Annotated in this window: 52 protein-coding genes (2 of these 52 running past the window's edge); 27 read left to right on the top strand and 25 right to left on the bottom strand. The window is 70.3% G+C overall.

What is annotated here, in order from left to right:
• On the bottom strand, positions 1 to 338 hold the start of the coding sequence (locus F0415_RS02090; RefSeq protein WP_149859532.1) for a hypothetical protein. Its footprint begins 355 nt before the window's first position; only the first 338 of its 693 coding nucleotides appear in the window; its start codon is at positions 336 to 338; the stop codon falls past the left edge of the window.
• Between the two features lie 214 nt (positions 339 to 552).
• Here F0415_RS02090 and F0415_RS02085 point away from each other — a divergent pair, with 214 nt between their 5' ends.
• The 5 genes from F0415_RS02085 (at position 553) to F0415_RS02065 (ending at position 5,342) form a co-directional block, all read left to right on the top strand.
• The gene (locus F0415_RS02085) at positions 553 to 1,752 is read left to right on the top strand and encodes a pyridoxal phosphate-dependent aminotransferase (RefSeq protein WP_149859531.1); all 1,200 of its coding nucleotides are present in this window, start codon (positions 553 to 555) and stop codon (positions 1,750 to 1,752) included.
• A 61-nt stretch (positions 1,753 to 1,813) separates the two neighbouring features.
• The gene (locus tag F0415_RS02080; RefSeq protein WP_149859530.1) at positions 1,814 to 2,797 is read left to right on the top strand and encodes a malate dehydrogenase; all 984 of its coding nucleotides are present in this window, start codon (positions 1,814 to 1,816) and stop codon (positions 2,795 to 2,797) included.
• A gap of 51 nt (positions 2,798 to 2,848) precedes the next feature.
• Positions 2,849 to 3,736: a methylisocitrate lyase gene (gene prpB / locus F0415_RS02075; protein ID WP_149859529.1), complete on the top strand. Its 888-nt coding sequence runs from the start codon at positions 2,849 to 2,851 to the stop codon at positions 3,734 to 3,736.
• Positions 3,737 to 3,747: 11 nt separating this feature from the next.
• The gene (gene prpC / locus F0415_RS02070) at positions 3,748 to 4,896 is read left to right on the top strand and encodes a bifunctional 2-methylcitrate synthase/citrate synthase (RefSeq protein ID WP_149859528.1); all 1,149 of its coding nucleotides are present in this window, start codon (positions 3,748 to 3,750) and stop codon (positions 4,894 to 4,896) included.
• Positions 4,896 to 5,342: an ion channel gene (locus F0415_RS02065; protein WP_149859527.1), complete on the top strand. Its 447-nt coding sequence runs from the start codon at positions 4,896 to 4,898 to the stop codon at positions 5,340 to 5,342. The genes prpC and F0415_RS02065 overlap by 1 nt, the downstream gene beginning before the upstream one ends.
• Before the next feature lie 10 nt (positions 5,343 to 5,352).
• On the opposite strand, the gene F0415_RS02060 is transcribed toward F0415_RS02065, so the two are convergent.
• The 3 genes from F0415_RS02060 to F0415_RS02050 all read right to left on the bottom strand — a co-directional run bounded on the left by F0415_RS02060 (position 5,353) and on the right by F0415_RS02050 (position 8,759).
• Positions 5,353 to 5,844 (bottom strand): cell wall hydrolase, encoded by a 492-nt coding sequence (locus tag F0415_RS02060; RefSeq protein ID WP_149859526.1) that lies wholly within the window; start codon positions 5,842 to 5,844, stop codon positions 5,353 to 5,355.
• Positions 5,845 to 6,195: 351 nt separating this feature from the next.
• Complete coding sequence (locus tag F0415_RS02055; RefSeq protein ID WP_188310255.1) at positions 6,196 to 8,223, bottom strand: NADPH-dependent 2,4-dienoyl-CoA reductase; 2,028 nt, start codon at positions 8,221 to 8,223, stop codon at positions 6,196 to 6,198.
• Between the two features lie 77 nt (positions 8,224 to 8,300).
• Complete coding sequence (locus tag F0415_RS02050; protein WP_149859524.1) at positions 8,301 to 8,759, bottom strand: winged helix-turn-helix transcriptional regulator; 459 nt, start codon at positions 8,757 to 8,759, stop codon at positions 8,301 to 8,303.
• Between the two features lie 86 nt (positions 8,760 to 8,845).
• Here F0415_RS02050 and F0415_RS02045 point away from each other — a divergent pair, with 86 nt between their 5' ends.
• From F0415_RS02045 to F0415_RS02025, 5 genes are all read left to right on the top strand, one after another.
• On the top strand, positions 8,846 to 9,655 hold the full coding sequence (locus F0415_RS02045; RefSeq protein WP_188310254.1) for an alpha/beta hydrolase: 810 nt from the start codon (positions 8,846 to 8,848) through the stop codon (positions 9,653 to 9,655).
• A gap of 112 nt (positions 9,656 to 9,767) precedes the next feature.
• Positions 9,768 to 11,216, top strand: a complete 1,449-nt coding sequence (locus F0415_RS02040; protein WP_149859522.1) for a bifunctional 2-methylcitrate dehydratase/aconitate hydratase — start codon at positions 9,768 to 9,770, stop codon at positions 11,214 to 11,216.
• A gap of 142 nt (positions 11,217 to 11,358) precedes the next feature.
• On the top strand, positions 11,359 to 12,429 hold the full coding sequence (locus tag F0415_RS02035) for an OmpA family protein (RefSeq protein ID WP_149859521.1): 1,071 nt from the start codon (positions 11,359 to 11,361) through the stop codon (positions 12,427 to 12,429).
• Positions 12,430 to 12,569: 140 nt separating this feature from the next.
• A complete protein-coding gene (locus F0415_RS02030) occupies positions 12,570 to 13,007 on the top strand; it encodes a hypothetical protein (RefSeq protein ID WP_149859520.1) in 438 nt (145 codons plus the stop codon).
• Positions 13,004 to 13,747, top strand: a complete 744-nt coding sequence (locus F0415_RS02025; protein ID WP_149859519.1) for a pseudouridine synthase — start codon at positions 13,004 to 13,006, stop codon at positions 13,745 to 13,747. The genes F0415_RS02030 and F0415_RS02025 overlap by 4 nt, the downstream gene beginning before the upstream one ends.
• Here the strand turns inward: F0415_RS02025 and F0415_RS02020 are convergent.
• Positions 13,728 to 14,753 carry a GlxA family transcriptional regulator gene (locus F0415_RS02020; protein ID WP_149859518.1) on the bottom strand — a complete coding sequence of 342 codons (1,026 nt, stop codon included), beginning with the start codon at positions 14,751 to 14,753 and terminating at the stop codon, positions 13,728 to 13,730. The genes F0415_RS02025 and F0415_RS02020 overlap by 20 nt on opposite strands.
• Positions 14,754 to 14,902: 149 nt before the next feature.
• Here F0415_RS02020 and F0415_RS02015 point away from each other — a divergent pair, with 149 nt between their 5' ends.
• Entirely contained in the window at positions 14,903 to 15,478 is a 576-nt protein-coding gene (locus F0415_RS02015; protein ID WP_149859517.1) for an OsmC family protein, read from the top strand.
• Between the two features lie 43 nt (positions 15,479 to 15,521).
• On the opposite strand, the gene kbl is transcribed toward F0415_RS02015, so the two are convergent.
• Positions 15,522 to 16,721 carry a glycine C-acetyltransferase gene (kbl, locus tag F0415_RS02010; protein ID WP_149859516.1) on the bottom strand — a complete coding sequence of 400 codons (1,200 nt, stop codon included), beginning with the start codon at positions 16,719 to 16,721 and terminating at the stop codon, positions 15,522 to 15,524.
• 296 nt (positions 16,722 to 17,017) lie between these two features.
• Here kbl and F0415_RS02005 point away from each other — a divergent pair, with 296 nt between their 5' ends.
• Positions 17,018 to 17,746, top strand: coding sequence for a TorF family putative porin (locus tag F0415_RS02005; RefSeq protein WP_149859515.1), 729 nt, complete (start codon positions 17,018 to 17,020; stop codon positions 17,744 to 17,746).
• Between the two features lie 78 nt (positions 17,747 to 17,824).
• On the opposite strand, the gene tdh is transcribed toward F0415_RS02005, so the two are convergent.
• Both tdh and F0415_RS01995 read right to left on the bottom strand, forming a co-directional pair.
• The gene (gene tdh, locus F0415_RS02000) at positions 17,825 to 18,862 is read right to left on the bottom strand and encodes an L-threonine 3-dehydrogenase (RefSeq protein WP_188310253.1); all 1,038 of its coding nucleotides are present in this window, start codon (positions 18,860 to 18,862) and stop codon (positions 17,825 to 17,827) included.
• A gap of 92 nt (positions 18,863 to 18,954) precedes the next feature.
• A complete protein-coding gene (locus tag F0415_RS01995; RefSeq protein WP_188310252.1) occupies positions 18,955 to 20,097 on the bottom strand; it encodes an autotransporter outer membrane beta-barrel domain-containing protein in 1,143 nt (380 codons plus the stop codon).
• A 172-nt stretch (positions 20,098 to 20,269) separates the two neighbouring features.
• On the opposite strand from F0415_RS01995, the gene F0415_RS01990 reads away from it, so the two are divergent.
• Positions 20,270 to 22,339: a S46 family peptidase gene (locus tag F0415_RS01990; protein WP_188310260.1), complete on the top strand. Its 2,070-nt coding sequence runs from the start codon at positions 20,270 to 20,272 to the stop codon at positions 22,337 to 22,339.
• 88 nt (positions 22,340 to 22,427) lie between these two features.
• Positions 22,428 to 23,813 (top strand): MBL fold metallo-hydrolase RNA specificity domain-containing protein, encoded by a 1,386-nt coding sequence (locus F0415_RS01985; protein ID WP_149859512.1) that lies wholly within the window; start codon positions 22,428 to 22,430, stop codon positions 23,811 to 23,813.
• 16 nt (positions 23,814 to 23,829) lie between these two features.
• On the opposite strand, the gene F0415_RS01980 is transcribed toward F0415_RS01985, so the two are convergent.
• From F0415_RS01980 to F0415_RS01955, 6 genes are read right to left on the bottom strand one after another with little or no spacing between them, the layout of a single operon-like run.
• Entirely contained in the window at positions 23,830 to 24,198 is a 369-nt protein-coding gene (locus tag F0415_RS01980; protein WP_149859511.1) for a YybH family protein, read from the bottom strand.
• A complete protein-coding gene (locus F0415_RS01975) occupies positions 24,195 to 24,548 on the bottom strand; it encodes a GFA family protein (protein WP_149859510.1) in 354 nt (117 codons plus the stop codon). Before F0415_RS01975 ends, F0415_RS01980 begins: the two co-directional genes overlap by 4 nt.
• 13 nt (positions 24,549 to 24,561) lie before the next feature.
• Positions 24,562 to 24,885 carry a divalent-cation tolerance protein CutA gene (cutA, locus tag F0415_RS01970; protein WP_210244145.1) on the bottom strand — a complete coding sequence of 108 codons (324 nt, stop codon included), beginning with the start codon at positions 24,883 to 24,885 and terminating at the stop codon, positions 24,562 to 24,564.
• Positions 24,882 to 25,469 (bottom strand): hypothetical protein, encoded by a 588-nt coding sequence (locus tag F0415_RS01965; RefSeq protein ID WP_149859509.1) that lies wholly within the window; start codon positions 25,467 to 25,469, stop codon positions 24,882 to 24,884. The genes cutA and F0415_RS01965 overlap by 4 nt, the downstream gene beginning before the upstream one ends.
• 50 nt (positions 25,470 to 25,519) lie before the next feature.
• Positions 25,520 to 25,960 (bottom strand): VOC family protein, encoded by a 441-nt coding sequence (locus tag F0415_RS01960; protein WP_149859508.1) that lies wholly within the window; start codon positions 25,958 to 25,960, stop codon positions 25,520 to 25,522.
• 14 nt (positions 25,961 to 25,974) lie between these two features.
• The gene (locus F0415_RS01955) at positions 25,975 to 27,789 is read right to left on the bottom strand and encodes a DUF885 domain-containing protein (protein WP_149859507.1); all 1,815 of its coding nucleotides are present in this window, start codon (positions 27,787 to 27,789) and stop codon (positions 25,975 to 25,977) included.
• Between the two features lie 111 nt (positions 27,790 to 27,900).
• On the opposite strand from F0415_RS01955, the gene F0415_RS01950 reads away from it, so the two are divergent.
• Positions 27,901 to 29,718: a monovalent cation:proton antiporter-2 (CPA2) family protein gene (locus F0415_RS01950; protein ID WP_149859506.1), complete on the top strand. Its 1,818-nt coding sequence runs from the start codon at positions 27,901 to 27,903 to the stop codon at positions 29,716 to 29,718.
• Positions 29,719 to 29,740: 22 nt separating this feature from the next.
• On the opposite strand, the gene F0415_RS01945 is transcribed toward F0415_RS01950, so the two are convergent.
• From F0415_RS01945 to F0415_RS01920, 6 genes are all read right to left on the bottom strand, one after another.
• Positions 29,741 to 30,505: a queuosine precursor transporter gene (locus F0415_RS01945; RefSeq protein WP_149859505.1), complete on the bottom strand. Its 765-nt coding sequence runs from the start codon at positions 30,503 to 30,505 to the stop codon at positions 29,741 to 29,743.
• The gene (locus F0415_RS01940) at positions 30,502 to 31,173 is read right to left on the bottom strand and encodes a DUF502 domain-containing protein (protein WP_149859504.1); all 672 of its coding nucleotides are present in this window, start codon (positions 31,171 to 31,173) and stop codon (positions 30,502 to 30,504) included. Before F0415_RS01940 ends, F0415_RS01945 begins: the two co-directional genes overlap by 4 nt.
• Complete coding sequence (locus F0415_RS01935; protein ID WP_149859503.1) at positions 31,174 to 33,456, bottom strand: bifunctional serine/threonine-protein kinase/formylglycine-generating enzyme family protein; 2,283 nt, start codon at positions 33,454 to 33,456, stop codon at positions 31,174 to 31,176.
• Between the two features lie 160 nt (positions 33,457 to 33,616).
• The gene (locus F0415_RS01930; RefSeq protein WP_149859502.1) at positions 33,617 to 34,105 is read right to left on the bottom strand and encodes a DUF4442 domain-containing protein; all 489 of its coding nucleotides are present in this window, start codon (positions 34,103 to 34,105) and stop codon (positions 33,617 to 33,619) included.
• A gap of 13 nt (positions 34,106 to 34,118) precedes the next feature.
• Positions 34,119 to 34,988: a thioredoxin gene (gene trxA, locus F0415_RS01925; protein WP_149859501.1), complete on the bottom strand. Its 870-nt coding sequence runs from the start codon at positions 34,986 to 34,988 to the stop codon at positions 34,119 to 34,121.
• Positions 34,989 to 35,063: 75 nt separating this feature from the next.
• The gene (locus tag F0415_RS01920; RefSeq protein ID WP_149859500.1) at positions 35,064 to 36,362 is read right to left on the bottom strand and encodes a metal-dependent hydrolase family protein; all 1,299 of its coding nucleotides are present in this window, start codon (positions 36,360 to 36,362) and stop codon (positions 35,064 to 35,066) included.
• Between the two features lie 122 nt (positions 36,363 to 36,484).
• Here F0415_RS01920 and leuS point away from each other — a divergent pair, with 122 nt between their 5' ends.
• From leuS to tldD, 10 genes are all read left to right on the top strand, one after another.
• Entirely contained in the window at positions 36,485 to 39,103 is a 2,619-nt protein-coding gene (leuS, locus tag F0415_RS01915; protein ID WP_149859499.1) for a leucine--tRNA ligase, read from the top strand.
• 5 nt (positions 39,104 to 39,108) lie between these two features.
• On the top strand, positions 39,109 to 39,603 hold the full coding sequence (locus F0415_RS01910) for an LPS-assembly lipoprotein LptE (protein WP_149859498.1): 495 nt from the start codon (positions 39,109 to 39,111) through the stop codon (positions 39,601 to 39,603).
• On the top strand, positions 39,603 to 40,652 hold the full coding sequence (holA, locus tag F0415_RS01905; protein ID WP_149859497.1) for a DNA polymerase III subunit delta: 1,050 nt from the start codon (positions 39,603 to 39,605) through the stop codon (positions 40,650 to 40,652). Before F0415_RS01910 ends, holA begins: the two co-directional genes overlap by 1 nt.
• Positions 40,649 to 41,308, top strand: a complete 660-nt coding sequence (gene nadD, locus F0415_RS01900; RefSeq protein ID WP_149859496.1) for a nicotinate-nucleotide adenylyltransferase — start codon at positions 40,649 to 40,651, stop codon at positions 41,306 to 41,308. The genes holA and nadD overlap by 4 nt, the downstream gene beginning before the upstream one ends.
• 31 nt (positions 41,309 to 41,339) lie before the next feature.
• Positions 41,340 to 41,741 carry a ribosome silencing factor gene (gene rsfS, locus F0415_RS01895; protein WP_149859495.1) on the top strand — a complete coding sequence of 134 codons (402 nt, stop codon included), beginning with the start codon at positions 41,340 to 41,342 and terminating at the stop codon, positions 41,739 to 41,741.
• A 61-nt stretch (positions 41,742 to 41,802) separates the two neighbouring features.
• Complete coding sequence (gene rlmH / locus F0415_RS01890) at positions 41,803 to 42,273, top strand: 23S rRNA (pseudouridine(1915)-N(3))-methyltransferase RlmH (protein ID WP_149859494.1); 471 nt, start codon at positions 41,803 to 41,805, stop codon at positions 42,271 to 42,273.
• Between the two features lie 54 nt (positions 42,274 to 42,327).
• Positions 42,328 to 42,897 (top strand): Maf family protein, encoded by a 570-nt coding sequence (locus tag F0415_RS01885; RefSeq protein WP_149859493.1) that lies wholly within the window; start codon positions 42,328 to 42,330, stop codon positions 42,895 to 42,897.
• A gap of 11 nt (positions 42,898 to 42,908) precedes the next feature.
• Positions 42,909 to 44,381, top strand: coding sequence for a ribonuclease G (gene rng, locus F0415_RS01880; RefSeq protein WP_149859492.1), 1,473 nt, complete (start codon positions 42,909 to 42,911; stop codon positions 44,379 to 44,381).
• Between the two features lie 10 nt (positions 44,382 to 44,391).
• Complete coding sequence (locus F0415_RS01875) at positions 44,392 to 48,327, top strand: YhdP family protein (RefSeq protein ID WP_149859491.1); 3,936 nt, start codon at positions 44,392 to 44,394, stop codon at positions 48,325 to 48,327.
• 52 nt (positions 48,328 to 48,379) lie between these two features.
• A complete protein-coding gene (gene tldD, locus F0415_RS01870; protein ID WP_149859490.1) occupies positions 48,380 to 49,834 on the top strand; it encodes a metalloprotease TldD in 1,455 nt (484 codons plus the stop codon).
• Between the two features lie 120 nt (positions 49,835 to 49,954).
• On the opposite strand, the gene yjgA is transcribed toward tldD, so the two are convergent.
• Positions 49,955 to 50,488 (bottom strand): ribosome biogenesis factor YjgA, encoded by a 534-nt coding sequence (yjgA, locus tag F0415_RS01865; protein WP_149859489.1) that lies wholly within the window; start codon positions 50,486 to 50,488, stop codon positions 49,955 to 49,957.
• A gap of 35 nt (positions 50,489 to 50,523) precedes the next feature.
• On the opposite strand from yjgA, the gene pmbA reads away from it, so the two are divergent.
• Both pmbA and F0415_RS01855 read left to right on the top strand, forming a co-directional pair.
• Positions 50,524 to 51,882 (top strand): metalloprotease PmbA, encoded by a 1,359-nt coding sequence (gene pmbA / locus F0415_RS01860; RefSeq protein WP_149859488.1) that lies wholly within the window; start codon positions 50,524 to 50,526, stop codon positions 51,880 to 51,882.
• A 251-nt stretch (positions 51,883 to 52,133) separates the two neighbouring features.
• Positions 52,134 to 52,484, top strand: coding sequence for a DUF4870 domain-containing protein (locus F0415_RS01855; protein WP_149859487.1), 351 nt, complete (start codon positions 52,134 to 52,136; stop codon positions 52,482 to 52,484).
• 146 nt (positions 52,485 to 52,630) lie between these two features.
• On the opposite strand, the gene F0415_RS01850 is transcribed toward F0415_RS01855, so the two are convergent.
• The 4 genes in view from F0415_RS01850 to F0415_RS01835 are tightly spaced (at most 32 nt apart) and all read right to left on the bottom strand, a layout consistent with a single transcriptional unit that may run on beyond the window.
• Positions 52,631 to 53,509: a polyprenyl synthetase family protein gene (locus F0415_RS01850; RefSeq protein ID WP_149859486.1), complete on the bottom strand. Its 879-nt coding sequence runs from the start codon at positions 53,507 to 53,509 to the stop codon at positions 52,631 to 52,633.
• Positions 53,499 to 53,756: an exodeoxyribonuclease VII small subunit gene (locus tag F0415_RS01845; protein WP_149859485.1), complete on the bottom strand. Its 258-nt coding sequence runs from the start codon at positions 53,754 to 53,756 to the stop codon at positions 53,499 to 53,501. The genes F0415_RS01850 and F0415_RS01845 overlap by 11 nt, the downstream gene beginning before the upstream one ends.
• A 32-nt stretch (positions 53,757 to 53,788) precedes the next feature.
• Positions 53,789 to 55,087, bottom strand: coding sequence for a tRNA lysidine(34) synthetase TilS (gene tilS / locus F0415_RS01840; protein WP_246149822.1), 1,299 nt, complete (start codon positions 55,085 to 55,087; stop codon positions 53,789 to 53,791).
• Positions 55,084 to 55,590 carry the 3' portion of an acetyl-CoA carboxylase carboxyltransferase subunit alpha gene (locus F0415_RS01835; RefSeq protein ID WP_149859484.1) on the bottom strand. It continues 453 nt past the right edge of the window, so 507 of the gene's 960 nt are visible here — the last part of the coding sequence; the start codon falls outside the window, past its right edge; it ends in the stop codon at positions 55,084 to 55,086. The genes tilS and F0415_RS01835 overlap by 4 nt, the downstream gene beginning before the upstream one ends.

Below are 55,590 nucleotides of genomic sequence, written 5' to 3'. Positions count from 1 at the left end.
CGGGTGTAGAGGGCGATGCTCAGTGCCACTGCCTCGTGCAGGCGCACCAGCTGGCCCAGGCGGGAGTCGGCGGGCAGGTCATCCGGCAGGTCGAAAGCGGGGCGGGTTTGGATGCCCTTGCGCTCCAGCCAGCGCGCCACCACGACCGGGTAGTGTTGCCGGGCCGCCTCGGACCAGGCCCGGCGCGGCTCCTGGACGCCACCAGCGGTAACCAGGCTCAGTTCGATGTCTGGCTCGACCATCACCACGCTGCCGTCGATCCGCAGCGGCCGTCCGTCCGGACCGGTGGCGATGCGGTTCTGGTCGTAGGCCGCAGCGACGGCCGACAGCAGCGCCATGAGCCCGGCCAGGAGGCCGGCCAGCCGACCTTGCTGCCGCCGGGACGGAGAAACGGGCGCGTCTTGCGTGGGCTTTCGCATGGGCACCTCCGGTGCTGCCGAGCATGCCCGTTCCGCGGCCGCAGGCAAGCCCCCGTCCCCGGCGTCGGGTGGAGTGGGCGTGGTATCCTTCCGGGGTTTCCCCACCCTGCCATTCACGCTTGCGAGGACAGTGATGCCCCAGCTTGCCAAGCGCGTGGGCCGCGCCAAGCCCAGCGCCATCATGGCCGTGGCCGAGAAGGCCAGGAAGCTCAAGGCCGAAGGCCGCGACATCGTCAGCTTCTCCATCGGCGTCCCCAACTTCCTGCCCGGCGAACACGTCTACGCCGCGGCCCGCGAGGCCCTGGCCCGGGACAGCGGCCAGTACGGTTCCAACCGCGGCTCCGAGGCATTGCTGGATGCCTTTCTCGGGCACATGGCGAAGCTCGGCCTGGAGGGCTACCGGCGCGAGAACTGCGTGGTCGCAGTCGGCGCCAAGCACATCCTCTACAACCTGTTCGAGGCCATGCTGGACGAGGGCGACGAGATCGCCTTCCCGACCCCGTACTGGACCAGCTACCTGGACATCGCCGAGATCGTCGGCGCGAAGATCCGCCTGCTGCCCTGCGGCTCCGAACAGGACTACAAGCTGACCCCGGCGCAGCTGGACGAGGCGCTGTCGCACAAGCCGCGGGTGTTCCTGTTCAACAACCCGTCCAACCCGACCGGCATGGTCTACACGCCGGACGAAGTGAAGGCGCTGGCGGCGGTGATCGCAAAGCACCCGGACACCTGGGTGATCACCGACGACATCTACAACCGGATGCTCTTCGACGGCATCGCCTACAGCAACTTTGTCCAGTTCGAGCCCTCGCTGCGCGAGCGCACGGTGTTCGTGGACTCGCTGTCCAAGACCTACGGCATGCCGGGATGGCGAGTCGGCCTGATGGCCGGTCCGCAGGAAGTGGCCAAGGCGGTAGTCACGCTCAACTCCAACCACATCACCAACATCCCGGAGATCGTCACCGCTGCGGCGGTGGCCGCGCTGTCCGGCCCGCAGGACGTTCCGAAGGCCAAGTGCGCCGAGTTCGCCGGCAAGCGTGACCAGGTCATGGCGACCCTTGAGTCCATCCCGGGCCTGATCTGCCCGCGGCCGCAGGGCGCCTTCTACGTGTTTCCGGACATCAGCTGCGCCTTCGGCAAGTCGCACAAGGGCGTGAAGATCGACAACGACGTCGACTTCTGCAACGTGCTGCTCGAGGCCAAGGGCGTCGCTTGCGTGCCCGGTTCGGCCTTCGGCGAACCGCGTTCGATGCGCATCAGCTACACCTGTCCTACCGAGCAGCTGCCGGTCGGCCTGGAGCGCATCCGCGAGTTCTTCGCCGAGCTTTCCTGATTCCCCAGCAACCCCGAGGCGGCGCCCCACAGGGCGCCGCAACCGTTCCAGGAGATTCCCCATGAAGACCCCCGTTCGCGTTGCCGTCACCGGTGCCGCCGGCCAGATCGGCTACTCCCTGCTGTTCCGCATCGCCTCGGGCGAGATGCTCGGCAAGGACCAGCCGGTGATCCTGCAGATGCTCGAGCTGCCGATGGACAAGGCCCAGGCGGCGCTGCGCGGCGTGATGATGGAGCTGGAGGACTGCGCCTTCCCGCTGCTGGCCGGCATGGTGGGCACCTCCGACCCGGATGTGGCCTTCAAGGACGCCGACATCGCCTTGCTGGTCGGCGCCATGCCGCGTGGACCGGGCATGGAGCGCAAGGACCTGCTGCTGAAGAACGCCGAGATCTTCACTGTCCAGGGCCGTGCCCTGAACAAGGTCGCCAGGCGTGACGTCAAGGTGCTGGTGGTCGGCAACCCGGCCAACACCAATGCCTACATCGCCATGAAGTCGGCGCCTGACCTGGACCCGCGCAACTTCACCGCCATGCTGCGCCTGGACCACAACCGCGCCCTCAGCCAGCTGGCCGCCAAGGCCAATGTCGCCGTCGCCGACATCGAAAAGCTGGTGGTGTGGGGCAACCACAGCCCGACCATGTACCCGGACTACCGCTTCGCCAGGGTGAAGGGCCAGTCGCTGAAGGACATGATCAACGACGCCGACTGGAACGCGAACACCTTCATCCCGGTGGTGGGCAAGCGTGGCGCCGCCATCATCGAGGCGCGCGGACTGAGCTCGGCCGCCTCGGCCGCCAACGCCGCCATTGATCACGTCCGCGACTGGGTGCTAGGCACCGACGGCAAGTGGGTGACCATGGGCGTCCCGTCCGACGGCAGCTACGGCATCCCCAAGGACGTGATCTACGGCTTCCCGGTGACCTGCAAGGACGGGCGCTACGAGATCGTCCAGGGCCTGGAGATCGACGAGTTCAGCCGCGAGCGCATGAACAGGACCCTGGCCGAGCTCGAGGAAGAGCGCGCCGGCGTCGCCCACCTGCTGTGATCCATCAGCGAAGGCGGCCACCAGGCCGCCTTCGCGCTCGAGAGGCAAGCCATGAGCAATACCCCTTCCGCCGGCGCACGCTTCCGCGCCGCCCTGGCCGCCGAATCGCCGCTGCAGGTGGTCGGCGCCATCAACGCCAACCACGCCCTGCTGGCCAAACGCGCCGGCTACCGCGCCATCTACCTCAGCGGCGGCGGCGTCGCCGCCGGTTCGCTGGGCATCCCCGACCTGGGCATCACCGGCCTGGAGGACGTGCTGGTGGACGTGCGCCGGATCACCGACGTCTGCGAGCTGCCGCTGCTGGTGGACATAGACACCGGCTTCGGCCCCAGCGCCTTCAACATCGAGCGCACCGTCAAGTCGCTGATCAAGGCCGGCGCCGCCGCCTGCCACATCGAGGACCAGGTCGGCGCCAAGCGCTGCGGCCACCGCCCTGGCAAGGAAATCGTGCCGGCCGAAGAAATGGTGGACCGGATCAAGGCTGCCGCCGACGCCAGGACCGATCCGGACTTCTTCCTGATCGCCCGCACCGACGCCATCGCCGTCGAGGGCGTGGACGCCGCCATCGAACGCGCCATCCGCTGCGTCGAGGCCGGTGCCGACGGCATCTTCGCCGAGGCCGCCTACGACCTGCCGACCTACAAGCGCTTCGTCGAGGCGGTGAAAGTGCCGGTGCTGGCCAACATCACCGAGTTCGGCAAGACCCCGCTGTTCAGCCGTGAGGAACTGGCTTCGGTGGGCGTGGCCATCCAGCTGTACCCGCTGAGCGCCTTCCGCGCCATGAACAAGGCCGCCGAGGCGGTATACCAGGCCATCCGCCGCGACGGCCACCAGAAGGCCGTGCTCGACCTGATGCAGACCCGCGAGGAGCTGTACGAACGCATCGGCTACCACGAGTACGAGCGGCGCCTGGACGCGCTGTTCGCCAGCAAGAAGTGAGGGAGGAACCCATGAGCGAGAGCACCCTGCCCAAGCCGAAGAAGTCGGTGGCCCTGAGCGGCACCGCCGCCGGCAACACCGCCCTGTGTACGGTCGGCCGCAGCGGCAACGACCTGCACTACCGCGGCTACGACATCAAGGACCTGGCCACCAGGGCCGGCTTCGAGGAGGTCGCCCACCTGCTGGTGCACGGCACGCTGCCCACCGCCAGCCAGCTCGAGGCCTACAAGGCCAAGCTGCGCCGCCTGCGCGGCCTGCCGGCCATCGTCCAGGAAGCGCTGGAACTGGTGCCGGCCAGTGCCCACCCGATGGACGTGCTGCGCACCGGTTGCTCGCTGCTGGGCACGGTGCTGCCCGAGCGTGAGGGCCATCCGGTGGCCGAGGCGCGCGACATCGCCGACCGGCTGATGGCCAGCTTCGGTTCGATGCTGCTGTACTGGTGGCATTTCACCCGCAACGGCCGCCGCATCGAGGTCGAAACCGACGACGACACCATCGCCGCGCACTTCCTGCACCTGCTGCACGGCCAACCGCCGAGCCAGTCGCATGCGCGCGCGCTCGACCAGTCGCTGGTGCTGTATGCCGAGCACGAGTTCAACGCCTCGACCTTCACTGCCCGGGTCATCGCCGGCACCGGCAGCGACATGTACAGCTGCATCACCGGCGCCATCGGCGCCCTGCGCGGTCCCAAGCACGGCGGCGCCAACGAGGTGGCGATGGAAATCATCGCCCGCTACGGCAACCCCGACGAGGCCGAGGCCGACATCCGCGCCCGGGTCGAGCGCAAGGAGATCGTTATCGGCTTCGGCCACCCTGTCTACACGGTGGGCGATCCGCGCAACCCGATCATCAAGGAGATCTCGCGCAAGCTCTGCGCCGAGGGCGGCAACCAGGTGCTGTTCGACGTGTCCGAGCGCATCGAGAAGCTGATGTGGGACATGAAGAAGATGTTCCCCAACCTCGACTGGTACAGCGCCTCGGCCTACCACATGATGGGCGTGCCGACGCCGATGTTCACGCCGCTGTTCGTGATCGCCCGCACCAGCGGCTGGAGCGCGCACGTGATCGAGCAGCGCATCGACGGCAAGATCATCCGGCCCAGCGCCAACTACACCGGACCCGAGGACCGGGCCTTCATACCGATCGAACAGCGCGGCTGATGTACCCGTACTGGGATGCCAATGCCGCAGTGCTGCTGGTCACCGTGGCCTGCGTCGGCACTGCCGTGCTGATCCATTACGAAGGCCTGAGCCTGCTGTCGCGGCAACTGGCCCTGCACCGCGAGGGCAGGGCCCGCCGGAAGGTGCTGTACGGCATCTGCGGCGTCCTGCTGTTGCACGTCGCCGAGATCTGGGTGTTCGGGCTGGGCTTCTGGGGACTTGCCCGGGTACAGAATGCCGGCATCGTGCTCGGCGCCCAGCCGCTGCACCTGCTAGATGCCGTCTACCTGGCGGCCATGTCCTATACCACCGTGGGTTCCGGCGACGTGGTGCCGGTGGGGCCGATCCGCTTCCTGGCCGGCACGGTGGCCTTGACCGGGTTCGTGATGCTTACCTGGTCGGCGTCCTTCACCTACCTGGAGATGGAACGCTACTGGCGCCGGTAGCGCCGGAGCCTCAGGGCGCCAGGCGGGCCTGCTCGGCGGCGGGGGCGGCCGGCGGAGGGCTCAGGCGCTGGACCCGGAAGAAGGTGTGGTCGCCGATGGTGGCCACCTGCGGGGCCGTGGCCCAGGCCGGATTGGCCAGCTCCAGGGCAGCGAAATGGCTGGCGCCGGGAACCACCTCCCGGCGCTGCCCAGGCGGCAACTGCCAGTCCCGCTGGGTTTCGAAGGCGATGCGCACGGCGCGTTCCCACGCCTTCAGGTTCTTCAGGCGCAGCCCCGGGTTCACCAGGGTCGGCGCGAACTGTTTGCGGGCGGTGACGACCTCGCAGACCGATTCGCCCCAGCGGCCGCTGTCGCGACGGCGCAGGGCGACCTCGGCGACGGCGCGCTGGCCCAGCTCGGACTGGTTGCGGGCCTCCAGATACACCGTCGTCGCCAAGCACAGCGGGTCGGCGGCGGGCTGGGGAAGGATCTGGGCCAGCCACAGGATGAAGGACAGCTTCATGGCGGAACTCCTTGCTCCGTTGCGCCGAGACGCCTTGCCCGCGGTCTTGTGCGGGTCCCGTTGGGGGCTACGGGAAGGAAGGGCGCCAGCGGCCTGGCGTTTTGGGGATGGACGAGCCGGGCTCGCATTCCGGGGCGGCGGTTGCTCATGGTGGGCCGCCCGGAATCCCCGCCAGGCCATGCGCGGCGGGGCCGTCGGCCGGCCTGTCGGGCTCTGCCCCGGGCCGGTCCAGGCGCGCATGGTACGGCCGGGAGCCGAACCTTGCCTGAACGCCCGTCTACAAGCCCTTGATTTGTTTTGGAGTAATCGCTCGACAAACGGCCGCGATCAGGCCCTGCGGCATGGTGCCGGTCAAAGCGCTGCCGCCAGGCGGCTGCCCTGGTCGATGGCACGTTTGGCGTCCAGCTCCGCCGCGACATCGGCTCCGCCGATCAGGTGCACGCTGCGACCGGCCTCGACCAAGGGTGCCTGCAGCTCGCGCAGGGGCTCCTGGCCGGCGCAGACGACGACGTGGTCCACCGGCAGCAGGCGCTCCTCGCCCTCGACCCGGATGCGCAGCCCGGAATCGTCGACGCCTAGGTATTCGACCCCGCCCAGGGCACGCACACCCTTGGCCTTGAGCGTGGCGCGGTGGATCCAGCCAGTGGTCTTGCCCAGGCGAGCACCGGGTCGGCCGGGGCTGCGCTGCAACAGCCAGAGCTCCCGGGCCGGCGGTTCCGGCCGCGCCGGCGCCAGACCGCCGGGGGCGCCAGAGTCCGGGGCAACGCCCCATTCGACCATCCACCGCTGCGGATCGAGGCTGGGCGAGGGGCCTTCATGCACCAGGAACTCGGCCACGTCGAAGCCGATGCCGCCGGCGCCGATGATGGCAACCTTCTTTCCAGGCACCACCCGGCCCTGCAGCACGTCCAGGTAGCTGACGACCTTCGGATGGTCGGCGCCGGCGAAGGTCACCTGGCGCGGGCGGATGCCGGTGGCCAGGACGATCTCCTCCCAGTCGCCGGCGAGGATGGCGGCGGCGCCCAGCCGCTCGCCCAGGTGCTGTTCGACACCGGTCTGTTCCAGCCGGCGGCGGAAGTAGCGCAGGGTCTCGTGGAATTCCTCCTTGCCGGGGATGCGCTTGGCCAGGTTGAACTGGCCACCGATCTCGGCTGCCGCGTCCACCAGCGTGACCCGGTGGCCGCGCTCGGCGGCGACCGTGGCGCAGGCCAGGCCGGCCGGGCCGGCGCCCACCACCAGCACCTTCTTCGCCCGCGCGGCCGGGCGGTAGACCAGCTCGGTCTCGTGGCAGGCACGCGGGTTCACCAGGCAGCTCGCCGTCCTGTTGACGAAGACGTGGTCCAGGCAGGCCTGGTTGCAGGCGATGCAGGTGTTGATGTCGTCGCGGCGGCCCTCGCGCGCCTTGTTCACCCACTGCGGGTCGGCCAGCAGCGGCCGGGCCATGGACACCATGTCGGCCTGGCCGGCAGCCAGTATGGTCTCGGCCACCTCGGGCATGTTGATGCGGTTGGTGGCCACCAGCGGCAGCTTCACGTGCGGCTTGAGCCGGGCGGTGACGTCGGCGAAGACGGCGCGCGGCACCGAGGTGGCGATGGTCGGCACCCGCGCCTCGTGCCAGCCGATGCCGGTGTTGATGATCGTGGCACCGGCTGCCTCGATGGCCTTGGCCTGCATCACGATCTCGTCCCAGGCCGAGCCGCCCTCCACCAGCTCCAGCATGGACAGGCGGTAGATGAGGATGAAGTCCGGTCCGACCGCCTCGCGGATGCGGCGGACGATCTCCACGGCGAAGCGCATGCGCTTTTCCGCGCTGCCGCCCCAGGCGTCGGTACGCTTGTTGCTGCGCGCCGAGAGGAACTGGTTGATCAGATAGCCCTCCGAGCCCATCACTTCGACGCCGTCGTAACCGGCATCGCGGGCCAGGCGGGCGCAGTTGACGAAAGCGCGGATCTGCCGCTCCACGCCGCGGGCCGAAAGCGCGCGCGGCGTCAGCGGGCTGATCGGGGCCCGGATCCGGGACGGGGCCACGAGCAGCGGATGGGCGGCATAGCGGCCGGCATGGAGGATCTGCAGGCAGATCCTGCTGCCGGCCTCGTGCACGGCCTTTGTGACGATACGGTGCTTGTGCACCTCCCAGGGCCAGCTGAGTTTGCCGCCGAAGGGCTTGAGCCAACCGACGATGTTGGGTGCGATGCCGCCGGTGACCATCAGGCCGACGCCGCCCTCGGCGCGCTCGCGGAAATAGGCGGCCAGGCGCGGGAAGTCGCGGGCGTGGTCTTCCAGGCCCGTGTGCATGGAACCCATCAGCACCCGGTTGGGAAGGGTGCAGAAGCCGAGGTCGAGGGGCCGGAACAGGTACGGATAGGGCGTGGTCGTCATCGTCGCGCGAAAAGGGCGGGCGTGGCGGGCGGACAAGGGCCGCACCATGCCCGTTCGGGCTGGCGCGGACAAGGCGATCAGGCGGTTTTCGCGGCGGGCTCCGGAGGCCGCAGGGCTAGGTCGCGGGCTGCCAGCACGGTGCCCTCGCTGTCGCGTACCGCCAGGGTCTCGACCGGGGCGCCGGTGTGGCGGTTCACGAAGCGCACCGGCGGGCAACCCCTGTAGACCCAGCGCTCGCCCCACTGGGCCAGGGCGACCAGCACCGGCAGCAGGTCCTTGCCGGCGGTCGTCAGGCGGTACTCGACCTCGCGGGCGTCGTCGGCGGAGGGGCAGCGTTCGAGGATGCCGGCCTCGACCAGTCGCTTGAGCCGGCTGCTGAGCACGTTCCTGGCGATGCCCAGGCGGCGCTCGAAGTCGCCGAAGCGGCGCACGCCGCGGAAGCACTCGCGAAGGATCAGCAGGCTCCACCATTCCCCGACCCGTTCCAGGGTCTGGGCCATGGGGCAGGCCATGTCGGCATAGGAGGTCCGTTTCATGCCGGCAGCCTAACGGAACCAGTTGCATCAAGCAACCGGAAGGGGTAGGGTGGGCCCGGTTTCATGAAGAAACCGAAAGGAGCCCCGTGAACGCCGCCCTCGCCCGTCTGCCCGGACGCCTGCTGGGTCATCTGGCCCCCGCCGCCGCCGCCGCCCTGGCCCGCTACCTGGTCACCCATCCGCTTCGCCGCAGCCGTCGGCCCGACCCGCCGGATGCCGAACCCGTCACCTTCCGCTTCGGCCTGGCCGGCCTGCGCTGGGGCCGGGAAGGCCCGCCGGTCCTGGCCCTGCATGGTTGGGAGGGCAGGGCGGCACAGTTCCGCGACCTGGCCGCCCGCCTGGTGCCCATGGGCTACCGGGTGCTGGCCCTGGACGCACCGGCGCACGGCCGCTCCCCGGGCCGGGATGCCGACCCCGTGGTCTTCGCCGACGCCCTGCTGGAGGCAGCGGCCGAACTGGGGCCCGTGCACGCGGTGATAGGCCACTCCATGGGTGGGGCCTCGACGCTGCTGGCCCTGAGCCGTGGCCTTGACAGCGCCCGGGCCGTCACCATCGCCGCGCCGGCCAGCCTGGCCGGCGTGCTGGCGCGGATGAGCCGGCACCTGGGCCTGCCCGAGCCGGCCCGGCGCCGTTTCTTCGAGGCCATGCACCGGCGTACCGGCGTCGCCCCCGAGCAGTTGGACGTCGACCTGCTGGCCGCCGGGCTGGCGCCGACGCCGGTGCTGGTGGTGCACGACCGGGAGGATCCGGTGATTCCCTTCGACGACGCCCGCCGCATCGCTGCGGCCACGGGCGCGCAGCTGCTGGCGACCCGCGGTCTCGGGCATCGCGCCGTGCTGAAGGACGCGGGGGTGCTGCAGCGCATCGCCGGCTTCGTGGCGGCGCCGGCGGCCTGATCGCGGGCGTCCCGGAGCGGCGTCCGAACACGTTATGTGGGGTTGCGGGCCGGCGGTGGCCGGCCGCTTCTGGCAAACTGCCGCCGTCCACCCCGCACGCACGGATCGCCTCATGAGTCCACACGATTCCCGCTCCGCCACGCGCCCGGACCCCGACCAGGCGATGGTGGACATCGCCAACTACGTCACCGACTACTACATCGGCTCCTCCGAGGCCTACACCACCGCCCGCTACATGCTGCTGGACTCGCTGGCCTGCGCCATGCTGGCCATGCGCCATCCGGAGTGCGTGAAGCACCTCGGACCACTGGTGCCCGGCGCCCACCTGCCCGGCGGCGCGCGCGTACCCGGAACCAGTCACGAGCTCGACCCGGTGCAGGCCGCCTACAACATCGGCGTGCAGATCCGCTGGCTGGATTTCAACGACACCTGGCTGGCGGCCGAGTGGGGCCACCCTTCGGACAACCTCGGTGCCATCCTGGCGGTCGGCGACTGGCTCAGCCGGAGGGCCGAGCGCGAGCAGCGCAAGATGATCACCGTGCGCGACATCCTGACCTGGGCCATCAAGGCCCACGAGATCCAGGGCTGCTACGCGCTGAAGAACGCCTTCAACCGGGTCGGGCTGGACCACGTGATCCTGGTGCGCCTGGCTTCCACTGCCGTGACCACCCACATGCTGGGCGGCGACAAGGAAGAGATCGTCAACGCGGTCAGCCACAGCTGGCTGGACGGCGGCGCCCTGCGCGCCTACCGGCATGCGCCTCAGGCCGGCCCGCGCAAGAGCTGGGCCGCGGGTGACGCCTGCCGGCGGGCGGTCATCCATGCCCTCAACGCCATGAAGGGTTGCGTTGGCTATCCCGTCGCCCTCAGCGCCAAGACCTGGGGTTTCTACGACGTGGCCCTCAGGGGCAAGCCCTTCGAGTTCGAGCGGGGCTTCGGCAGCTACGTCATCGAGAACATCCTGTTCAAGATCAGCTACCCGGCCGAGTTCCACGCCCAGACCGCGGTGGAGTGCGCGATACGCCTGCACGCCGAGGTGGCCGGCCGCTTGGACCAGATCGAGCGCATCGAGATCGAGACCACCGAAGCGGGCGCCCGCATCATCGACAAGACCGGGCCGCTGGCCAACTACGCCGACCGCGACCATTGCCTGCAGTACATGGTGGCGGTACCGCTGATCTTCGGCCGGCTGACTGCCGACGACTACGGCGACGAGGTCGCGGCCGACCCGCGCATCGATGCATTGCGGGAGAAGATGGCGGTGCGGGAGAACCCCGACTTCACCCGCGACTACTTCGATCCGGAGAAGCGCTATATCGGCAACGCCGTGCAGGTTTTCTTCAAGGACGGCAGCAAGACCGAGCGGGTGGCCGTCGATGCCCCCGTCGGGCACCGGGAGCGGCGCGGCGAGGGTATCCCCCTGCTGCTGGAGAAGTTCGAGCGGGCCATCGCCGGCCAGCTGCCGGCCCGCCGGGTCCGCCAGATCCTCGACCTGACCGGGGATACCTCCCGTTTCGAGGCCACGCCCGTCCACCGGTTCATGGACTTGTTCGTGGTCTGAGCCCGGGCTTGCCCCTGATTGCCCGGTTTGTTAGATTCCCGTTAACCCTGATGTGGGTAAGGTTCCAACGCCCGCCAAACGAGGCCAGGGTAGGCAAGGCCAGCTGGATATGCAGCTTCCCCCCATCTCAATGGAGCGAAACATGAAGAAGAATCTCCTGTGCTGCGCCCTCCTGGGTGCGATGGCCATGGCCAACACGGCGATGGCGCAAGAGTTCGACGATCGCTGGTATGTCAGCGGCGGCCTGGGCATGAACCTGCAGGACAGCGACCGGGACACCAAGGATGTCCCCTATGCGACGCTGGGCCTCGGCAAGTTCATCTCGCCGAAGTGGTCGCTGGACTTCGAACTCAACTACCAGAATCCCGTGATCAACGGCACCGACCTGTGGTTCAGCCAGTATGGCGCGACGGTGGACGCGCGCTATCACATGACCCGCGAGGGCCGTAACTGGTGGCCGTATCTGCGTTTCGGCATCGGCGCCCAGCGCGTCGAAGAGGAGTTCGATGCGTTCCCGAACCCCAACTCCCCGGGCGAGCGTTCCGACACCTTCATGACCGGCACCTTCGGTATCGGTCTGCAGGCCGACTATGATCGTTACGCCGTCCGTGGTGAGCTCGCGATGCGTCATGCCACCGACGACAGCAGCGTTGTCGCTCCCGGCAAGGACGGTTTCACCGATGTGCTGGCCGGTGTGACCCTGCTGGTGAAGCTGGGCGAGCTGGCCAAGCCGGTCGAGCCGGAGCCGGAAGTCCCGCAGGTCACCTGCGCCGATCTCGACGACGACGGTGACGGCGTCAACAACTGCGACGACCGCTGCCCCGGCTCCCAGGCCGGTCAGGCCATCGGTCCGGACGGCTGCCCGGTGCCGCTGACCATCGACCTGAAGGGCGTGAACTTCGACTTCGACAAGGACACCCTGCGTCCTGACGCCATCGCCATCCTGGACGAGGCGATCGCCATCCTGCAGAAGTACCCGCAGCTGCGGGTCGAGGTGGCCGGCCACACCGACTCGATCGGTACCGAGCAGTACAACCAGGGCCTGTCCGAGCGTCGTGCCAAGGCCGTGTACGACTACCTGATCAATGCCGGCATCTCGGCCGGCCGCCTGGTGGGTCCGAACGGTTATGGCGAGTCGCGCCCGATCGACACCAACGACACCCGCGAGGGGCGTGCGCGCAACCGCCGTACCGAGTTGAACGTGCAGAACTGAGGGCGCACACCGTCGCCGACGACCGAAGCCCGGCCAAGCGCCGGGCTTCGTTTTTGTGACGCGGTTCACGGTTTGCGGCGTGCATCCGGTCCCGGAAGGTTTAAGCTTCGCCCACCCCCCGAGCAGCTGGTGTCAGCCCGATGTTCCGTACTGCCCTGATCCTCGTTTCTCTGGTCCCCACGGCGGCCCTGGCCATGGATTGCCCTGGTGTGCCGGCGGCGTCCATTCCTGCGAGCGTGCCGGCGCAGGAGATGACGGCGCCGGCGGCGACCCCCGCTGCCGATTGCGCACCGCGTGATGCCGCGACCTGGCAAGAGCGGCAACGCAGGCCGGCGCAGCCGGCCGCGCCTGCGCCGATCGGGCCCCAGGCTCCCGCCGGCGCCGGCGCCTATGTCCCCAAGACCGCCCACGACAACACGCCCTGGAGGTTCGACATGAACCAGAACGGGCGTCGCATGACCGCCGAGGAATTCGATGCCTGGATGAAGGCCAAGGGCATCCGCGTGGCCACGGGGCGCCCGGCCGCCCTCAGCCCGGCGCCCGCCGCCGGCACCGCCGCCGCCCAGGCCGGAGAATGACCGGGGCCGGGCCCAGGCATGGCCTGGCCCGGGTTCTGTCCAGGCTCGGCCTGTGCTCGCGAAGCCAGGCGGCCCGGTGGGTGACAGAGGGGCGCGTGGCGGTGAACGGTCGCCTGGTACGCGATCCCGAGTACCCGGTACGACAGGAACGCGATCGTCTGGACCTGGACGGCCGGCCGGTGCGGGCGGCGGAGCCGGTCTACGTGGCCCTGAACAAGCCGCGCGGCCTGGTCACCACGACCCGCGACGAACGTGGGCGCGATACCGTCTATCGCTGTCTCGAGGGTGCGGACCTGCCTTGGCTGGCGCCGGTGGGCCGGCTCGACCGGGCCAGCGAGGGGCTGCTGCTGATGAGCAACGACCCTGGCTGGGCCGCGGCGATCACCGAGCCGGCGACCGGCCCGGACAAGACATATCACGTGCAGGTGGACCGCGTGCCCGACGCCGGCCTGGCCGCCCGACTGCTCGAGGGGAAGCGCTGCGCGGGCGAGCATCTGGCCGTGAAGGCTGCTCGGGTGCTACGCAGCGGGGGCCGGACCGCCTGGCTGGAGATCGTCCTGGATGAAGGGCGCAACCGGCACATCCGGCGCCTGCTGGCCGCCGAGGAACTGACCGTGCTTCGGCTGGTCCGGGTGGCGATCGGGCCCTTGCCGCTCGGTGGGCTGGCCAAGGGGGCCTGGCGACGGCTGGAGCTGCGGGAAGCGGAGCTGCTCGCCCCGGTCAGGCGCCCGGCAGCTTGAACATTCGCCGGTAGTCTGCCGGGCCGATGCCGACCCGGCGACGGAACAGGCGTCGGAAGTAGGACGCGTCCTCGTAACCGACCTCCGCGCTGATCGCCTCGACGCTGCTGCCGCTCTCCTCGAGCAACCGTTTGGCCGCCTCGATGCGCAGATCCTGCAGGTAGGCCTGCGGCGAGCAGCCGAGCGCGGCGCGGAAGCGGCGCCCCAGGGTGCGTTCGGCGATTCCCAGCGACTCGGCCAAGCGGCCGATCGCACCGTCTTCCCGCTGGTGCCTCTGCAGCCAATCCTGGGCACGTCGCACCAGGGCGTCGTTGTGCGGGCTGCGTCGCAGCAAGGGTGTCCAGGGAAGCTGCCCCTCGTCATGCCACTTCAGGAGGTAGACCTTGGCGAGTCTCCTGGCCTCGGCAGGGCCGGCGTAACGGGCCACCAAGTACAGCGCCAGGTCATGCCAGGAGGTGGTGCCGCCGGCGGTGACCACCCTGCCGGCCGGGTCGGCGAAGGCGAGGTTGGGTTCAGGCCGGAAGCGGACTTTCGGGTAGTCGCGGCGGAACAGGTCCTGGTAGCCCCAGTGCGAAGTCGCCTCGCAGCCGTTGAGCAGCCCGGTCTCGGCCAGCAGGATCGCTCCCGAACAGGCGGAGCAGAGGTTGCTGCCCCGGCGCCAGCAACGCCGCAGCCAGTCCACGATGTCCGGGTAACGGCCGGAAATCGACGTATCCGGCCCCAGCCAGATTTCCGGCACGATCACCACGTCGGCCCGTGGATCGTCGTCAATGCTCAGATGGGGCTGGACGGGAATGCCATGACCCACCTCGAACAGGCCTGCCGAGGGGGCGACTATGCGCGGCCTGAAGGCCCTCCGTGCCACCGGCTCCCGGGTCAGTTCCTGCCAGACGGAGCCCGTTGCGCTCAGCACGTCGAACAGGCCGTATAGCGCCGAACCGGCGGTCTCGGGGATCGCCAGCAGCAGTACCTCCACCGGGCGGTTCCCGGGTGCAGTGCCGGACATGGATCCTCTCCGGGCAGTGTCCCTGGGCAATTCGTGGCCGATCCCTACCGACGCCGTCCGATGCGCCGCTGCCGGCCGGGCCACCAGCGGCCGAGCATGGACCCGTCGCCGTATCGGCGACCCCCAACCCAATGATTCAGGAGTACCCCATGAACGCAAACAATGCCAGCCCGGCACCGGCCCGGGTCATCAACGGGGTGGACACCGACGCCCTGTTTGCCACCATCGATGCGGTGAAGGCCGACCCCGGCCTGGCCGAGTTCCAGTTCCGGGCCGACAACCGTTGGCTCGACGGCGGCCACAACCGCAGCACGATCAAGGGTTTTCGCGGTTGCCGGCAGGAAGACCAGACCCGCACCGCGCCCTTCGTCATGGACGCGGACGAACCGCCGGTCCTGCTCGGCCGCGATGCCGGCGCCAATCCGGTGGAGTACGTGCTGCACGCCCTGGCTGCCTGTCTGACCACGACCATGGTCTACCATGCGGCAGCCCGCGGAATCGCCATCCGCGGCATCGAGTCCCGCCTGGAAGGCGACCTCGACCTGCGCGGTTTCCTCGGCCTGGACGACACGGTCCGGAAGGGCTACCGCGAAGTGCGGGTGCTGTTCGACGTGGACAGCGACGCTTCCCCGGAGGTGCTGCGTGAGCTGGCCAAGTATTCGCCGGTCTACGACATCGTCTCCAACTCGCTGCCGGTCAAGGTGCAAGTGCGCACCAGCGCCTGAGCGGGCGGCCCGCCGGGCGGGAGCTGTCCGGCGGGCCCGTTCCTTAGCCGCGCAGCACGCCCAGTTCGCGGCCCACGCGGGTGAAGGCCGCGACCGCCCGGTCCAGGTGTTCGCGGCTGTGCGCTGCCGACATCTGGGTGCGAATGCGGGCCTGGCCCCTGGGCACGACCGGGAAGAAGAAGCCGATCACATAGATGCCCTCCTCGAGCAGGCGGGCCGCGAATTTCTGTGCCAGCGGCGCCTCGTACAGCATCACCGGTACGATCGGATGTTCGCCGGGCTTTAGATCGAAGCCGGCGGCCGCCATCTTCGCGCGGAAATAGGCCGTGTTCTCCCTCAGGCGCTCGCGCAGCCCGTCGGCGGCGGCCAGCATGTCGAATACCTTGCTGCCAGCGGCCACCACGTGCGGCGGCAACGAGTTCGAGAACAGGTAGGGGCGCGAGCGCTGGCGCAGCAGTTCGATCACTTCGGCCCGTCCGGTGGTGAAACCGCCCAGGGCGCCCCCCAGGGCCTTGCCCAGGGTGCCGGTGATGATGTCGATCTTCTCCAGTACGCCCTTGACCTCGGCGCTGCCGCGGCCGGTCGCGCCCAGGAAGCCGGTGGCGTGGCATTCGTCGATGTGCACCATGGCATCGTACTTCGCCGCCAGCGCGGTGATTTCGTCCAGCGGCGCGATGAAGCCGTCCATCGAGAACACGCCGTCGGTGGTGATCATGATGGTGCGGGCGCCGTCGGCGCGGGCCTGCCGCAACTGCGCCTCCAGGTCGGCCATGTCACAGTTGGCGTAGCGGTAGCGCTTCGCCTTGCACAGCCGTACGCCGTCGATGATCGAGGCGTGATTGAGGGCGTCGGAGACGATGGCGTCGTTTTCGTCCAGCAGCGGCTCGAAGAGGCCGCCGTTGGCGTCGAAGCAGGCCGCGTAGAGGATGGCGTCCTGCTTGCCGAAGAAGCCGGCGACCTTCGCCTCCAGTGCCTTGTGCAGGTCCTGGGTGCCGCAGATGAAGCGCACCGAGGCCATGCCGAATCCGTGCGTGTCCAGCGCCTCCTTGGCGGCGCGGATGACTTCGGGGTCGTCGGCCAGGCCCAGGTAATTGTTGGCGCAGAAGTTCAGCACCTTGCGGCCGTCGGCCAGGGTGATCTCGGCCGACTGTGGCGAGGTGATGATGCGCTCGGCCTTGAACAGGCCCTGGCCCCGGATCTCGTCGAGGGTGGCGGCGTAGCGGGCTAGGGCGGTGTCGGACATGGTCTGCAGGACTCGGCAACGAACGGCCTTCCATTATCCCCAAGCGTCACGCGCCCGGCATCACTCGCCCCGGGGCACCATTCGCCCCCGGCATCACCCGTCCCGGCGTCACCGGGGTCGGGACGGATGTGAGACCCCGGGGCAGGTGGCCGTGTTTTTGTGCGGTGCGTCATGCGTTATGCGGCGGGCCGTCGGACACTCCGCTGAAAATAATCAACAGGCGGCCGGGGATTCCGAACACCCTCCCGGTCCCGAGGCAGTCAGGCTTGCCCCAACCACCGACGAGGACTCCCGCCATGCAAAGCAAACAACTGCTCCCGCTCGCGCTCATCGCTGCCCTGCTGGCCACGCCGCTGGCTGCCGTCGCCCAGGATGAAGGCGGCGAGGAGGAATCCGGCATCTTCAGCTGGAACGCCGCCCTTACCAGCGACTACCTGTTCCGCGGCGTTTCCCAGACCAACGAAGATCCGGCCCTGCAGCTTGGCGCCGACCTGAACTTCTCCAACGGCTTGTATGTCGGCGTCTGGGGCTCCAACGTGGATTTCGACGAGCAGGGCAGCCCGGACGTCGAGGTGGACTACTACGTCGGCTGGAACACCGACCTGTCCGAGCGCTGGAACCTCGACCTGATGCTCAACCGCTACACCTACCTGGGCGAAGCCGACGACTACGGCCCGCTCGATTACAACGAATTCATCACCACCTTGACCCTGGACGAGACCTACGGCTTCGTCCTCGGCTACAGCAACGACGTCTTCGCCCTGGACGACGACGGCTGGTATTACGGTGTCACCGGCAGCTGGACCATTGCCGACCGCTTCGGCCTGGACGTCGGCGTTGGCCACAGCACCTTCGGCGATTCCACTGGAATCGAGGACTACACCGACTGGTCCATCGCGGTGAACCGAGATTTCGGTCCGGTCAACGTCTCCCTGGGCTATCACGGTACCGACGGCAACGGCGACGACAACTTCGGCGACTGGGCCGACGACCGCCTGGTGCTGACCTTCTCGATCGGCGGCTGAACCGCCCATCGGCCGGAAACGACGACGGGGCGCCGAGAGGCGCCCCGTCCCGTTCCCGGCGTGGGATCTCCTCCCGGCTCAGGTCCAGCTGCACACCACCTTGCCGCACTGGCCTGAGTCCATCAGGTCGAAGCCCTTCTGGAAGTCGTCGATGTGCACCTGGTGGGTCAGCACCTTGTGCAGCGGAAAGCCGGACTGCACCAGCTGGGTCATCTTGTACCAGGTCTCGTACATCTTGCGGCCGTAGATGCCGTGCAGCACCAGGCCCTTGAAGATCACCCTGTCCCAGTCGATGCCGGCGCCGTTGGGCAGGATGCCGAGCAGGGCGACCTTTCCTCCGTGGTACATGCAATCGAGCATGTCGTTGAAGGCGCGCGGGTTGCCGCTCATTTCCAGGCCGATGTCGAAGCCCTCCATGTGCAGGTCCTTCATCACCTCCTTGAGCGACTGGCTGGACACGTTGACCACGCGGGTCGCGCCCATGTCGGCGGCGAGCTTGAGCCGGTAATCGTTGACGTCGGTCACCACCACGTTACGGGCGCCGATATGCCTGCAGATGCCGGCGGCGATGATGCCGATCGGGCCGGCGCCAGTGATCAGCACGTCCTCGCCCACCACGTCGAACTCCAGCGCGCAGTGTGCGGCATTGCCGTAAGGGTCGAAGAAGGCCGCCAGTTCGGACGGGATCGAATCCGGGATCGGCCACAGGTTGCTGGCCGGCATCACGATGTATTCGGCGAAGGCGCCGTCGCGGTTGACGCCGATGCCGACGGTGTTCGGGCACAGGTGCTGGCGGCCGGCCCGGCAGTTGCGGCAGTGCCCGCAGACGATGTGGCCTTCGGCCGACACCCGGTCGCCGACCTTGTAACCGGTCACGCCCGGACCCATGCCGACGATGCGGCCCACGAACTCATGGCCGATCACCAGGCCCGGCCTGATGGTGCGCCGGCTCCATTCGTCCCATTTGTAGATGTGCAGGTCGGTGCCGCAGATAGCGGTCTTTTCCAGCTTGATCAGCACCTCGTTGGCGCCCGGCGAGGGCACCGGCACTTCTTCCATCCAGATGCCTTTTTCGGGGTGGCGCTTCACCAGCGCCTTCATTTTCTGCTGGGCCATGTCCGCATCCGTCGGGCCCGTTCCGGGCCACCTGAAGGAAGCGGATTATACGCTCCGCCCCGACCGGTCGCCGGTCGCGGGACATGCGCCGTTCAGGGCAGTTCGACGCGCCAGCCCATGGCGAGCATGCGCTCCTGCAGGAAATCGTGGTCCAGGCGCTGGCGGTACTCCACGAAGGCACTGTGTCCGCCGGAGAGCACGAACAGCGCAGCCAGGCCGACCTCGCCCCAGTCGTCGTCGGCGTCGTCGGTGTCGAACGTCACCGGCGTGCCGGTGGCATCGCCGGCGAAGCGCACGCTCAGCGGCCGGGCCGGGTTGGCGAACTCGTGCCGCCAGCCCAGCCTGGCGATCGGCCGGAACACTCCCCAGCCGGTGGACACGTTCCGGGCCAGGCCCAGGTCCAGCCGGCCACGGCGGCTGGTGATGCTGCGTCCGGGCACGACCAGGGCCAGGCCGGCGCCGCCGGTTTCGGCGTAGGCGTCGATGTCGGTGCGCTGCCAGTCCAGCCCCGCCGACAGTTGCCACTCCCAGGCTGCGGCCGGGCGCGACCAGGTCAGGCCCAGGCCGGCCAGGCGCCGGTCCGCGCCGGTCGAGGCCTCGGCCAGGGCCTGCACCGACACGCCGCTGAGCAGGGTGTAGTCGATGGCCCGGCGCAACTCGTAGTCGCCGTCCAGGCGGCCGGCGTAGGCATCCACCGCCAGGGCGTCGGTGGCCGCCCAACCGGCCAGCAGCATGGCGCCGGTGTAGCGTGCCTCGGTGCGGCCTGCCGAGCCGATGAAATCGAGATCTTCGCTGGCATGGTGCAACAGGAGCCCTACTTGCCAGTTCCGGCCCGGCGCCCAGTCCACGCCGGCCGACAGCGCCCAGGTGTCGCCGTCGAAGGGCGCCTCGTTGATGCCGTCGCGACGCTTCAGCCGGCCCAGGTCGGCGCTGGCGAACAGGGACCAGCCGGGCGCCAGCTCGGTGCGCAGCTCCGCTTCCTCGGGAGCGCCGTCGCGGGTCGCTGCCCGCCCCTGGCCCGGGATCTCGCCCAGGAAGTTGCCGGCGGCGGAGGCGTCGCGACTGCCGGGGCCGCCGGTGGCGATCTCCTCGCAGCGCGCGGCCAGGTCCGAGCCGGGCGCGGCGCCCAGGCACAGGGTGTTCCAGAGGCCGGCCAGGGCTTCGTCCGGCGACTGGGCGCGGACGGCCGGAGCGAACGCGGCCAGCAGGCCGCAAGCGATGAGCAGCGCGCGCATGGATTCCCCTCCCTTGTCCCCTGCCGGAAGTCTATCCCTCCGGCGGATGCCCGCAAATGGCGGCGCTGTTAGGCTTCGGCTTTCGCCACAGCCTTGTTCCGGAGGTCCGATGCGCCTTGCCGTCCTTGTCGCCGCCCTGTCCCTGCCGCTGGCCGCCCAGGCCCGCGAAGGCATGTGGGTGCCCCAGCAGTTGCCCGAGATCGCCAGTCCGCTCCGGGAAGCCGGGCTGGAACTGCCGCCCGAACAGCTGGCCGACCTGACCGGCGACCCGATGGGCGCCGTGGTTGCGCTGGGCTTCTGCACCGCCAGCTTCGTGTCCCCCGAGGGCCTGGTGGCCACCAACCACCACTGCGCCTACGGCGCCATCCAGCTCAACTCAACGCCCGAACGGAACCTCATGGAAAACGGTTTCATCGCCGCCGACCGCAGCGAGGAACTGTCCGCCGGCCCGAGCGCGCGCGTCTACGTGATGGACGGCATCAGCGAGGTGACCGACCGGATCGAGGCCGCGGCCGGCGAGCTGGTCGGCGAGGAGCGCCTGAAGGCGATCGAAGCCGAGCAGAAACGCCTGGTGGCCGCTTGCGAGGCCGAACCGGGCTATCGCTGCACCGTCTACAGCTTCTTCGGCGGCCAGACCTACCGGCTGTTCCGCCAGCTGGAGATCCGCGACGTGCGCCTGGTGTACGCGCCGCCGCGCAGCGTCGGCAACTACGGCGGTGAAGTGGACAACTGGATGTGGCCGCGCCACACCGGCGATTTCGCCTTCTACCGCGCCTATGTCGGACCCGACGGCAAGCCGGCCGCGCATTCGCCCGACAACGTGCCCTACCGGCCGAAGCGCCACCTGCGCCTTGCCACCGCCCCGCTGCAAGCGGGCGATTTCGTCATGGTCGCCGGTTATCCCGGCCGCACCAACCGCTACGCCCTGTACGACGAGTTCCAGGACGTCGCCACCTGGCAGTACCCGGTGGTAGGCCAGTACCTGCGCGAGCTGGTGGCGATCGTCGAGGCCGCCGGCGCGCAGGACGAGGAGATCGAGGTCAAGTACGCCAGCACCATCCGCGGCTGGCAGAACGCGATGAAGAACTGGGCTGGCCAGCTGGAGGGCTTCGAGCGTATCGGTGCGGCTGCCGCCAAGCAGGCCGAGGAGCAGGCGGTGCTGGAGTGGCTCAGGCGCCAGGGCCGCGAAGGTCGTGCCGGCCTGGCCGCGCACGCGGCACTGGTACGGCTGGCCGCCGAGGCCCGCGCCACCCGCCAACGCGACCTGGTGCTGGGGCAGATCGCCGGCACCGGCCTGCTGGGCAACCTGCGCCAGCTGCACCGCCTGGCCATGGAATCGGCCAAGCCGGATGCCGAGCGCCTGCCCGGCTACCAGGACCGCGACCGTCCGCAGATCGAGGCCGGCGTGCGCCAGCTCGAGCGGCGCTACGACCCGCGCATGGAGAAGCAGCTGCTGGCCTACTGGCTCAAGCACTACCTGGCCCTGCCGGCCGACCAGCGCGTGCCGGCCCTGGACGCCTGGCTGGGCGGCAACGACGAGGCCGCCATCGCCCGTGCCCTGGACGCTACCTATGGCGGCACTTCCTTGGCCGGCACCGAGGCCAGGCTGGCCCTCATGCAGTCCGACCTGGCGGCCTTCGAGGCCAGTGAGGACCCGCTGCTGAAGCTGGCGGTGTCGCTGGCGCCGGCCCTGCTCGAGATGGAACGGCGCAGCCGCGCCCGCACCGGCGAGGACAACCGGCACCGGCCGGTCTACCTGGCGGCCGTGCAGGCTTACAAGCGCAGCCGCGGGCAGGCCATCTATCCCGATGCCAACCTGAGCCTGCGCATCACCTACGGCAATGTCGCCGGCTACTCGCCGCGCGACGGCGTGGCCTATACCGAGTTCACCCATCTGGACGGGTTGGCGGCCAAGGCCACCGGCGAGGAGCCCTTCGATGCGCCCGCCAACCAGCTGGCGCTGATCGCGAAGATGGACCCGGCGCAGAAGGCCGCCATTCCGGTCAACTTCCTGTCCGACCTGGACATCACCGGCGGCAACTCCGGCTCGCCGGTGCTCAATGGCAGGGGCGAGCTGGTCGGCCTGGCCTTCGACGGCAACTGGGAGTCGGTCAGTTCCAACTGGGTGTTCGATCCGGCCATGACCCGCATGATCGCGGTGGACCACCGTTACATGCTTTGGGTGATGCGCGAGGTGTTCCCGGCGCCGCACCTGCTGGAGGAGATGGGCGCGGACCAATGAGCCGGCCCGCGACCGTGCCGCGAAGGCCGGCCTGTCCGGCCTTCGCGACTTCTGCGCTACAGTGGGTCCGCATCCTGGAGGGCGGTCCATGCGGGTGAAGTTCCATGGCGCGGCCGGCGAAGTCACCGGCTCCTGCCACGAGGTCGAGGCCAACGGACACAGGCTGCTGCTGGACTGCGGCATGATCCAGGGCAGCGAGGAGGACGAGCGGCGGAACTTCGACGAGTTTCCCTTCGATCCGCGCGAGCTGGACGCGGTGGTGCTGAGTCACGCCCACATCGACCATTGCGGCCGGTTGCCCCTGCTAGTCAAACGCGGTTTCAAGGGGCCCATCTGGACCCAGTGGGCCACCGCCGACCTGCTGCGGGTGATGCTGGAGGATGCCGCCGCCCTGGCCGAGATGGATGCCGAGCGCGACAACCGCCACCGGCGAGGGGGGCGCGGCAATCACCAGCCGCTGTTCACCCGCGGCGACGTCGGCCAGGTTCTCAGGCAGGTGCGCGGCCTGGATTACGGGCAGCGCGAGCAGATCCTGGCCGGCGTGTTCATCACCCTGCGCGACGCCGGCCACATCCTCGGTTCGGCCTCGGTGCAGTTGGAGGCGCTGGAGCCGGGCGGACGTCGCGTGCTGGCCTTCTCCGGCGACATCGGCCCGCGCGGCACGCCCATACTGCGCGACCCGCAGCCGGTGCCCGAGGCGGACCTGGTGCTGCTGGAGTCCACCTATGGCGGCCGCGAGCACCGTGAGCGCGGCGCCACCCTGCGGGAAATCGGCGAGGTCCTGGAACACGCCTGGACCGACGGCGGCAACGTCATCATCCCGGCCTTCGCGGTCGGCCGCAGCCAGGAACTGCTGTATTGGTTCGCCAGGCAGTGGGACGAGTGGAAGATGTCTCGCTGGCGCATCTTCCTGGACAGTCCCATGGCCATGAAGGTGGTCGAGGTATACGGCCGCCACGAGTCCCTGTTCGACGAGGACGCGCAGCGGGTCTGGAACGGCCGCCCGCATCCGTTCCGCCTGCCGAACCTGCACCTGACGCCGGAAGTGGCGCAGTCGCGGGCAATCAACGACATCCGCGGCGGCGCCATCATCATCGCCGGCTCCGGCATGTGCAACGGCGGCCGGGTGCGGCATCACCTGCGCCAGAACCTGGGACGGCGACAGGCGCACGTCATGTTCGTGGGCTACCAGGCCCGTGGCACCCTCGGCCGGCGCCTGGTGGACGGGGCCGAAAGCGTGCACATCTTCGGCGAGGAGATCCGGGTTAACGCCGCCCGCCACACCGTGGGTGGCCTGTCGGCGCATGCCGGCCAGTCGGGCCTGATGGACTGGTACGGCGCCATCGCCGGCCGGCCGCCGGTGGCCCTGGTGCATGGCGAGGACGACGCCCGCCAGGCGCTGGCCAAGGCCCTGGAGAAGCAGTACGGCGCCCAGGTGACGCTGGCGCGCCCGGACATGGTGAGCGAGGTCTGACCGAGCCGGTTCGCGCTCATTGCTGCCGCGTCCCGCACAGGCAGGCGCCGTCGTCGAAGACGACCTGCCAACTGCCGTCGGCATTGCGCCGCCAGGTGGAGCGGAACTCCCCGATCGTCTTGCCTTCCGGGTCGAAGACCGGGCCCTTGGTCTGGGCCAGTTCGCCGCTGGACAGCACCACCACGGTTTCCGGACGCCAGGAGAAGGGCGCGTCGGGCGCCTCGTAGAAGCGCCTCCAGTGGGCGGTGATGGCCTCGCGACCGCGCAGCGGACTGCGGCCGTTGACGAAGACGGCGTCCTCCCGCATCACCAGGCAGTGCTCCAGGCCGGGCCGCAGCAGGGCCAGGTCGTCCGGCCGGGCGGGCTTGGGCCGGATGCCGCTCACAGCGAGCGGCCGTCGAAGTGCTGCACCGTCACCGCATCCAGGTCCAGGTCGTCCAGGCAGCGCAGGTTGATCGCCGCCATCGGTCGTCCCGTCTCCGGGTCGCTGCCCTCGCCGAAGGGATGCATGCCGCAGACCGGGCAGAACCGATGCCGGATCTCATGCCGGTTGAAGGTGTAGGTGGCGATGTCCTGTTCGGGCGTGCGCAGCCTGAGCGCTTCGCGCGGGACGAACCACAGCAGCGAGCCCTTGCGCCGGCAGATCGAGCAGTTGCAGGCGATGGCTCCCCTGATCTCGCCGTGCACTTCGAAGGCGATGCGGCCGCAGTGGCAGCTTCCGGTATGGGTGGTCATGAGCGGCATCTCTTCAAGCTTGGGCCTGGGATTCTGCTGCCACCCAGTCGGCATAGGCCGGTTCGGCCCAGACGACGGGCGTGGTCCAGATCGCGGGAAGTTCGTAGGGATGCTCACGGCGGAGCAGGTCGGCAGCCTCGTCCAGGCGCGCTGCGCTGGTCTTGGCCGACAGGCGCCATTCCCGCGCTCGCTCGATCCGGCCCTGCCAGCGGTAGGTGCTGCTGATCGTCTCGACGTGCACGCAGGCGGCCAGGCGGGATTCGATCAGCCGGTCCGCCAGCCGCTCGGCGTCGGCAGCGTCGGCGACCGTCGTGTGCAGCAGGACCAGGGCGCTCATGTGCCTCTGGCGGCCGCCCGGGCCAAGGCGCGGATGTTGCTGGCGCGCAGCCCCATCAGTTCGGCCTCGCGGGCCCGCAGGGCGGCGGCCACGGCTGGCGCCAGCCCGGCGTAGGGGTCCGGGCTCCGGCGCAGCGCTTCCGCCTCGGCGCGCAGCTGCTCGCGGGTGGCCGGATCCAGCGAGGAGACCTCCACATGCATCAGGGTCTCGTCCACCAGGAGGTTGGTGTCGATGGCCTGCAGGACGTCATAGACCCTGCGCTTGACCTCGCCGTAGCGCGCCAGTGGCATGCCGGCCGCCTCCGCGCCCGCCAGCAGGGCCTCCTGCATCGCCAGCGCAGCCTCGGCCGCACGCGCCTCGGCATCGGCCTCAGCCTCGGCCGGTTCGCCGGTCAGCGATTCCAGCCGGGCATTCTCGGCGGCCAGGCCGCGGACGAAGGCCGCGACCTCGGCCGGACGCAGCGCTTCCGCGGCGGTGGCGGCGTCCGAGGCTGCCAGCGCCGGCATCGCCATCGCGGACAGGACGGGAGTCAGCATCAAGGCCAGTGCCAGGGCAGGACCCGGCAGGATGGAAGGCAGGCGCATCATCGGTGGTCCTCCTGGGGGGAAGGGAGGTGCGGGCCCCCATGTTTACCTCAGCCGTCGGCCCAGGTCGATGCCCCGTCCCGTGACGGGCCCTTGAGCTCGAGCGTGTTGCCGTCCGGGTCGCGGATATACAGTGAAGGGCCCTCGCCCTCGGCCCCGAAGTTGATCCGGGCCGGCCCCTTGGCTTCGAGCCCGAACCGGCCCAGGTGCGCCAGGATCGCCGCCTCGTCGAAGGGGTCGACGCGCAGGCAGACATGGTCCACGTTGCGGGCCTGCTCTCCGGGTCCGGGGCCGCCCTGCCGGCCGATCGGGCCGTCCAGGCTGACCAGGTCGATCATCGAGGCGCCGGCACGCAGGTGCAGCAGGCCCAGCTCAGGCCGCTCGCGTTCGACCCGACAGCCCAGTACCTCGACGTAGAAGCGCCGGCTGCGGGCCAGGTCGGCGACCCGCAGCACGACATGGTCGAGGCGCTGGACGGCGAACGGAATCATGTCATCGGATCAGGTCACCGCACCGACGTCTGTTGGCCGGCGATCCAGCGGTCGATCTTGGCTTCCAGCACCGCCAGCGGCACCGAGCCGTCGCGCAGCACCTCGGCGTGGAAGGCGCGCGGATCGAAACGGTCGCCCAGGGCGGCTTCGGCGCGGGCGCGCAGTTCCTTGATCTTCAGTTCGCCGATCTTGTAGGCCAGGGCCTGGCCGGGAATGGCGATGTAGCGTTCGGCTTCCGCCACGGCTTCGGTTTCGCTCGTGGCGGAGTTCTCCAGCATGTAGCGGATCACCTGTTCGCGGGTCCAGCCCTTGCTGTGCAGGCCGGTATCCACGACCAGGCGGATGGCGCGCCACAGTTCGGCCTGCAGGCGACCGAAGTACTGATAGGGGTCGGTGTACACGCCCAGTTCCTTGCCCAGCGATTCCGCGTACAGGCCCCAGCCCTCGATGAAGGCGGTCTCGCCGCCGAAACGGCGGAACTTCGGCAGGTCGGTCAGCTCCTGCTGCAAGGCCAACTGGAAGTGATGGCCGGGAATGGCCTCGTGCAGGAACAGGCTCTCGGCGTCCCAGCTGCGCCGGCTCGGCAGGTCGTAGGTGTTGACGTAGAAGATGCCGGGCCGGCTGCCGTCCTCGCTCGGAATCATGTAGCTGCCGCCGGCGGCGGACTGGGCGCGGAAGGGTTCGACCGGACGGATTTCGAAGGCGGCCTTCGGAGTCAGCGAAAACAGCTCGCCGACCCTTTGGTTGATCCTGGCTTCCAGCGCGCGATAGGCGGCCAGCATCTCGTCCTCGCTGGCGAACTCGAACTGCTTGTCCGTTCGCAGGAATTCGAAGAACTCGGCGCGGCTGCCCTTGAAGCCGACTTCGCGCATCACCTGGTCCATCTCCGCCTGGATGCGCGCCACCTCGTCCAGGCCGATCTGGTGGATCTGCGCCGGGCTGAGGTCCGTAGTGGTGTACTCGCGAACCAGGAACGCATACCAGGCCTCGCCATCCGGAAGCGCCGACAGGGCGACTGTCTCGCGGCAGGCCGGCAGGTACTCGTCGGCAACGAAGGCACGCAAGTCGCGGTAGGCCGGCATCAGCTTTTGCCCGATCAGCTCGCGGTAGGCGGCGGTCAGCCGCGCCTTGTCCTCCTCGCCGAAATCGGCCGGCATGTTGGCGATCGGTCCCCAGAACAGGGTCTGCTCGGGCTGGTCCTTGATCAAGGCGTCGAGTTGCGGCAGCACCTTTTCGATCAGCGGCCGCGGCTGCACCACGCCCTTTGCCATGCCCTCGCGCATGTTGGCCTGCATGCTTTCCAGCAGGGCCGGCAACTGGCTGGCGCGGGCCAGCCAGTTGTCGTAGTCGGCGACGGTCTTGAACGGTTGCGCGCCGGTGCCCGAGCCGAGCTGGGCGGCCAGTCCGGCGACGTTGTAGAACTGCTGCAGCGGCTGCATCCAGTCCGGAAAACGTTCGCCTTCGATGGCCGATTCCAGCTCGGCCACGAAGATCTCGTAACTCAGCAGATCCTGACCCTGCAAACCCTCGCTGCCGATGGCCCTGGCCTTCTCCAGCCACTCGCGGTTGAACGCCTCGCTGCGGGCGCGGTACTCGGCGCTGAAGAAGTCGGGAAGCCGGTCGTCGTAGCGATGGTCGCCGACGAAGGTCGCCTGCAGCGGGTTCAGCGCCAGGCTGGCCTCCCAGAAGTCCGCGTAAAGCTGCTGCAGCTGCGCCGCGCGTTCGGCCGGCCGCACCTGGGCGGCGGCATCCGGCGGCGGCGCCTCGCCGGTCGGCTGGCAGGCGGCAAGGGTGAGGGCCAGGGCGATCACAAGCGGGCGCAGCTTCATGGCGGACTCCGGTGTCGGCGTTTCGGGAAGGCACTCAGCATGTGCCGGCCGCGACCTGGCTGCCTAGGCCAAAGGTCATGTACAAAGGAACCTGGTTGTGGGGGGCGGACGATGGCGGCCGAGCACGGCGCGGGCGAACTGGTCAGGGTGGTGGCGCTGCTCGGGGCGGCTGTGGTGGCGGTGCCGCTGTTCCGCCGGCTGGGGCTGGGTAGCGTACTGGGCTATCTTGCCGCCGGCCTGGCCATCGGTCCGTTCGGGCTGGCCTGGTTCACCGATCCGGCGGCCATCCTGCATGTGGCCGAGCTGGGTGTGGTGATGTTCCTGTTCGTCGTCGGCCTGGAGATGCGTCCCACGCACCTATGGCAACTGCGTCGGCAGATCTTCCTGCTCGGCGGCCTCCAGGTCGGATTGGCGGCGGCGGCGATGACCGGCATCGGTCTGGCCTTCGGCTTCAGCCCCATGGTGTCCTTCCTTGGCGCCGCCGGCTTCGTGCTGACCTCGACCGCCATCGTCATGCAGGTGCTGGGCGAGCGCGGCGACATCGCCCTGCCGCATGGGCAGAAGATGGTTTCGATCCTGCTTTTCGAAGATCTGTTGATCGTGCCTCTGCTGGCCCTGGTGGCCTTCCTGGCGCCGGCGACCGGCCAGGACGGCGGGGAGTCGCGATGGCAGGCCGTGCTGCTGGGTACCGGCTCCCTGGTCGGGCTGGTGGTGGCGGGCCTGTGGCTGCTCAACCCGCTGTTCCGCGTCCTGGCACGCGCCGGCGCCCGTGAGCTGATGACTGCCGCCGCGCTGCTGGTGGTGCTTGGCGCGGCCCTGCTGATGGAGCTGGGCGGCCTGTCCATGGCCATGGGCGCTTTCCTCGCCGGCGTGCTGCTGTCGGAGTCGGCCTTCCGCCACCAGCTCGAGGCCGACATCGAGCCCTTCCGCGGCTTGCTGCTCGGCCTGTTCTTCCTGGCGGTGGGCATGTCGCTGGATCTGGCGGTGGTGGCGCGGGACTGGCGCCTGATCGTCGTCGCCGTGCCCAGCCTGATGCTGGTCAAGGGCATTTGCATCTATCTGGTCGCGCGCTGGCTCGGCAGCGGGCATGGAGAGGCACTGGACCGGGCCGTGCTGATGGCCCAGGGCGGCGAGTTCGCCTTCGTGCTGTTTGCCGCCGCCCAGGGCGGAGGCCTGCTTTCGCCAGGCGCCTCGGCCAGCCTGAGCGCCATCGTGGTCCTGTCCATGGTGCTCACGCCGCTGGTCGTGCTGGCGGCCCGCCGGTTCATGCCGAAGCCGGCGCCGGACATGGATGGCGTGGAAGCGGCCAGCGGCCTGGCCGGCAGCGTGCTGCTGATCGGCTTCGGTCGCTTCGGCCAGGTGGCCAGCCAGTCCTTGCTGGCGCGCGGGGTGGACGTGACGATCATAGACACCGACATCGAGATGATCCGGGACGCGGCCGATTTCGGCTTCAAGGTCTATTTCGGTGACGGCACCCGCCTGGACGTGCTGCACGCCAGCGGGGCCGGCAAGGCGCTGGCCATCGCCGTCTGCGTGGACGACCGCCGCGCCGCCGATCGCATCGTCGAGCTGTGCCGCTCCGCGTTCCCGCAGGCGCGGCTGCTGGTGCGCAGCTACGACCGCCAGCATGCGTTGAAGCTGGTACAGGCCGGCGTGGACTACCAGGTGCGCGAGACCTTCGAATCGGCGGTCGAGTTCGGCGCGGCCGCGCTGCGCCTGCTGGGTGCCGACGCCGAACAGGCCGCCGGCATAGCGGACGAAGTGCGCAAGCTCGACGCCGAACGCTTTGCCCTGGAGCTGGCCGCCGGTCGCACCGACGCGGGCCGGGACCTGCTGCTGACCAACACCGGCGAGCCGCGCATGCGCCAGACGCCGCTGGTGCCGCCCAGGCGCGAAGGCCAGGTGCTGAACCCGGACGAGCCCGGCTGAGGGTGGCACCGCCCGGGCAGCCTCAGCCGCGGGCCGCGGCGGCGCGCAAATGGGCGGCCTGGTCGCGGCCCAGCCAGGCGGTGATCAGTCGTCGCATCAGGTAGAGCAAGGGAATCAGGGCGATGGCGCAGGCCATCTTGTAGCCGTAGTTCATCGTGCCCACCGCCAGCCAGAGCGGCGTCGGCCATTGTTGCGGACCGAGCACGAAGGCGATGTACAGGACGATGAAGCTGTCCACCAGCTGCGAGACGGCGGTCGAGCCGGTGGCGCGCAGCCAGACCATGCGCTCGCCGGTGGCGCGGCGGATCCGCTGGAATACCGACACGTCCACCAGCTGGCCGATCAGGAAGGCCGTGACCGAGCCGGCGATGGTCCACAGGCCCTGGCCGAACACCGCCGCGTAGGCCGCCTGGTAATCGGGCACCCCCTGGTCGGCGGCGATGCCCACCCACCACGGTGCCGGCGCCAGACCGATGGCCAGGTAGGCGAACACGAAGCCGTACAGGATCAGCGCCACCGCCAGCCAGCTGACCAGTCGCACACCCCGCTTGCCGTAGAACTCGTTGATGACGTCGGTCATCACGAACACGACCGGCCACAACAGGGTACCGGCAGTGAAGTTCAGCGAACCGCTCTGGCCGAACAGGTTCCACTGCAGCGGCGGCATGCCCAGGGTGTCCTCGAGCGCGAAGATTTTCACGCCGATGAATTCCGCCAGCAGGGCATTGGTGACGAAAAATGCCGCCAGCACCAGCAGCATGCGCTGGGCGCGCTCCTGGCCGGTCATGGTGCCCGCCCCGGCGGCGGGGTGAAGGGCATTTCCTCGGGGCTGACCGCACCACCGGAGATGATGAAGGTCATGGCCTCATCCACGGTCCAGTCGGTGGGCGTCAGCCGTTCGACCGGCACGATCTCCAGGTAGCCCGAGGTCGGGTTGGGCGTGGTTGGCACGTACACGGCGGCCAGCTCGCGGCCCGTGCCCCGTTCGCGCATGACCCGGGTGACCAGGCCGACGCATTTCATCTCCCGATGCGGGAAGTCGATCAGCACCACCCGCTGGGTGCTGCCCGGCTTGGTCTGCAGCAGGTCGAGCAACTTGCGGGCGCTGCCATACACGGTCTTCGCCAGCGGGATGCGGGTTATCACGTCCTCGAACCAGGCCAGCAACCGCTGTCCGGCCACGCGCCGCGCCAGCGCGCCGACCGCGACGATCGCGGCCACGGTCGCCAGCACCGCGAACAGCGTTTGCGCCCAGGGATCGTCCACCCAGCCCAGGGTTCCGGGAGACGCGTAGGCGATGCGCTCCGACAGCGGCCGCACCCAGGGCCGGCTGAGGTCCGACAGCAGCACCAGCACGAACTTGAACACGATCCAGACCAGCCAGATCGGCAGCAGGGTCAGCAGCCCGGTCAGGAAGTAGCGCCGCAGCCGGCGCATGGCCACGGGCAACCGCATTCAGCGCCGCTCCAGTTCGGCCTGGGCGACGTCGCGAACCAGACGGAAGCCGATGTCGTCGAAGCCGACGTCGGCATCGAAGTCGTTGGTCTGGAGCGGGTTGGCCCGGTCGGGCGGATCGCGCCAGCCCAGCCCGCCGGCGAGCCGGCGGGCGCAGCCGCGTTCGCAGTCGGCCAGCCATTCGCGGACGTTTCCACGGGTGCCGGCCAGGCCGAGCGGGCTGGTCGGGCCGGCGCCGGCCGCGGCGGTTCCGTCGCTGCCGCAGGCGATCCGGCCGTCCCGGCAGGCGTTGCCGCTGCCGCGATGATCGGCGACCGGGCGCCATTCGGCGCGGGTCGGGACGCGCCAGTTATGTCCGCTGCGCTGGCCCAGCCACTGGGCATAGGCCCTGGCATCGTCGAAGCTGACGCAGACCACCGGATGGTTGCCGCCCTGGGCGAAACCGGGATCGTCCCAGCGCCGTCGCTTGAGGCTGATCGGTGCCAGCCGGTTGCGGCAGCGGGCGGCTTCCCGGCGGGTGGACGAGGCAAAGGCGGCGTAGTCGGCACGGGTCACTTCATGCCGCATCGCCGCCAGGCCGGGCCGACCGTCACGCGGCAGCACCAGCAAGACGGCGCCGTCGGCCAGCACGTCGCCGGCCTTGGGCAATTCGATGGCCCGCGACCAGGCAGGCTCCAGCGCCTCGGACGGAACGCCCAGGTCGGTGGCCAGAGCCTTGGTGCGGGCGACCGCCTCGGCGTCCAGCGCGTCCAGGCCTGCCTGAAGCCTGCTGGCCAGCAGCGGCACCAGGCCTTCGCGCAGCCCGGTCCAGACCCTGGCCTCCCCGCGCTGCATCTCCGCCACGAAGGGGGCCACGCGTCCGTAGTTGTCCCTGGCCTCCTGGTCCCGTCCGGCCCGCACGGCGTCCAGGATGCGCGGTACGTAGAAGCCGATCACCTGGTCGCTGAGCCGGAAAAGCGCCGGCTCGTTCGGGGCCAGCTCCCGGGCCCGGCGCAGCGACTCCATGGCGTTGTCGCCCGGCGGCAGGCTCAGCCGCTGCCGTTCCATCTGCCGGCGCGCGGCGGCCAGCTCACGGGCGCCAGGTCGGGTCGGGTCGTAGTCCAGGCTGGTGACGGTGAGTTCGGCCGAAACGTTCGCGTAGGGGTCGGGCGCCGGCGCCGGCCCGGGTGACGCGGTGGCGGCCGGTGCCGGAAGGTCATCCGGCCCCGGTTCGGCGGCAGCCGGTTCCGCCGCCGGGCCGGGGACGGCGACCGGCTCGGGCGGGGCGGCCTCGACCGTGAAGAAGTCGTTTTCCGTCTCCGGCCCTTCCCGGCCCCACCAGGCCGCAGCCAGGGCCACCACCAGCAGGGCGCCGGCCACGCCTGCGGCGGGCTTCCACCAGGTTCGGCCGAAGGCCTTGAGCCTGGACAGGTCGAAGGCCGGTTCCGGCGGGCGACCGCCGGCGATCTGGTTGAGCGCGCCCAGCATCTGCTGGGCATTGCGGTAGCGGTTGTCCGGGGACTTGGCCATGGCCCGATCAATGAACGGCTGCCAGTGCCTCTTCTCCGCCGGCAGGCGCGGAATCGGGTCCTGGGCGTGCATCAGGGCCAGGGCCAGGGGATCGGCGGCCTGGTAGGGCAGGTGACCCGTCAGCAACTCGAAGGCCAGGACGCCGACGCTATACAGGTCGGCGCGACCGTCCACGACTTCGCCGCGGGCCTGCTCGGGCGCCATGTAGCCACCGCTGCCAACCGCCAGCCCGGCGGTGGTGATGCGGGTGGAGTCGCGCTTGCTCAGGGCGATGCCGAAATCGGTGAGCAGCGGCCGGTCGGCATTGTCGAACAGCACGTTTTCGGCCTTGACGTCGCGGTGCACGATGCCGCGCGCGTGCGCGTACTCGAGCGCCGAGAGCAGGGAGCGCAGCACCTCGACCACGCGGTCCTCGTCGTGGGTGAAGTCGCGTTGGCCCAGGTGCCCCTTGGCCAGGTAGGGCAGCACGTAATACAGCAGGCCCTGACGGGTGCGGCCCACCTCGTGGATGCCGACGATGCAGGGGTGCTCGAGCTTGGCGATGGTGCGCGCTTCCTGCTCAAAGCGCTGCTTGGAGATCTCGTCGGTCAGGGCCGACGGTGACATGACCTTGATCGCCACCTGCCGGTCCAGCGACTCCTGTACGCCCAGGTAGACCTGGGACATGCCGCCCTTGCCGATCCGGCGTAGCACCCGGTAACCGGGGATCTCCGGCATGTAGCTGGAGAGCAGCGCGGTCAGTTCCTCGGGCGAGAGCTCTTCTTCCTGCTGCATGGCGGCAAGCCGACGGGGGGTCCGGGCTGCCCAGCATACGGCAGTGCGCCGTTCTGGCAAGCCGATGCCGGTTCGCGCCTGTGCGGGCCGACCCCGGCTCGGGCAGCTGGTGCCGTCGGGAAATCGTGCCCAGCCATGGCCGTCCCGGCCGCCGCTCGGCTCAGGTTCCGGCGCCCGTCCCGCCGTCGTCCCGGCCTTCGCGGCGGGAGGGCTTCAGGCGCACGTAGAGCTGCTTGCGGACCCGGGCCACCACGTCGCCGGCCTGGTCACGGATCACGGTTTCGAACCAGCGCAGGACCTTGTCGCCACCGGCGGCGGCCGCGCGCAGCTCCTCTAGCGTGGTGTCGTCCAGCTCGAACTCGGCGACGACGGTGCCGCGACCCGGCTTCTCGAAGCAAATGCTGCCCTCGCGATCCCAGACCAGGTAGTCGGGGCCCAGCCGGCGCATCGCCATCAGCATCCAGAACGGGTCGGTCATGGCGAACAGGCTGCCGCCGAAGTGGGTGCCGACGTAGTTGCGGTTGTACCAGCGCTGGCGCAGCTCGACCCGGGCACGGCGGAAGTCGGGCGTCAGTTCGGTGACGCGCACGCCCGAGAAGAGGTAGGGCGGCCAGACGTTGAGCAGCAGGCGCAGGCGCGAGGCATTCATCGCGGCGCCCGCCTCAGAACAGCAGCGAGGCCATCTTGCGCCGGTAAGTGCCGACCAGGTCCGCATCGGCCACCACCTTGAAGGCGTCGATCAGGGCCCTGCGCGGCAGGCCGTCCTGGAAGTCGCGGTCACGGCGCAACAGTTCGATCAGCTGCTCCAGCGCCTCCTGTTCGCGGCCGGCGACCAGCCACTGCACGGCCAGCAGGTGGCGGGCGCGGTGGTCGTCGGCGTTGGCGGCCAGGGCTGCCTGCAGCACCTCCGGCGGCGGCGCGTCCTTGGCCAGGGCCAGGAAGCCGAGCAGGGCGCGGGCGCGCAGGCTGCGGTCATCCTGGGCCAGGTTGGCGGGCAGGGCGTCGATCAGGCGCTCGGCCTCCGCGGCGGCGCCGGTGCGTAGCAGGGCCAGGGCCAGGTCCAGCTTGAGTTCGTCCTTGTCCGGCTCGGCCTGGACGGCGGCGCGCAGGCGCAACACCTCGGCGTGCGGATCCGCCGGCGGCGCCTCGGCTGGCGCATCCTCCGGTTCGCCGCCCGCCTTCGGCTGGATGCCGTGGTGGGCCAGGAACTGGCGCAGCTGGCCCTCGGGCACGGCGCCGGGAAAGCCGTCCACGATCTGGCCATCCTTGACCAGCATCACCGTCGGCACCGAGCGGATCTGGAAATAGCCGGCCAGCTGCTGCTCGCGGTCCACGTCCACCTTGGCCAGCAGGAAGGCGCCGTTGTACTCGGCGGCAAGCTTCTCGAGGATGGGGCCCAGGGTCTTGCAGGGGCCGCACCAGGTGGCCCAGAAGTCCACCAGCACCGGCACCTCGCGCGACCTGGTCAGGACTTCCTGCTCGAACCCGGGCAGGCTGGCATCGAAAACGAAGGCGTTGCTGGCGGAATTCATCGGCAGGTCGAAAGGGGTGGGGAAAGCCCCGACATGGTGCCGGCCGGGGCCGTTCTCAAGCCATGGCCGGACGGCCTAGTCCGGTTGCAGGACGATGCGGCCGTCCTTCATCACGAAGTCCACCTTGCGCGTGAGGCTGATGTCCTCCAGCGGGTTGCCCGGCACGGCCACCACGTCGGCCCGGAAGCCGGCCGCCAGCTGACCCAGGTCGCCGGCGCCCAGCACCTCGGCGGCGTGCACGGTGGCGGTGCGCAGGGCCTCGGCCGGGCTCATGCCGGCCTCGACCATGAAAACGAACTCGTCGGCGTTGTCGCCGTGGTAGCTGACGCCGGCGTCGGTGCCGAAGGCGATCTTCACCCCGGCCCGGTGCGCGCGGGCGAAGGTGGCCTGGATCTGCGCACCGATGCGGGCGGCCTTGGGCCGGACGATCTCCGGGTAGTAGCCGTCTTCTTTCGCCTTTTCGGCGACGAAGCGGCCGGCGCTGATGGTCGGCACGTACCAGGTGCCGTGCTTCTTCATCAGGGCGAAGATTTCGTCGTCCATGTAGGTGCCGTGCTCGATCGTGCGCACGCCGCCGAGGATGGCCCGGCGCATGCCTTCCTTGCCGTGGGCATGGGCGGCGACGTGGAAACCGTAGTCGCGCGCGGTCTCGACCACCGCCCGCACCTCGTCCACCGTGAACTGCGGCGCATCGCCGCTGCGGGCGTAGCTGAGCACGCCGCCGGTGGCGGTGATCTTGATCAAGTCCGAGCCTTCCTTGTAGCGCTGCCGGACCGCCTGCCTTGCTTCCTCGGGACTGTCGATCACGCCCTCGGCGGGCCCCGGGGTGCCCAGCGCGTGACGCAGTTCCCGGCTCATGCCGTTGGTGGGGTCGGCATGGCCGCCGGTAGTGGCGATGGATTTGCCGGCGGCATGGATGCGCGGGCCCTCGACCAGGCCCTGGTCGATGGCGTCGCGAAGCGCCAGCACGGTTTCGCCGCCGAGGTCGCGCACGGTGGTGAAGCCGGCATGCAGGGTCTTGCGGGCGTAGCCGACCGAGCGCAGCACGGTGAATTCCGGGTTCAGACGGAAGCCTTCGGAGTAGGAATCCGGGCTGGACTGCCCGTCCAGGTGCACGTGCAGGTCTATCCAGCCGGGGCTGCAGGTGTGGCCGCGAAGGTCCACCGCCCGCGCGCCCTCGACCGCGGCCAGCCCGGTCCGGACCTCCCGGATCCGGCCGTCCTCGACCAGGACGGTGCGTTCGGCCAGCAGCCGGCCGGAGGCGGCGTCGAACAGCTGACCGCAATGCAGGGCCAGGCGCTCGGCCAGGGCCGGACCTGGAAGCGCGAGGCTCAGCGCCAGGCAGGGGAGGGTGCGGGCGGGACGCTTGGGCATGGTCGGGCCTCCTGAACGGGCCTCCTGAAACGGTCCGGCGAGCATACCCGGCTGGACCGGCGGCGCCAGCCGGGGCCGGGATTTGTTACGCTGGCGGCCGGATTTTTCCGTCGTCCTCCCCCATGTCCGACCACCACGACGCCAGCGCCTACGACCCGAAGGCGGTGGAAGCCGCCGCGCAGGCCCATTGGCAGGCCACCGGCGCCTTCACCGTCACCGAGGATCCCGCCAAACCCAAGTATTTCTGCCTGTGCATGCTGCCCTATCCCTCGGGCGCACTGCACATGGGCCACGTCCGCAACTACACCATCGGCGACGTCATAAGCCGCTACAAGCGCATGACCGGCCACAACGTACTGCAGCCGATGGGCTGGGATGCGTTCGGGCTGCCGGCCGAGAACGCCGCGATCAGGAACCGCACCGCGCCGGCGAAGTGGACCTACGCCAACATCGAACACATGAAGGCGCAGCTGCAGCAGATGGGCTACGCGATCGACTGGTCGCGCGAGTTCGCCACCTGCCGGCCAGAGTACTACGTGCATGAGCAGCGCATGTTCGTGCGGCTGATGAAAAAGGGGCTGGTCTACCGGAAGAACTCGCTGGTGAACTGGGATCCGGTGGACCAGACCGTGTTGGCCAACGAGCAGGTCATAGACGGTCGCGGCTGGCGTTCCGGCGCGGTGGTGGAGAAGCGGGAGATCCCGCAATGGTTCCTCAAGATCACCGACTACGCGCAGGAACTGCTGGACGGCCTGGACCGGCTGGATGGCTGGCCGGAAGCGGTCAAGACCATGCAGCGCAACTGGATCGGCCGCAGCGAGGGGCTGGAGATCGGTTTCGCCATGGAGGCGATGGCCGAGCCGGTCGTGGTGTTCACCACCCGTCCCGACACCCTGATGGGCGTGACCTACCTGGCGGTGGCGGCGGAGCACCCGGTGGCGCTGTGGGCTGCCTCGGGCAACCCGGAGGTGCGCGCCTTCGTCGAGGAGTGCCGCAAGGGCGGAGTTTCCGAGGCCGAGCTGGGAGCGCAGGAAAAGAAGGGCGTGTTCACCGGCCTGTACGCCATTCATCCGGTCAGTGGCGAAAGGCTGCCGGTCTGGGTCGCCAACTTCGTGCTGATGGGGTACGGCACCGGCGCGGTGATGGCAGTGCCGGGTCACGATGAGCGCGACTTCGCCTTCGCGCACAAGTACGGCCTGCCGATCCGCCAGGTGATCGCCGTGGAGGGCCGCGAGTACGACCCGGACCGCTGGCAGGACTGGTACGCCGACACGGCCGAGCCGGGCATGCGGGTGGTCAACTCCGGCGCGATCGACGGCATGGACTACCGCGGTGCCTTCGATGCCCTGGCCGAGTCGCTGGGGCGCAAGGGGCTGGCGAAGCGCCGCATCAACTACCGCCTGCGCGACTGGGGCGTCAGCAGGCAGCGTTACTGGGGCTGCCCGATCCCGGTCATCCACTGCGAAAAATGCGGGGCCGTGCCGGTGCCCGAGGACCAGTTGCCGGTACGGCTGCCCGAGGACGTGGAATTCTCGGGCGTGGCCTCGCCGCTCAAGGCCGACCCCGAGTGGCGCCGAACCGTCTGTCCTGAATGCGGTGGCCCGGCCGAGCGCGAAACCGACACCTTCGACACCTTCATGGAGTCGAGCTGGTACTACGCCCGCTACACCTCGCCGGGCGCCGCAGACATGGTGGACCAGCGCGCCAACTACTGGCTGCCGGTGGACCAGTACATCGGCGGCATCGAGCACGCCATCCTGCACCTGCTGTATTTCCGTTTCTTCCACAAGCTGATGCGCGATGCCGGCATGGTGGACAGCGACGAGCCGGCCGAGCGGTTGCTGTGCCAGGGCATGGTGATCGCCGAGACCTTCTTCCGGACCGAGGCCGACGGCTCCAAGACCTGGTTCAATCCGGCCGAGGTGGACGTCGTCCGCGACGAACGCGGCCGCATCGCCGGCGCCACCCTGCGCGCGGACGGCAAGCCGGTGCAGATCGGCCCGGTCGAGAAGATGTCGAAGTCCAGGAACAACGGCGTTGACCCGCAGGCCATGGTGGATCGCTACGGCGCCGATACCGTGCGTCTGTTCTCGATGTTCGCGGCGCCTCCCGAACAGAGCCTGGAATGGAACGAGGCCGGCGTGGAGGGCATGGCCCGCTTCCTGCGTCGGCTCTGGGCTCTGGTGCAGCGGCATGCCGCCGAGGGCCGCCCGCCGGCCCTGGACCCGGCCGCCCTGACGGCGGAGCAGAAAGCCCTGCGCCGGCAGCTGCACGAAACCATACAGAAGGTCGGCGACGACTATGGCCGCCGGCACACCTTCAACACCGCCATCGCCGCGGTGATGGAACTGCTCAACGCGCTGGCGAAGTTTGACGATGCCAGCGGGCAGGGCCGGGCGCTGCGCCAGGAAGCCTTCGAGGCGGTGGTGTTGCTGCTCAACCCGATCACCCCGCACGCCTCGCACGCCCTGTGGCAGGTGCTGGGCCATCCGGAGACCACACTGGAGGACCTGCCCTTCCCTCAGCCCGACCCGCAGGCCCTGGTGCGCGATGCCGCCACCCTGGCGGTGCAGGTCAACGGCAAGCTGCGGGCCACCATCGAAGTCTCGGTGAACGCCAGTCGCGAGACCGTCGAGGCGCTGGCCCTGGCCGAGCCGAACGTGCAAAAGTTCGTCGCCGGCCTGGCCGTGCGCAAGGTGATCGTCGTGCCGGGAAAAATCGTCAACATCGTCGCGGGGTGAGTTCGATGCACCGGATACTGCTGCTGCTCTGCCTGGCCTTGCTGGTGGCGGCCTGCGGCTTCCGACCCCGCGGCAGCCTGGAGATCGGAAGCGACCTGGGTCCGCTGCGGGTGCAGGCCGGCGATCCCTACAGCCCGCTGGCCCAGGGTGTGGCCAATGCGCTGCGCCGCGCCGGCGTCGAGCTGGCCGGTCCCGGTGCCGGGCCGACCGCCCTGTTGCGCCTGAGCGGCGAAAGTCTGCGCACCCGGCCCTTGACCGTGGACCGCAGCGCCAAGGTGCGGGAGTACGAAACCATCTATCGAGTGGACCTGGAGTTGCGGGACGCGACCGGCGCGGTGCGCGTTCCCCGCCAGCGCATCGAGATCTCCCGCGACTTCACCTACGACACCGGCGCCAGCATCGGCACCCCGGCCGAGCAGGAGCTGATCGAGGACGAGCTGCGCCGCGACATGCAGGCCGCGATCCTGCGCCGTCTGGACGCCGCTCTGCGCGCCGACTGATGGAGCTGAAGCCCGACCGCCTGGAACGCCAGCTGGCCGGCGAGCCGCTGCGGCCGGTCTACCTGATCGCCGGCAGCGAGCCGCTGCTGGTGCAGGAGCTGGCCGATGCCGTGCGCGCCCGCGCCCGCGAGGAAGGCTATGGCGAGCGCGAGATCCTCGACGCCGAGGGCGGTTTCGACTGGAACCGGCTCGGCCAGGGCATGGCTTCGCTCAGCCTGTTCGCCAGCCGCCGCTTGTTCGACTTGCGCCTGCCCAGCGGAAAACCGGGCAAGGACGGCAGCGAGGCCCTGCGCGAGTACTGCGACGCGCCGCCGCCGGACACCGTGTTGCTGGTCACCTGCCAGGACTGGAGCAAGGCCCATGCCGGCAAGTGGAGCGAGGCGATCGCCAGGGTCGGCCACTTCGTGCCGGTCTGGCCGCTGAAGACGCACGAACTGGGCGACTGGCTGCAGCGCCGGCTGCGCAGCCGTGGCCTGCTGGTGACGCCCGATGCGGTGCAGCGCCTGGCCGACCGGGTCGAGGGCAATCTGCTGGCGGCCGCCCAGGAGGTGGACAAGCTGGCGCTGCTGGCGACCGGGTCCGGGCGCGGGCCGTCGGCCCGGGCCATGGACGCGGACACCCTGGAGCGGCTGGTCGCGGACTCTTCCCGTTTCGACGTTTTCAAGCTTGCCGATGCCGCCCTGGCAGGCGATGCGGCGCGGGTCGTGCGCATGCTGGCCGCCCTGCGCGCCGAAGGCGAGCAGGTGGCCGGACTGATGCCGATGATCGCCAGGGAAGTGCTGCTGTGCGCCGGCCTGGCGCGGGACATCGCCGGCGGTATGCCGGCGGCGGCGGCCATGCGCGCGGCCAGGGTCTGGGACAGCAAGCAGGCGGCGTACCGTCGGGCCCTGGACCGGCATCCGGCCGAACGCTGGGAGCGTTTCGTCGCCGAATGCGGCCGCATAGACCGCAGCGCCAAGGGCCGCGGCCAGGGCGACCCCTGGCTGCTGCTGGAGCGCCTGCTGGTCGCCATCGCCGAGCCGCGGGCGCGCCGGCTGCTGGCCTCGTGAAGCCGGTCCTGGCCTTCGGCGGCACCTTCGACCCGGTCCATGTCGGGCACCTGGCGGTGGCGCGGGCGGTGCGCGATGCCTTCGGTGCCGAGGTCCGCATGTTGCCGGCGGCCGATCCGCCGCATCGTCCGGCGCCCGGCGCCGGTGCCGAGGCGCGGGCGGAGATGCTGGCCCTGGCGATCGCCGGCGAGCCGGGCCTCAGGCTGGACCGGCGCGAGCTGCGCCGCGCCGGCCCCTCCTGGACCGTGGACAGCCTGGCCGAACTGCGGGCCGAGCTCGGTCCGCAGGCACCCCTGGCCTGGGTCCTGGGTGCCGATGCCTTCCGCGGCCTGCCGACTTGGCACCAGTGGGCCCGCCTGCCCGAACTGGCCCATCTGGTGGTGGTGAGCCGCCCCGACCACGACCTGGACGGACTGCCGGAGCCGCTGGCGACCGTCTTGTCAGGGCGTCGGGCCAACCGGCCGGAGGCGCTGGAGACCCGGCCCGCCGGCCTGTGGTACTGCCTGCGGATACCGCCACACCCGGCGTCGGCCAGCGAACTTCGGCGGCGCCTGGCGGAGGGCCAGCCGGCTGACGACTGGCTGCCCGCGCCGGTGTCCGCCTACATCGCCGCGCACGGCCTGTATCGGACCCGGTCCGGCGGGGCCGGCGTATAATCGGCCCCTTTCCATCCGCAGGGTATGTCCTTTGACCAGCCAGGCCCACGTCATCAAGACCCGGTTGCCCGACCCGGCGCCTTCGCCGCAGCGCCTGCTGGCGCAGGTGCATGCGGCGCTTGGAGAGATCAAGGCCAGGGATGTCGTCGAGATCGACGTGCGCGGCAAGACCAGCATTGCCGATTTCCTGGTGGTGGCCTCCGGCACCTCGACCCGGCATGTGAAGGCCGTTGCCGACGAGGTGGTCAAGTTCGCCAAGAAATGCGGCGTGATGCCGCTGGGCGTGGAGGGCGAGCGCGAGGCCGAATGGGTGCTGGTGGACCTGGGCGACGTGATCGTGCATGTCATGCTGCCGCGCGTGCGCGAGTTCTATGCCCTCGAGCGCCTCTGGACCGTTGGCGACCAGCCCCCCGAAGAACCCGCCGCCTCCTGAACGCCTTGTCCGCGTTCATCGGCGCAAATCCGCGTCGACACCCTTTTTCCACCCGAGCCCCATGAAAGCGAGGATCGTTGCGGTTGGGGAGAAGGCGCCCGGATGGGTGAGCGACGGGTTTGCGGAGTACCGCAAGCGGCTGTCGCGCTGGTTGCCGCTGGAACTGGTCGAGGTGACGCCCGGGCTGCGCGGCAAGGGTCGTGATCCCGCCCGCGCCATGGCCGACGAGGGCGAGCGGGTGCTGGCGGCGCTGCCGCGCGAGGCTTGGCTGGTGGCCCTGGACGGTAGCGGCAAGGCCTGGCGTTCGGAGGATCTGGCGGCGCGCCTGGCGCATTGGCGGCAGCAGGGCCGGGATCTGGCCTTCCTGATCGGCGGTCCCGAGGGGCACGCGCCGGCGGTGCTGGCGGCGGCGCACGAGCGCTGGTCGCTGGGTCCGCTGACCCTGCCGCACATGCTGGTACGGCTGCTGCTGGCCGAGCAGCTGTACCGTGCCGCCAGCCTGCTGGCCAACCATCCCTACCACCGGGCCTGAACCGGAACTCTGTCGCCGGTGTGCCGGGGCCGGGCCAGCGGCTATGCTTGGCCGATGCTGCATCTTGCCTCGCAATCTCCCCGTCGCCGCGAATTGCTGGCCCAGCTCGGCCTGGACTTCGGCTTGCTGGATGTGGACGTCCCGGAACGGCGTGCGCCGGGCGAGAGTCCTGCCGACTATGTCAGTCGCGTCGCCCGGGAAAAGGCCGGCGCCGGCCTGCTGCGGGTGATGGCCAATCCCGGTGCGGTAGTGCTGGGCGCCGACACCGAGGTGGTGCTGGATGATCGCGTGTTCGGCAAGCCGGCCGATGCCGCCGATGCCGCCGGGATGCTGCGTGCCCTGTCCGGCCGGCGGCACGAGGTCATTTCCACCGTCTGGCTGGTCAGCGCCGGTCGCGAGCTGCATGCCAGCAACCGTACTTTGGTCACCGTCGAGCGGCTCTCCGATGCGCAGATCGCCGCCTACGTGGCCAGCGGCGAGTGCTTCGGCAAGGCCGGTGCCTACGCCATCCAGGGCCGCTTCGCCGCGCACGTGCCCCGCCTGGAGGGCAGTCACTCCGGGGTGATGGGCCTGCCCCTGCACGAAACCGCCACGCTGTTGCGCGCGTTCGGCCTGCTGGACTGAGGGAGGGCGCGGTGTCCGAGGAGATCCTGGTCAACGTGACGCCGCGCGAGACCCGCGTGGCGGTGGTCGAGAGCGGAATGCTGCAGGAACTGCACATCGAGCGCGCCTCCCGCCGCGGCGTGGTCGGCAACATCTACAAGGGCCGGGTGCAGCGGGTGATGCCGGGCATGCAGGCCGCGTTCGTCGAGATCGGCCTGGAGCGCGCCGCGTTCCTGCACGCTTCGGATATCCATCGGCTGCCGGCCGAGCCGATGGCCGAGGGCGACGTGCCGGCGCCGACCCCGCCGATCACTTCGCTGGTGCACGAGGGCCAGGAGATCGTCGTGCAGGTGGTCAAGGACCCGATCGGCAGCAAGGGTGCGCGCCTGACCACCCAGCTCTCGATTCCGTCCCGCTACCTGGTCTTCCTGCCGCAATCGCGCGTCCTCGGGGTTTCCGCCCGCATCGAGGACGAGGCCGAGCGCGCCCGCCTGAAGGACATCGTCGCCGGCCTGGCCAACGGCGGTGGCCAGGGCTACATCGTGCGCACCAATGCCGAGGGGCAGCCGGCCGAAGCCATGGCCGAGGACGTCGCCTACCTGCGCCGGGCCTGGGAGGTGGTCCGCCATGCCGCCGAGCGCACGCCGGTGGGCGGACGCATCTACGAGGACCTGCCGCTGCCGCTGCGAGCCGTGCGCGATCTGATGCGGAAGAACGTGGACAAGGTACGGGTGGATTCGCGCGAAGCGCTCGAGCGCATCCGCGGGTTCGCCCAGCAGTTCATGCCGGCGCTGGCCGACCGCATCGAGCACTATGCCGGCGAGCGTCCGATCTTCGACCTGTACGGCGTCGAGGACGAGATCCAGCGCGCGCTGCAGAAGGAGGTGCCGCTCAAGTCCGGTGGTTACCTGGTCATAGACCAGACCGAGGCGATGACCACGATAGACGTCAACACCGGCTCCTTCCTCGGCCAGCGCAACCTCGAGGAAACCGTCTACCGCACCAACCTGGAGGCCGCGCAGGCGGTGGCCCGGCAACTGCGCCTGCGCAATCTCGGCGGCATCATCATCATCGATTTCATCGACATGACCGACGAGGAGCACAAGCGGCAGGTGCTGCGGATGCTCGAAAAGGGGCTGTCCAACGACCACGCCCGCACTTCGGTGCACGACTTCTCGCCGCTGGGCCTGGTCGAGATGACCCGCAAGCGCACCACCGAGAGCCTGGAGCGCCAGCTCTGCGAGCCCTGCCACGAATGCGGCGGCCGTGGCAGCCTGAAGACACCGGAAACTCTCACCTACGAGATCTTTCGCGAGATTACCCGCGCCGTGCGCCAGTTCGAGGCCTCGCAGTTGCTGGTGATCGCCTCGCCCCGGGTGGTCGGCCGCATCACCGAAGAGGAATCGGCATCCGTGGCCGAGCTGGAGGAGTTCCTGGGCAAGTCGATCCGTTTCCAGGCCGACGAGCAGTACGCCCAGGAACAGTACGACGTGGTCCTGCTGTGACCGTTCCGGCATGAGCACGCCGCTGCGCCGCCGCCTGCGCCACCTGCGCCGCCTGCTGGGCTACGGCGCGCTGGTGCTGCTGATACTGGCGGCCACCGCGGTCGGCGTGCTCAACCAACTGCTACCCCTGGTCGAACGGCATCCCGAGCGGATCGCCGCCTGGTTGAGCGATCGTATCGGCCAGCCGGTCAGCTTCGACGGCGCCAGCGCGCGATGGACACGGCGCGGCCCGCGCCTGAGCCTGGAGGGGCTGCGCATCGGCAGCGGCGCCGACACGTTGGACATCGGGCGCGCCGAGCTGCTGGTCGCCGTGTATTCGGGCGTGCTGCCAGGCGCGCCCCTGACCGAGCTCAAGGTGCGCGAACTCGATCTCAGGCTGGAGCAGGACGAGGACGGGCGCTGGCGGTTGGCCGGCCTGCCGGTGCGCGAGGGCGTGCCGGCGGCGGATCCGCTGGAGACGCTGGAGGCATTGGGCGAATTGCAGGTGGAGCGGGCCCGGCTGTCGCTGCGCTCGCCGGCGCTGGCGTCCGAACTCCGGCTGGCCAGGGTGGACTTGCGCCTGCGTGTGAGCGGAGACAGCCTGCGGGCCGGCCTGCGCATGTGGGCCAGCCACGAGGGCATGCCCTTGACGGCGGTGGCCGAGCTCCGGCGTGGCGACTGGTCGGGCCGGCTGTGGGTCGGCGGACGCGACCTGGAGCTGGCGCAGTGGTCGCCGCTGCTGGCGGATACCGGCGTAGTGATGGCGGGCCGGGGAGAACTGGACCTTTGGGCCGTCATCCGGGCGCAGCGGGTGGCGGAGGTGCGCAGCCGGGCCAGGCTGGAACCCTTCGCCGTCGGCGCCCGCAGGCCCTGGTATCCGGACGGGGCCGGCGGCCTGCGTTCGCCGGCCGTGGCCTACGAAGGCCTGGACCTGCTGGCACGCTGGCGCAGCGATGCGGACGGCTGGCAGCTACACGCCCCGGAGCTGCGCTTTCGCGAGCGCGGCCGCGAGCGACCGCACGCCCTCGATGGCCTGTGGCTGGCGGTGGCGGGCGAGGTCAGCGCTGTGCGGGCCCCTAGCCTGGACCTGGGACCGGTGCGGGCCCTGGCCATGCTCAGCCCGCGCCTGCCGGACGAGCTGCGCCGTTGGCTTTACGAAGCCGCGCCGGACGGGGAACTGCGGAACCTGCGGGTAGCCGGTCGTCAGGACGAATGGAGCGGCTCGGTCGCGGTGGAACGCCTGCAGTGGCAAGCCCAGGCGCGACGCCCCGGCATGGCCGGCCTGCGCGGCAGCCTCGCCTTCGACCAGGACGGCGGCGTCATGCGCGCACGGGGGCCGGTGAGCTTCGATTGGGTCGCGTTCCGGGAACCGCTGGAGGCGGACCTGACGGGCACCCTGGCGTGGTGGCGCGAGGGTGGACGCTGGCATCTGGGCGCCGCCGGGCTGGAACTGGCCGGTGCGGACTTTGGCGCGCAGGTCCGCGCCGAGCTGGAATTCGACGGCGAGGGCCGGCCCCGCATGGACATGGCGGCTTCGGTCGCGCCGTCCGACTTCGCGGCGGCCAAGCGTTTCTGGGTGCGCGACCGCATGCCGCCACGCACTGTCCAGTGGCTGGACGAGGCCCTGGTGCAGGGGAGGGTGTCGGCCGGCCGCGCGGTCTTGGCCGGCGACCTCGATCAATGGCCGTTCCGTGCAAACAGTGGACGCTTCGACGCCCGCGCCCATGTCTCCGGGGCCACGGTGCGCTTCCACGAGGATTGGCCCGATGCCGAAGACCTGGCGCTGGACCTGGTGTTCGACGGGCCCGGCATGGCCCTGGTCGGCGGCGGCATGATCGCCGGCAACGGCGTCCAGCGGGTGGCCGGCGGCATCACCGATTTCCGCGATCCGGTACTTGCCCTGGACATCGAATCGGCGTCGCGCGGCGAAGCCTTGCAGGCCCTGATGCGTGCCAGCCCGCTGGCGGCCCGCCATGAGGAGCATCTGCGCCACGCCAGCCTGCGCGGGCCGGCTGCGGTGGACCTGACCCTGGAGCTGCCCTTGCGCCGGGACCTCGGTCCGCCCCGCGTCGAGGGCGAACTGGAACTGGCCGGCGCCCGGTTCGAGGATCCGCGCTGGCAACTGCGCCTGGACGAGCTCGGCGGGGTCGTGCGCTTCAGTGCCGCCGGGTTCGCGGCCGATGGCCTGAAGGCCAGCTTCGAGGGCCATCCCGCCCGCTTTTCGCTCCTGGTCGGCGCGGCGACCGGCGATGCCGGCCTCGCCGCCCGCGCCGCCCTGACGGGTGTGTTTCCCGCCGAGCCGCTCCTGCGCCGGCACGAGCCCCTGGCCTGGCTGCTGCCGCATCTGCGCGGCGAAACCGCCTGGAACCTGGTGCTCGAAGTGCCGGCCGTTTCCGGAGACGCGCAGCCGGGTCCGGCCATGCTGGGCGTCGAATCCGACCTGACCGGCCTGGCCCTGGACCTGCCGGCCCCCCTGGCCAAGCCCGCGGCGTCCGCGCTCCCCTTGCGCCTGCTGATCCCGGTGCCGCTGGAACGCGGCGAGCTGCGCCTGCAGTTGGGCGATCTGCTCGCGCTGCGCAGCCGACAGCAAGCCGGCCAGGCGATGGCGGCACATCTGTTGTTCGGTCCAGGCGAGGTGCCGGCGCCGCCGGCCGAGGGGCTGGTGGTGAGTGGCACGGCACCGAGCCTGGATGCCGCCGCCTGGGTCCGCTTCGCCGGCGACGGCGAGGGAACGGCACGGCTGCGTCGGCTCGATCTGCAGGTCCGGGCCCTGGACCTGCTGGGCGCGCCCTTCGCCGATACGCGCGTAAGGCTGGAACGCGACCTCGAACGTACCCTGGTCCGCCTGGAGGGCGAGGCAGTGGACGGCGAAATATCGGTGCCGGCAGAACCGTCGCTGGGTATCGAGGGACGCTTCCGGCGCCTGTATTGGCCGCTGCGCGAGCAGGCCGGGAACGGGCCGGTCGAGCCGGCCGACGGGCCGGCGCCAGGCCTGCCGGCGGCAGCGCCGGCGCCGGGCTCGGCGCAAAGGCCGGCGGACGCGGCGGTCGCCGACGCCGCGGCGGACCCGGACCTGGCCCGGATCGCCGAGGCGGTCCCCTTGCCCGAGCCCGACCAGGATCCGTCCACGCTGCCGGCCCTGCGCTTCGGGGTCGAGGATCTGCGGGTCGGCGCGCTGGTGCTAGGGCGGGCCGAGCTGCAGGCCCATCCTGCCGGCGATGGGTTGCGGGTAGACCGGTTCAGCACCCGCTCCGACGACTTTTCCCTGGATGCCGTCGGCGACTGGCGGCGTGCCGGCGAGGGGCGCGCGGTGTCCGAGTTCAGCGTGGACTTCAAGGCCGACAGCCTGGGCGCCCTGCTCGATGCCTTCGGCCTGGCCGGCATGGTGGACAAGGGCCCCACCACCGGCAGGCTGGAGGGCTGGTGGCCGGGTTCGCCGGGCGGCTTTTCCCTGGAGCGCTTCAGCGGCCGCTTGCAGGTGGAGGTGGGCGAGGGCGCCTTGCTGGAGGTGGAGCCCGGCGGCGGCGGCCGGGTACTCGGTCTGATCTCCCTGGCCGAGATCCCGCGCCGGCTGAGCCTGGATTTCAGCGATTTCTTCGCCAAGGGCTTCGGCTTCAACACGATGAGCGGCGAGTTCGTGTTTGCCGATGGCATGGCCCGCACCGACCTGTTGCGGATCAATGGCCCTGCCGCCGAGATCAGGGTCAGCGGCTCCACCGACCTGCGCCGACGCGAGTACGACCAGCGCATCGAAGTGCTGCCCAAGGCCGGCGGCGTGCTGCCGGCGATCGGCGCCCTGGCCGCTGGCCCGCTCGGCGCAGCGGTCGGCGCCGTCGCCCAGGCGGTGCTGCATCAGCCGCTCAAGCAGGCGGCCCGGACCGTCTACCGCGTCACCGGCCCCTGGGAGGCGCCGGTGGTGGAGGTGGTGGAGCGGGGACCGCCGCCGGTGGAGGGCGACAAGCAATGAGCGGCGTCACTTTGCTTGATTCGTGCCAGCATCGCCCGCACTCTGGCCTCGCATGAGCGACCGCACGACCAATGCCCTTGCGCTCGCCGAACGGCGCCTGCTGGCGCCGGCCGGTCTGGACCTGACCGGGCTGGACCAGGCTTTCGCCCGCCTGATGGGGCCCGGTGTCGAACATGGCGACCTGTACTTCCAGCACAGCCGGCGCGAAAGCTGGACGGTGGAGGACGGCATCGTCAAGGAGGGCGCTCACGCCATCGAACAAGGCGTGGGCGTACGGGCGATCAGCGGCGAGAAGACCGGATTCGCCTATTCCGACGACATCCACGCCGAGGCCCTGCTGGAATCGGCGGCCTCGGCCAGGGCGATCGCCCGGGCCGGCCAGGCCGAAGCGCCCGGTCGGCGGGTGCTGGTGCAGGGGCACGGCCTGTATTCGCCGCTGGATCCGGTCGCAGGCATGGACGCCGAAGTCAAGGTGGCCGTCCTGCGCGAGCTCGAATGCTGGCTGCGCCAGGCCGATCCGCGTGTGCGCCGGGTCGTGGTCAGCCTGTCTGGCGGCGTGGACACCGTGTTGGTGGCGCGCAGCGACGGTGCCACGGCTGCCGACGTGCGGCCGCTGGTGCGTCTCAACGTCCAAGTCATCGTCGAGCAGGGCGAGCGGCGAGAGCAGGGCTATGCCGGCGCCGGCGGCCGTTACGGCTACGAGGAGCTGCTGTCGGGCGAGCGGCCGATGGCCGTGGCGCGCGAGGCCCTGCGCCAGGCCCTGGTGAACCTCGAAGCGGAGGAGGCGCCGGCCGGGGTGATGCCTGTAGTCCTGGGGCCCGGCTGGCCCGGCGTGCTGCTGCACGAGGCGGTCGGCCACGGGCTGGAAGGCGATTTCAACCGCAAGGGCAGCTCGGTGTATGCCGGCCGGATCGGCGAGCGGGTGGCGGCTCCGGGCGTGACCGTCGTGGACGATGGCACCCTGCCGGGCCGGCGTGGCTCGCTCAACGTGGACGATGAGGGGACGCCGACGGGCTGCACCGTGTTGATCGAGGACGGTGTGCTGCGCGGCTACATGCAGGACCGGTTGAACGCCAGGCTGATGGGCATGGCGCCGACCGGCAACGGCCGGCGCGAAAGCTTCGCCCACCTGCCGATGCCGCGCATGACCAATACCTACATGCTGGCCGGCCCCTACGATCCGGCCGAGATCGTCGCCTCGGTGAAAAAGGGCCTGTACGCTCCCAACTTCGGCGGCGGCCAGGTGGACATCACCAGCGGCAAGTTCGTGTTCTCCGCCTCCGAGGCCTACCTGATCGAGGACGGCCGGATCACCCGCCCGGTCAAGGGCGCCACCCTGATCGGCAACGGCCCCGAGGTGATGACCAGGGTCTCCATGGTCGGCCGCGACCTTGCCCTGGACGAGGGCGTGGGCGTTTGCGGCAAGGACGGCCAGAGTGTCCCCGTCGGCGTCGGCCAGCCCACGCTGAAGATCGACGCCCTGACGGTCGGCGGGACCCGGGCCTGAGTGTCTCCAGGCGGATTCGCGCGCGGATGAACGCGGCCAGCGACAACCCGGTTCATCCGCGGCGAGAGCCCCGTGCCGCTTTGTCCGCGCGTAGCTGCGTTCATCCGCGTCCAGCACCTGTCACTCGGCCGGCGACGGGGATTCCAGCAGGTCGCGCAGCTCGCGGAAGAGCTCCCGGTAGGCGTGGGGCGGCTTGTTCTTCAGCCGTTCCTGGTGGGCATTGCGGGCCAGCTGGCGCAGGTGCTGGCGGTCGGCCTGCGGGAACCGCGACAGCAGCTCCGACAGGGCGGCGTCGCCTTCCTCCATCAGCCGGTCGCGCCAGCGCTCGATTGCGTGCAGCGCGCGTGCCTCGCGCAGGTGCTCGGCCTTGTCGTGCTCGAGCGCGCCGCGGATCGCCGCCAGCGCCTCCTCGTCCAGTCGGCGCAGGTGCTTGGCGAGGTACTGCACCTGCCGCTTGCGGGCGATCTGCGCGGTGACCTTGCGCGAGCTTCGCACCAGCTCGCGCAGATCCTCGTCCATGGAGATGCGCGCCAGCACCGCCTCGGGCTGCTCCACGAGCCGGCGGGCCAGGTCCAGCACCGCCAGGGCCTCGCGGCGCTGGGCGCTGCGGCTGGGGCCGTACTCGTGTTCTTCCCGGAAATCGTCTTCGCGCATTGCCAGCCACCCATGAACGCCGCAAGGATACGCCCATGAGCTTCCCGACCCCAGCGCAGGACGATTCCCGGCAGCGGCTCGACCGACTGTCGGAACTGGCGAGGGACGTGTTGCGCCTGTGTGCCGCCCGCGGCGCCAGCCAGGCCGAAGTGCTGCTGAACGAGGACCGGGGCCTGTCGGTCGGCGTTCGCCTGGGCGAGGTCGAAACCGTGGAACGCACCCGCGACCGCAGCCTGGCGGTCACCGTCTATTTCGGCCGTCGCAAGGGCAATGCCAGTACGGCCGACCTGCAGCCGGGTTCGCTGCAGGCCACGGTGGAGCAGGCCTGCGCCATCGCCCGGCACACCGAACCCGACCCGGCCCACGGCCTGGCCGACGCCGAGCGCATGGCCGGCGAGCTGCGCGAGTTCGACGGCTGGCATCCATGGCCGCTCGAGGTCGAGGCGGCGATCGCCCTGGCCGTCGAGGCGGAAACGGCCGGCCGCGAGGCCGATCCCCGCGTTTGCAACTCCGAGGGCGCCAACCTCAGCAGCAGCGAAAGCCTGTCGGTCTATGCCAACAGCCACGGATTCCTGGGGCCGGAGCGCGGCAGCAGCCACTACCTCGGCCTGTCCCTGATCGCAGGCCGGGGCGAGGGCATGCAGCGCGATTACTGGTACACCAGTGCGCTGGCACCCGAGGACCTGGAAGCGCCGGCGGCGGTCGGTCGCCGTGCTGCCGAGCGGGTCGTGGCGCGGCTGTCGCCGCGGCCGGTGAAGACCGGCCAGTACCCGGTGCTGTTCGTGCCGGAAACCGCCCGCAGCCTGATCGGCCACCTGTTGGCGGCGGCCTCGGGCGGCGCCCTGTACCGGCAGGCCAGTTTCCTGCTGGGCGCCTTGGGCAGGCGCATCCTGCCGCCCTGGTTCGGGCTGGCCGAACGGCCACACCTGATGCGCGGCCTGCGCTCGTCCTGCTTCGATGCCGAGGGCGTAGCCACCGCGGACGCGGACATCGTCCGCGAGGGGGTGCTGGAGCGTTACCTGTTGTCCAGCTATTCGGCGCGCAAGCTGGGCATGCAGAGCACCGGTCACGCCGGCGGCGTCACCAACCTGGTGGCGACGGCCAACGCTTCCGGGTACGCCGAGCTGCTGGCGGGCCTGGACCGGGGTCTGGTCGTGACCGAACTGATGGGGCAGGGCGCCAACACCGTCACCGGCGACTACTCGCGCGGCGCCGCCGGGTTCTGGGTCGAGAACGGCGCCATCGTCCACCCGGTGGACGAGGTCACCATCGCCGGCCGCCTGCAGGACATCTTCCCCGCCATCGAAGCGGTCGGCGCCGACGTCGACCGGCGCTCGCACATCGGCATCGGCTCGGTGCTGGTCGGGCGCATGACCGTGGCGGGGCAGGGCTAGCAGGCCGCCGGGAAACGCGCATCCGGTGCGCTCTCCGAGTCGCGAATCCGCCGCATGTCCCGACCCGCTCCCGGCGAATCAACCGCTTACGTGCTTGCGTGCCGACGCGGCCGTTCGCGGCTGCGCCGGCCGGCCGTTTTCCGCCACCTGCCGGAGCCGCGCCTTGCCTTGACAGTGTCCGCGCAAACCCCGGACAGTTAGGCCCGCTGTCGGCGCCATGGCGGCGCCGCGCCACCGGAAAGGGGAGAACCATGAACGACGTGCAGAACGCGGGCGCCCCGCAGGACGAGCGCACCCTGGCCCTGATCACGCATCTCTCGGGCATCATCGCCGGCTTCATCGTCCCGTTGATCATCTGGCTGATCAACAAGGACAAGCCGGAGAAGGCCTTCATCATCAACCAGTCCAAGGAAGCCCTGAACTTCCAGATCACCGTGCTGCTGGCCTGGATCGTGGCGATGGTGCTCAGCTTCCTGCTGATCGGCTTCCTGCTCTACCCGGTCATCATGATCGGCAACATCGTGTTCTGCATCCTCGCCGGCATCAAGGCCAATAACGGCGAGGAATACCGCTACCCGGTGGCGATCCGCCTGATCTCCTGAGCGGGCGGGCGACCGCCCGGCATCCGGTGCGGAGGCGGCTCCGGCCGCCTCTCGCGCTTTCCGGCCCTGACAACCGGACCGGGCCGGCCGCGGATTCATGGTGAGCTGGGCAGGGTCCGTGCACCCACATGGCCTGCCCGCCGGGCTCAGTGCGTCCTGGCCACGGTGAAATCGGCAAGTCCGCGCAGGACCTCGGCGCGCGCGCCGAGCGGTCCCAGGGCTGCCCGCGCCTTTTCCGCTTCCCGCAACAGCCGCCTGCGGGCGCCGTCCAGGCCCAGCAGACCGACATAGGTGACCTTGTCCTGGGCGGCATCCTTGCCGGCGGTCTTGCCCAGTTGCTCGCTGCTGGCCTCGATGTCGAGGATGTCGTCGCGGATCTGGAAGGCCAGGCCCACGGCGGCGGCGTAGTCGTCGAGGCGGGCCAGCAGGCCGGCGTCGGCACCGCCGGCGATCGCACCCATGCGGACCGAGGCCCGGATCAGGGCGCCGGTCTTCAAGGCATGCAGGCGTTGCAGCCCGTCCAGTTCCAGTTCGCCGCCGGTGGCGGCCATGTCCATGGCCTGTCCGCCGCACATGCCGGCGGCACCGGCGGCGGACGCCAGCGTGGCCAGCCAGTCCAGGCGCATGTCCGGCGGCGCGTCGGCATCGGCCAATACCTCGAATGCCAGCGCTTGCAAGGCATCGCCGGCCAGGATGGCGGTTGCCTCGCCGAAAGCCACGTGCACGGTCGGCCGGCCCCGGCGCATAGCGTCGTCGTCCATCGCCGGCAGGTCATCGTGGACCAGGGAGAAGGCGTGCAGCAGTTCCACGGCGGCGGCGGGAGCGTCCAGGGTGGTTTCGTCGGCGCCGGTCGCCACGCCGGCGGCGTAGACCAGCATCGGTCGCAACCGCTTGCCGCCGCCGAGCACGGCGTGACGCATGGCGGCGTGCAGATGCGCGGGTTCGGCGGTGACCGGCGGCAGCGCCGCTTCCAGCTTCGCCTCGACGCGCGCCAGCCAGCGCGTCGGGCCTGGCTCAGCCCGCATCGGGTTCGAACGGCCGGGCCTGCCCGGGGTCGGTCGGATCGGTCAGAAGTTTCACCCGCAGTTCGGCTTGCTCCAGCGCCGCCTGGCACTGGCGGTACAGACCGACCCCGCGTTCATAGGCGGCCAGGGATTCGTCCAGGGACATCTCGCCCTGTTCCATCTTCTGGACCAGCTTTTCCAGTTCGTCCAGCGATTGCTCGAACCGGGCGACCGGCGACGGCGGCGGTGCGGGGGACTTGGCGGCCATGCGCGAAGTGTGCGCGGGCGCCGCCGGGCCGGTCAATGGCGGAGGCGCAGCCGGGCCTCGTGCGCGTCCAGCCAGGCCTGCAGGCGCGCCGAAACGGCCAGGTCCCCTGCCGCCAGCACCTCCCCGTCGCCCGCCTCGAGCAGCGGCAGGCGGAAACGCTGCCAAGGCGGCACGCCCAGTGCCTGCAGCAAGTCGCGCAATTCGCTGGAGTGCCCGCGGCCGGGCAAACGCAGGCGTTCGCCGCCGCGGCGGGCGCGCACCCGCACGGGGGAATCGAAAGGCCGGGGCGGCTCCAGCACGAGCACGCCGCCGCCGGGCAGCGGCAAGGGCGCCCGACCGTCCCACACCGCCTGCCAGTCGGCCGGCAAGGGGGGCTTTGGGTAGCCCGCGTGAAGGGTATCGCGCCAGCGCCGCAGCACCGCGCCGGACCAGGCCAGTTCGGGCACCGCGTCCACGCGCGCGGCCAGCAGGTTCTGCGCCAGCCGGTCCAGCTGCGGACCCGGCAGCGGCGGCAGCTCCAGTTCCGCCAGCCAGGCCCGCAACAGCCGGGCCCGCCAGGCCGGCGGCTGGGCGGCCAGCGCCGACAGCGAGAGCGTGGCCGGATCGGCGCCCTGGACCTGGGCCAGTCGGCGCCGGTCTTCGCCGGCCAGAAGGGCAGCCTGCTCGGCCAGCAGGCGGGCGCTGCGGGCAAGGGCGGCGCCGGCCCCGGGCCAGCGGGCGCGCAGGCGCGGCATCACTTCCTGGCGCAGGTAGTTGCGGTCGTGCACCGGATCCTGGTTGCTCGGATCCTCGATCCAGGCCATGCCCTCGGCCCGGGCATGCGCCAGCAGCCGCTCGCGCGGCAGGTCCAGCAGCGGCCGCCACAGCCAGCCGCGGCCGAAGCGGCGCAGCCGGCGCATGCCCGCCAGGCCATCCGCCGAACCGCGCAGCAGGCGCAGCAGGACCGTTTCCGCCTGGTCGTCCCGGTGGTGGGCCAGAGCGACGACTTCTCCCTCGGCCTGGACCTCGGCCAGGATGGCGTAGCGGACCCGGCGCGCCGCCGCCTCCAGGCCCTCGCCGGCCGGCTCGACCCGCGCCCGCCGCAGTTCGAAGCTCAGACCCAGACCGGCGCAGGCCTGGCGGCAGTGTTCGGCCCAGGCGGCGGAGGCCGGCTGCAGCCCATGGTCCACGTGCAGGACGCGCAGGCCGCGGGCGCGGGCCTCGGGGTGGGCGGCCAGCAGGTGCAGCAGGACCGTGGAATCCAGGCCGCCGCTGAAGGCCAGCAGCAGGGGCGCGGCCGGCAGCGGCTCGAGCAGGTCGGGCGCCAGTCGCGCGGGCGCCTTGGCGTTCACGCCGCCTCGTAGGCCCCGTAGCTGCGCAGGCGGCCGTAACGCTGCTCCAGCAGTTCCTCGACGGGGACGGGATCCAGCGTCGCCAGCTCTTCCAGGATGGCAGCCTTGAGCGCCGCCGCCATGGCCTGCGGGTCGCGATGGGCGCCGCCCAGCGGCTCGGGCACGATGCGGTCGATCAGCTTGTGTTCGAGCAGCCGTTTGGCGGTCAGGCCCAGGGCTTCGGCGGCCTCGCGGGCCTTGTCGGCCGACTTCCACAGGATCGAGGCGCAGCCTTCCGGCGAGATCACCGAATAGGTGCTGTATTCCAGCATCAGCGTGCGGTCGCCGACGCCGATCGCCAGGGCGCCGCCGGAGCCGCCTTCGCCGATCACCGAGCAGATCACCGGGATGCGCAGCTCGGCCATCTCCAGCAGATTGCGGGCGATGGCCTCGGACTGGCCGCGCTCCTCGGCGCCGATCCCGGGGTAGGCGCCCGGAGTGTCGATGAAGGTCAGCAGCGGCAG

Source organism: Arenimonas fontis, assembly GCF_008386465.1.
GTDB classification, from domain to species: Bacteria; Pseudomonadota; Gammaproteobacteria; order Xanthomonadales; family Xanthomonadaceae; genus Arenimonas; species Arenimonas fontis.
This window is presented reverse-complemented; position numbering and strand designations above follow the sequence as displayed.

Excerpts from the sequence above, each read along its gene's own strand:
- F0415_RS01945 (WP_149859505.1), bottom strand. The coding sequence starts at position 30,505 with ATGACCGGCCAGGAGCGCGCCCAGCGCATGCTGCTGGTGCTGGCGGCA.
- cutA (WP_210244145.1), bottom strand. The coding sequence starts at position 24,885 with ATGAGCGCCCTGGTCCTGCTGCACACGACGGTCGCCGACGCTGCCGAC.
- F0415_RS01875 (WP_149859491.1), top strand. The coding sequence starts at position 44,392 with ATGAGCACGCCGCTGCGCCGCCGCCTGCGCCACCTGCGCCGCCTGCTG.
- yjgA (WP_149859489.1), bottom strand. The coding sequence starts at position 50,488 with ATGCGCGAAGACGATTTCCGGGAAGAACACGAGTACGGCCCCAGCCGC.
- F0415_RS02020 (WP_149859518.1), bottom strand. The coding sequence starts at position 14,753 with ATGTCCGGCACTGCACCCGGGAACCGCCCGGTGGAGGTACTGCTGCTG.
- F0415_RS01995 (WP_188310252.1), bottom strand. The coding sequence starts at position 20,097 with ATGCGCGCGCTGCTCATCGCTTGCGGCCTGCTGGCCGCGTTCGCTCCG.
- F0415_RS01855 (WP_149859487.1), top strand. The coding sequence starts at position 52,134 with ATGAACGACGTGCAGAACGCGGGCGCCCCGCAGGACGAGCGCACCCTG.
- prpC (WP_149859528.1), top strand. The coding sequence starts at position 3,748 with ATGAGCGAGAGCACCCTGCCCAAGCCGAAGAAGTCGGTGGCCCTGAGC.
- F0415_RS01975 (WP_149859510.1), bottom strand. The coding sequence starts at position 24,548 with ATGACCACCCATACCGGAAGCTGCCACTGCGGCCGCATCGCCTTCGAA.
- F0415_RS02055 (WP_188310255.1), bottom strand. The coding sequence starts at position 8,223 with ATGACGACCACGCCCTATCCGTACCTGTTCCGGCCCCTCGACCTCGGC.
- trxA (WP_149859501.1), bottom strand. The coding sequence starts at position 34,988 with ATGAATTCCGCCAGCAACGCCTTCGTTTTCGATGCCAGCCTGCCCGGG.
- F0415_RS02025 (WP_149859519.1), top strand. The coding sequence starts at position 13,004 with ATGACCGGGGCCGGGCCCAGGCATGGCCTGGCCCGGGTTCTGTCCAGG.
- F0415_RS02005 (WP_149859515.1), top strand. The coding sequence starts at position 17,018 with ATGCAAAGCAAACAACTGCTCCCGCTCGCGCTCATCGCTGCCCTGCTG.
- tdh (WP_188310253.1), bottom strand. The coding sequence starts at position 18,862 with ATGGCCCAGCAGAAAATGAAGGCGCTGGTGAAGCGCCACCCCGAAAAA.
- F0415_RS01845 (WP_149859485.1), bottom strand. The coding sequence starts at position 53,756 with ATGGCCGCCAAGTCCCCCGCACCGCCGCCGTCGCCGGTCGCCCGGTTC.
- F0415_RS02050 (WP_149859524.1), bottom strand. The coding sequence starts at position 8,759 with ATGAAACGGACCTCCTATGCCGACATGGCCTGCCCCATGGCCCAGACC.
- F0415_RS01930 (WP_149859502.1), bottom strand. The coding sequence starts at position 34,105 with ATGAATGCCTCGCGCCTGCGCCTGCTGCTCAACGTCTGGCCGCCCTAC.
- F0415_RS01985 (WP_149859512.1), top strand. The coding sequence starts at position 22,428 with ATGCGGGTGAAGTTCCATGGCGCGGCCGGCGAAGTCACCGGCTCCTGC.
- F0415_RS01965 (WP_149859509.1), bottom strand. The coding sequence starts at position 25,469 with ATGCGCCTGCCTTCCATCCTGCCGGGTCCTGCCCTGGCACTGGCCTTG.
- F0415_RS02015 (WP_149859517.1), top strand. The coding sequence starts at position 14,903 with ATGAACGCAAACAATGCCAGCCCGGCACCGGCCCGGGTCATCAACGGG.
- tldD (WP_149859490.1), top strand. The coding sequence starts at position 48,380 with ATGAGCGACCGCACGACCAATGCCCTTGCGCTCGCCGAACGGCGCCTG.
- F0415_RS02060 (WP_149859526.1), bottom strand. The coding sequence starts at position 5,844 with ATGAAGCTGTCCTTCATCCTGTGGCTGGCCCAGATCCTTCCCCAGCCC.
- pmbA (WP_149859488.1), top strand. The coding sequence starts at position 50,524 with ATGAGCTTCCCGACCCCAGCGCAGGACGATTCCCGGCAGCGGCTCGAC.
- F0415_RS01960 (WP_149859508.1), bottom strand. The coding sequence starts at position 25,960 with ATGATTCCGTTCGCCGTCCAGCGCCTCGACCATGTCGTGCTGCGGGTC.
- F0415_RS02040 (WP_149859522.1), top strand. The coding sequence starts at position 9,768 with ATGAGTCCACACGATTCCCGCTCCGCCACGCGCCCGGACCCCGACCAG.
- prpB (WP_149859529.1), top strand. The coding sequence starts at position 2,849 with ATGAGCAATACCCCTTCCGCCGGCGCACGCTTCCGCGCCGCCCTGGCC.
- F0415_RS01950 (WP_149859506.1), top strand. The coding sequence starts at position 27,901 with ATGGCGGCCGAGCACGGCGCGGGCGAACTGGTCAGGGTGGTGGCGCTG.
- F0415_RS02035 (WP_149859521.1), top strand. The coding sequence starts at position 11,359 with ATGAAGAAGAATCTCCTGTGCTGCGCCCTCCTGGGTGCGATGGCCATG.
- holA (WP_149859497.1), top strand. The coding sequence starts at position 39,603 with ATGGAGCTGAAGCCCGACCGCCTGGAACGCCAGCTGGCCGGCGAGCCG.
- kbl (WP_149859516.1), bottom strand. The coding sequence starts at position 16,721 with ATGTCCGACACCGCCCTAGCCCGCTACGCCGCCACCCTCGACGAGATC.
- F0415_RS02030 (WP_149859520.1), top strand. The coding sequence starts at position 12,570 with ATGTTCCGTACTGCCCTGATCCTCGTTTCTCTGGTCCCCACGGCGGCC.
- F0415_RS01920 (WP_149859500.1), bottom strand. The coding sequence starts at position 36,362 with ATGCCCAAGCGTCCCGCCCGCACCCTCCCCTGCCTGGCGCTGAGCCTC.
- F0415_RS02065 (WP_149859527.1), top strand. The coding sequence starts at position 4,896 with ATGTACCCGTACTGGGATGCCAATGCCGCAGTGCTGCTGGTCACCGTG.
- rlmH (WP_149859494.1), top strand. The coding sequence starts at position 41,803 with ATGAAAGCGAGGATCGTTGCGGTTGGGGAGAAGGCGCCCGGATGGGTG.
- F0415_RS01935 (WP_149859503.1), bottom strand. The coding sequence starts at position 33,456 with ATGCAGCAGGAAGAAGAGCTCTCGCCCGAGGAACTGACCGCGCTGCTC.
- F0415_RS02080 (WP_149859530.1), top strand. The coding sequence starts at position 1,814 with ATGAAGACCCCCGTTCGCGTTGCCGTCACCGGTGCCGCCGGCCAGATC.
- F0415_RS01955 (WP_149859507.1), bottom strand. The coding sequence starts at position 27,789 with ATGAAGCTGCGCCCGCTTGTGATCGCCCTGGCCCTCACCCTTGCCGCC.
- F0415_RS01990 (WP_188310260.1), top strand. The coding sequence starts at position 20,270 with ATGTGGGTGCCCCAGCAGTTGCCCGAGATCGCCAGTCCGCTCCGGGAA.
- F0415_RS01910 (WP_149859498.1), top strand. The coding sequence starts at position 39,109 with ATGCACCGGATACTGCTGCTGCTCTGCCTGGCCTTGCTGGTGGCGGCC.
- leuS (WP_149859499.1), top strand. The coding sequence starts at position 36,485 with ATGTCCGACCACCACGACGCCAGCGCCTACGACCCGAAGGCGGTGGAA.
- F0415_RS01850 (WP_149859486.1), bottom strand. The coding sequence starts at position 53,509 with ATGCGGGCTGAGCCAGGCCCGACGCGCTGGCTGGCGCGCGTCGAGGCG.
- F0415_RS01940 (WP_149859504.1), bottom strand. The coding sequence starts at position 31,173 with ATGCGGTTGCCCGTGGCCATGCGCCGGCTGCGGCGCTACTTCCTGACC.
- F0415_RS01885 (WP_149859493.1), top strand. The coding sequence starts at position 42,328 with ATGCTGCATCTTGCCTCGCAATCTCCCCGTCGCCGCGAATTGCTGGCC.
- F0415_RS02085 (WP_149859531.1), top strand. The coding sequence starts at position 553 with ATGCCCCAGCTTGCCAAGCGCGTGGGCCGCGCCAAGCCCAGCGCCATC.